The organism is Collinsella sp. OM07-12, assembly GCF_003438275.1.
GTDB lineage: Bacteria > Actinomycetota > Coriobacteriia > Coriobacteriales > Coriobacteriaceae > Collinsella.
Genome location: NZ_QSTQ01000002.1, coordinates 1 through 57,671, shown reverse-complemented (window position 1 = coordinate 57,671; position 57,671 = coordinate 1). Strand labels below are relative to the sequence as shown.

General features: G+C 59.3%; 51 protein-coding genes and 2 tRNA genes (1 of these 53 running past the window's edge). 5 read left to right on the top strand and 48 right to left on the bottom strand.

Annotated features, from left to right (window positions below; translation table 11 throughout):
* The 3 genes from ileS to ftsH all read right to left on the bottom strand — a co-directional run.
* On the bottom strand, positions 1 to 491 hold the beginning of the coding sequence (gene ileS / locus DXB98_RS01035; protein ID WP_369831380.1) for an isoleucine--tRNA ligase. Its footprint begins 2,287 nt before the window's first position; the window shows 491 of its 2,778 coding nt (coding positions 1–491); it begins with the start codon at positions 489 to 491; the stop codon falls past the left edge of the window.
* 562 nt (positions 492 to 1,053) lie between these two features.
* Positions 1,054 to 1,509: a DUF523 domain-containing protein gene (locus tag DXB98_RS01030; RefSeq protein ID WP_117742831.1), complete on the bottom strand. Its 456-nt coding sequence runs from the start codon at positions 1,507 to 1,509 to the stop codon at positions 1,054 to 1,056.
* Between the two features lie 81 nt (positions 1,510 to 1,590).
* On the bottom strand, positions 1,591 to 3,483 hold the full coding sequence (gene ftsH, locus DXB98_RS01025) for an ATP-dependent zinc metalloprotease FtsH (RefSeq protein WP_199407087.1): 1,893 nt from the start codon (positions 3,481 to 3,483) through the stop codon (positions 1,591 to 1,593).
* A gap of 91 nt (positions 3,484 to 3,574) precedes the next feature.
* Between ftsH and DXB98_RS01020 the strand changes: the two genes are divergently transcribed.
* The gene (locus DXB98_RS01020; protein ID WP_117742829.1) at positions 3,575 to 4,060 is read left to right on the top strand and encodes a cob(I)yrinic acid a,c-diamide adenosyltransferase; all 486 of its coding nucleotides are present in this window, start codon (positions 3,575 to 3,577) and stop codon (positions 4,058 to 4,060) included.
* Positions 4,061 to 4,158: 98 nt separating this feature from the next.
* On the opposite strand, the gene DXB98_RS01015 is transcribed toward DXB98_RS01020, so the two are convergent.
* The 5 genes from DXB98_RS01015 to thyA form a co-directional block, all read right to left on the bottom strand.
* Positions 4,159 to 4,929: a transposase gene (locus DXB98_RS01015; RefSeq protein WP_117742828.1), complete on the bottom strand. Its 771-nt coding sequence runs from the start codon at positions 4,927 to 4,929 to the stop codon at positions 4,159 to 4,161.
* A gap of 205 nt (positions 4,930 to 5,134) precedes the next feature.
* Positions 5,135 to 6,484, bottom strand: a complete 1,350-nt coding sequence (locus tag DXB98_RS01010; RefSeq protein WP_117742827.1) for an MATE family efflux transporter — start codon at positions 6,482 to 6,484, stop codon at positions 5,135 to 5,137.
* Between the two features lie 125 nt (positions 6,485 to 6,609).
* Positions 6,610 to 7,524 carry an RNA methyltransferase gene (locus DXB98_RS01005; protein WP_117742826.1) on the bottom strand — a complete coding sequence of 305 codons (915 nt, stop codon included), beginning with the start codon at positions 7,522 to 7,524 and terminating at the stop codon, positions 6,610 to 6,612.
* A gap of 109 nt (positions 7,525 to 7,633) precedes the next feature.
* Positions 7,634 to 8,152 (bottom strand): dihydrofolate reductase, encoded by a 519-nt coding sequence (locus tag DXB98_RS01000; protein ID WP_117742825.1) that lies wholly within the window; start codon positions 8,150 to 8,152, stop codon positions 7,634 to 7,636.
* 9 nt (positions 8,153 to 8,161) lie between these two features.
* Positions 8,162 to 9,010: a thymidylate synthase gene (gene thyA, locus DXB98_RS00995; protein ID WP_117742824.1), complete on the bottom strand. Its 849-nt coding sequence runs from the start codon at positions 9,008 to 9,010 to the stop codon at positions 8,162 to 8,164.
* A gap of 209 nt (positions 9,011 to 9,219) precedes the next feature.
* Here thyA and DXB98_RS00990 point away from each other — a divergent pair, with 209 nt between their 5' ends.
* Entirely contained in the window at positions 9,220 to 9,984 is a 765-nt protein-coding gene (locus DXB98_RS00990) for a NifB/NifX family molybdenum-iron cluster-binding protein (protein ID WP_117742823.1), read from the top strand.
* 115 nt (positions 9,985 to 10,099) lie between these two features.
* Here the strand turns inward: DXB98_RS00990 and ffh are convergent, their stop codons facing one another.
* The 27 genes from ffh to DXB98_RS00855 all read right to left on the bottom strand — a co-directional run bounded on the left by ffh (position 10,100) and on the right by DXB98_RS00855 (position 41,656).
* Positions 10,100 to 11,575: a signal recognition particle protein gene (ffh, locus tag DXB98_RS00985; RefSeq protein ID WP_117742822.1), complete on the bottom strand. Its 1,476-nt coding sequence runs from the start codon at positions 11,573 to 11,575 to the stop codon at positions 10,100 to 10,102.
* A 10-nt stretch (positions 11,576 to 11,585) separates the two neighbouring features.
* Positions 11,586 to 12,503 carry a signal recognition particle-docking protein FtsY gene (ftsY, locus tag DXB98_RS00980; RefSeq protein ID WP_117742821.1) on the bottom strand — a complete coding sequence of 306 codons (918 nt, stop codon included), beginning with the start codon at positions 12,501 to 12,503 and terminating at the stop codon, positions 11,586 to 11,588.
* A complete protein-coding gene (smc, locus tag DXB98_RS00975; protein ID WP_117742820.1) occupies positions 12,503 to 16,039 on the bottom strand; it encodes a chromosome segregation protein SMC in 3,537 nt (1,178 codons plus the stop codon). The genes ftsY and smc overlap by 1 nt, the downstream gene beginning before the upstream one ends.
* Positions 16,040 to 16,049: 10 nt before the next feature.
* Positions 16,050 to 16,775: a ribonuclease III gene (rnc, locus tag DXB98_RS00970; protein ID WP_117742819.1), complete on the bottom strand. Its 726-nt coding sequence runs from the start codon at positions 16,773 to 16,775 to the stop codon at positions 16,050 to 16,052.
* A 3-nt stretch (positions 16,776 to 16,778) separates the two neighbouring features.
* Positions 16,779 to 17,021: an acyl carrier protein gene (locus tag DXB98_RS00965; protein ID WP_055309519.1), complete on the bottom strand. Its 243-nt coding sequence runs from the start codon at positions 17,019 to 17,021 to the stop codon at positions 16,779 to 16,781.
* A 124-nt stretch (positions 17,022 to 17,145) separates the two neighbouring features.
* On the bottom strand, positions 17,146 to 18,165 hold the full coding sequence (gene plsX / locus DXB98_RS00960) for a phosphate acyltransferase PlsX (protein ID WP_117742818.1): 1,020 nt from the start codon (positions 18,163 to 18,165) through the stop codon (positions 17,146 to 17,148).
* Between the two features lie 87 nt (positions 18,166 to 18,252).
* Positions 18,253 to 18,432 (bottom strand): 50S ribosomal protein L32, encoded by a 180-nt coding sequence (gene rpmF, locus DXB98_RS00955; RefSeq protein WP_022094017.1) that lies wholly within the window; start codon positions 18,430 to 18,432, stop codon positions 18,253 to 18,255.
* Positions 18,433 to 18,496: 64 nt separating this feature from the next.
* Positions 18,497 to 19,051, bottom strand: a complete 555-nt coding sequence (locus DXB98_RS00950) for a DUF177 domain-containing protein (RefSeq protein WP_117742817.1) — start codon at positions 19,049 to 19,051, stop codon at positions 18,497 to 18,499.
* Positions 19,051 to 19,548 carry an ATPase gene (locus DXB98_RS00945; protein WP_040358176.1) on the bottom strand — a complete coding sequence of 166 codons (498 nt, stop codon included), beginning with the start codon at positions 19,546 to 19,548 and terminating at the stop codon, positions 19,051 to 19,053. The genes DXB98_RS00950 and DXB98_RS00945 overlap by 1 nt, the downstream gene beginning before the upstream one ends.
* Before the next feature lie 68 nt (positions 19,549 to 19,616).
* Positions 19,617 to 20,114 carry a pantetheine-phosphate adenylyltransferase gene (gene coaD / locus DXB98_RS00940; protein WP_117742816.1) on the bottom strand — a complete coding sequence of 166 codons (498 nt, stop codon included), beginning with the start codon at positions 20,112 to 20,114 and terminating at the stop codon, positions 19,617 to 19,619.
* A complete protein-coding gene (rsmD, locus tag DXB98_RS00935) occupies positions 20,107 to 20,763 on the bottom strand; it encodes a 16S rRNA (guanine(966)-N(2))-methyltransferase RsmD (protein ID WP_117742815.1) in 657 nt (218 codons plus the stop codon). Before rsmD ends, coaD begins: the two co-directional genes overlap by 8 nt.
* Complete coding sequence (locus DXB98_RS00930) at positions 20,760 to 22,937, bottom strand: ATP-dependent DNA helicase RecG (protein WP_117742814.1); 2,178 nt, start codon at positions 22,935 to 22,937, stop codon at positions 20,760 to 20,762. Before DXB98_RS00930 ends, rsmD begins: the two co-directional genes overlap by 4 nt.
* Positions 22,938 to 22,947: 10 nt before the next feature.
* Positions 22,948 to 24,609 (bottom strand): DAK2 domain-containing protein, encoded by a 1,662-nt coding sequence (locus DXB98_RS00925; protein WP_117742813.1) that lies wholly within the window; start codon positions 24,607 to 24,609, stop codon positions 22,948 to 22,950.
* 27 nt (positions 24,610 to 24,636) lie between these two features.
* Positions 24,637 to 25,026, bottom strand: a complete 390-nt coding sequence (locus DXB98_RS00920; RefSeq protein ID WP_195919456.1) for an Asp23/Gls24 family envelope stress response protein — start codon at positions 25,024 to 25,026, stop codon at positions 24,637 to 24,639.
* 161 nt (positions 25,027 to 25,187) lie between these two features.
* A tRNA-Asn gene (locus DXB98_RS00915) sits at positions 25,188 to 25,262 on the bottom strand.
* 34 nt (positions 25,263 to 25,296) lie between these two features.
* Positions 25,297 to 25,371 (bottom strand) — tRNA-Asn (locus tag DXB98_RS00910).
* Between the two features lie 165 nt (positions 25,372 to 25,536).
* The gene (gene rpoD / locus DXB98_RS00905; RefSeq protein WP_117742812.1) at positions 25,537 to 26,886 is read right to left on the bottom strand and encodes an RNA polymerase sigma factor RpoD; all 1,350 of its coding nucleotides are present in this window, start codon (positions 26,884 to 26,886) and stop codon (positions 25,537 to 25,539) included.
* 110 nt (positions 26,887 to 26,996) lie between these two features.
* A complete protein-coding gene (gene dnaG / locus DXB98_RS00900; protein ID WP_117742811.1) occupies positions 26,997 to 29,096 on the bottom strand; it encodes a DNA primase in 2,100 nt (699 codons plus the stop codon).
* The gene (ribF, locus tag DXB98_RS00895) at positions 29,089 to 30,096 is read right to left on the bottom strand and encodes a riboflavin biosynthesis protein RibF (protein ID WP_233505046.1); all 1,008 of its coding nucleotides are present in this window, start codon (positions 30,094 to 30,096) and stop codon (positions 29,089 to 29,091) included. Before ribF ends, dnaG begins: the two co-directional genes overlap by 8 nt.
* Positions 30,093 to 31,025, bottom strand: a complete 933-nt coding sequence (gene truB, locus DXB98_RS00890; protein ID WP_117742810.1) for a tRNA pseudouridine(55) synthase TruB — start codon at positions 31,023 to 31,025, stop codon at positions 30,093 to 30,095. Before truB ends, ribF begins: the two co-directional genes overlap by 4 nt.
* Positions 31,026 to 31,040: 15 nt before the next feature.
* Entirely contained in the window at positions 31,041 to 32,084 is a 1,044-nt protein-coding gene (locus tag DXB98_RS00885; protein WP_089571696.1) for a bifunctional oligoribonuclease/PAP phosphatase NrnA, read from the bottom strand.
* Complete coding sequence (gene rbfA, locus DXB98_RS00880) at positions 32,077 to 32,487, bottom strand: 30S ribosome-binding factor RbfA (protein WP_006234038.1); 411 nt, start codon at positions 32,485 to 32,487, stop codon at positions 32,077 to 32,079. The genes DXB98_RS00885 and rbfA overlap by 8 nt, the downstream gene beginning before the upstream one ends.
* Positions 32,488 to 32,498: 11 nt before the next feature.
* Positions 32,499 to 35,213: a translation initiation factor IF-2 gene (infB, locus tag DXB98_RS00875; protein WP_117735032.1), complete on the bottom strand. Its 2,715-nt coding sequence runs from the start codon at positions 35,211 to 35,213 to the stop codon at positions 32,499 to 32,501.
* 91 nt (positions 35,214 to 35,304) lie between these two features.
* A complete protein-coding gene (gene nusA, locus DXB98_RS00870; RefSeq protein ID WP_006234042.1) occupies positions 35,305 to 36,552 on the bottom strand; it encodes a transcription termination factor NusA in 1,248 nt (415 codons plus the stop codon).
* Between the two features lies 1 nt (position 36,553).
* Complete coding sequence (rimP, locus tag DXB98_RS00865) at positions 36,554 to 37,048, bottom strand: ribosome maturation factor RimP (protein WP_117742809.1); 495 nt, start codon at positions 37,046 to 37,048, stop codon at positions 36,554 to 36,556.
* A gap of 260 nt (positions 37,049 to 37,308) precedes the next feature.
* Entirely contained in the window at positions 37,309 to 39,885 is a 2,577-nt protein-coding gene (gene leuS / locus DXB98_RS00860) for a leucine--tRNA ligase (protein ID WP_117742808.1), read from the bottom strand.
* A gap of 259 nt (positions 39,886 to 40,144) precedes the next feature.
* Complete coding sequence (locus DXB98_RS00855; RefSeq protein ID WP_089571691.1) at positions 40,145 to 41,656, bottom strand: IMP dehydrogenase; 1,512 nt, start codon at positions 41,654 to 41,656, stop codon at positions 40,145 to 40,147.
* Positions 41,657 to 41,849: 193 nt separating this feature from the next.
* On the opposite strand from DXB98_RS00855, the gene DXB98_RS00850 reads away from it, so the two are divergent.
* Positions 41,850 to 42,074 carry a hypothetical protein gene (locus tag DXB98_RS00850; protein ID WP_117742807.1) on the top strand — a complete coding sequence of 75 codons (225 nt, stop codon included), beginning with the start codon at positions 41,850 to 41,852 and terminating at the stop codon, positions 42,072 to 42,074.
* A 101-nt stretch (positions 42,075 to 42,175) separates the two neighbouring features.
* Here the strand turns inward: DXB98_RS00850 and DXB98_RS00845 are convergent, their stop codons facing one another.
* The 13 genes from DXB98_RS00845 to DXB98_RS00785 all read right to left on the bottom strand — a co-directional run bounded on the left by DXB98_RS00845 (position 42,176) and on the right by DXB98_RS00785 (position 56,061).
* Complete coding sequence (locus DXB98_RS00845) at positions 42,176 to 43,168, bottom strand: PLP-dependent transferase (RefSeq protein ID WP_158553110.1); 993 nt, start codon at positions 43,166 to 43,168, stop codon at positions 42,176 to 42,178.
* A gap of 96 nt (positions 43,169 to 43,264) precedes the next feature.
* Complete coding sequence (locus DXB98_RS00840) at positions 43,265 to 44,806, bottom strand: glycoside hydrolase family 32 protein (RefSeq protein ID WP_117742805.1); 1,542 nt, start codon at positions 44,804 to 44,806, stop codon at positions 43,265 to 43,267.
* 107 nt (positions 44,807 to 44,913) lie between these two features.
* A complete protein-coding gene (locus DXB98_RS00835; RefSeq protein ID WP_117742804.1) occupies positions 44,914 to 46,314 on the bottom strand; it encodes a PTS transporter subunit EIIC in 1,401 nt (466 codons plus the stop codon).
* A gap of 184 nt (positions 46,315 to 46,498) precedes the next feature.
* Positions 46,499 to 47,470, bottom strand: a complete 972-nt coding sequence (locus tag DXB98_RS00830) for a LacI family DNA-binding transcriptional regulator (RefSeq protein ID WP_233505052.1) — start codon at positions 47,468 to 47,470, stop codon at positions 46,499 to 46,501.
* 247 nt (positions 47,471 to 47,717) lie between these two features.
* Positions 47,718 to 48,287 carry a DUF4956 domain-containing protein gene (locus DXB98_RS00825; RefSeq protein WP_199406623.1) on the bottom strand — a complete coding sequence of 190 codons (570 nt, stop codon included), beginning with the start codon at positions 48,285 to 48,287 and terminating at the stop codon, positions 47,718 to 47,720.
* A complete protein-coding gene (locus DXB98_RS00820; RefSeq protein ID WP_199406622.1) occupies positions 48,275 to 48,739 on the bottom strand; it encodes a polyphosphate polymerase domain-containing protein in 465 nt (154 codons plus the stop codon). The genes DXB98_RS00825 and DXB98_RS00820 overlap by 13 nt, the downstream gene beginning before the upstream one ends.
* A gap of 21 nt (positions 48,740 to 48,760) precedes the next feature.
* Positions 48,761 to 49,504, bottom strand: a complete 744-nt coding sequence (locus DXB98_RS00815; protein ID WP_199407086.1) for a hypothetical protein — start codon at positions 49,502 to 49,504, stop codon at positions 48,761 to 48,763.
* A 77-nt stretch (positions 49,505 to 49,581) separates the two neighbouring features.
* Positions 49,582 to 50,682: an ATP/GTP-binding protein gene (locus tag DXB98_RS00810; protein ID WP_117742802.1), complete on the bottom strand. Its 1,101-nt coding sequence runs from the start codon at positions 50,680 to 50,682 to the stop codon at positions 49,582 to 49,584.
* Between the two features lie 478 nt (positions 50,683 to 51,160).
* A complete protein-coding gene (locus DXB98_RS00805) occupies positions 51,161 to 52,525 on the bottom strand; it encodes an AbiH family protein (RefSeq protein ID WP_158550224.1) in 1,365 nt (454 codons plus the stop codon).
* Positions 52,526 to 53,127: 602 nt separating this feature from the next.
* Positions 53,128 to 53,682: an Abi family protein gene (locus DXB98_RS10560; RefSeq protein WP_369831379.1), complete on the bottom strand. Its 555-nt coding sequence runs from the start codon at positions 53,680 to 53,682 to the stop codon at positions 53,128 to 53,130.
* A 4-nt stretch (positions 53,683 to 53,686) separates the two neighbouring features.
* Positions 53,687 to 54,151 carry a hypothetical protein gene (locus DXB98_RS00795; protein WP_117742800.1) on the bottom strand — a complete coding sequence of 155 codons (465 nt, stop codon included), beginning with the start codon at positions 54,149 to 54,151 and terminating at the stop codon, positions 53,687 to 53,689.
* A 26-nt stretch (positions 54,152 to 54,177) separates the two neighbouring features.
* Positions 54,178 to 54,573 (bottom strand): DUF4238 domain-containing protein, encoded by a 396-nt coding sequence (locus DXB98_RS00790; RefSeq protein WP_117742799.1) that lies wholly within the window; start codon positions 54,571 to 54,573, stop codon positions 54,178 to 54,180.
* A 33-nt stretch (positions 54,574 to 54,606) separates the two neighbouring features.
* Positions 54,607 to 56,061, bottom strand: coding sequence for a reverse transcriptase domain-containing protein (locus DXB98_RS00785; protein WP_117742798.1), 1,455 nt, complete (start codon positions 56,059 to 56,061; stop codon positions 54,607 to 54,609).
* Between the two features lie 161 nt (positions 56,062 to 56,222).
* On the opposite strand from DXB98_RS00785, the gene DXB98_RS10340 reads away from it, so the two are divergent.
* On the top strand, positions 56,223 to 56,381 hold the full coding sequence (locus tag DXB98_RS10340) for a hypothetical protein (protein ID WP_158564762.1): 159 nt from the start codon (positions 56,223 to 56,225) through the stop codon (positions 56,379 to 56,381).
* Between the two features lie 447 nt (positions 56,382 to 56,828).
* Entirely contained in the window at positions 56,829 to 57,503 is a 675-nt protein-coding gene (locus DXB98_RS00775) for a hypothetical protein (RefSeq protein WP_117742796.1), read from the top strand.
* The last annotated feature ends 168 nt before the right edge of the window (positions 57,504 to 57,671 follow it).

The following is a 57,671-nucleotide window of genomic DNA, read 5'->3' as shown; positions in this document are numbered from 1 at the left end:
TTAAAGACCTCGATGTCGGCGGCATCGTGCTGGTGATAAAGCGTCAGGTAGGGGTTGTCCCAGTCGCCAAGCACGCCCAGACGACGGAAGCCGGCCTTCTGCAGCTCGATGTTCTCGACAGCGAACTTGTTGCAAAGCTCGCGGATCTTAGCCGTGGAGGTCTGGTTGAACTTCTCGGTGCCGAGCTTCTCCTCGACCTTGTGCTCAATCGGCTGACCGTGGCAGTCCCAACCGGGGACATAGGGAACTTCGCAGCCCTGCATCATCCAGTAACGGTTGATCATGTCCTTGGAGATCTTGTTCATCGCGTGGCCGATGTGGATCGGGCCGTTGGCGTACGGAGGGCCGTCGTGCAGCACGAACTTCTTGTGACCCTCGTTCTTCTTTAGAACTTGCTCGTAGACCTTGTTGTCCTGCCAGTCCTTGAGTCGCTTGGGCTCGGACTTGGAAAGACCGGCACGCATGGGAAATCCGGTTTTGGGCAGATTCATCGTCTGCTTGTACTCGTTTGCCACGGTACCCCTTTCATGTCGTGGGCGCGCACGCCCTCTGGGCACCAAAAAAGCGCCCGTCCCTACAAGCTGGGACGAAGCGCCACAAAACAGGCAGTCTGCCCGTAAAAGCTCTTCGCTTAACCACCCAGCTTAGATGCCCTCGCCCGCGTATTCGCGCGCTCGCATCCGTTACTCGGCTGGCCTATATCGACGACCATCTCGGCGATGTCTACTAAGACGAACCTGCGCGGCACGTCCGTTGGGACCGCAGCTCCGGGGTGATTTTCATCGGTCGCATGCACGGGTTCTCAGCGCTCCCCGCTCTCTGTAGCATGCGGACGGCCGACTACTCGTCCCCATCAACGCTTATGCGGAGTATGCTAGCACGTTCCGCGCCAGCGAAAAACCCTCAACACTGGTTTTATACGTTCGAATAATCTCGCGGCTGTGGACTTTCTCTTGGAGCAAAATACCGGGCAGCCAACGCCTACGGTCACACGCTCCTCGCCTAACCTACCAAAACCACCACAAAGGGGACAGGCACCTTTGTGGTGGTTTTTTATTGCTCCAGCATGCTGGGGTCGAACTCGCTAGCCGGAATCACGCGATAACCGTGGCGCAGCAGTAGATCGACGAAGACACCGTTGCCCGCGATGAGCGTACCGCTAAAGGTTCCATCATAGATACGACCCGCGCCACACGAGGGACTGCGGTCCTGAAGGAAGCACGCAGCGATCTCGGACGGGCCGCCAAAGTGCTCGCACATATCGAGCGCACGCTGGGCACCTAGACGAAACTCGCGATCGACCGAGGTGCCCTCGCAGGTGCGGACCTCACCGTCCACAATCTCGGACGGCTTGCGCGGCGTAGGCAGACCGCCAAAAACCTCAGGGCACACCAGCAGGACCTCGGTCCCCGTACGTTCGCAAGCCTCGACCAGCTCGCGATGGTAATTGTCAAGCCCGTTATATTTACAGTTCTCGCCCATCAAGCAGGCGCTCACCACGATCTTCATTTCCATCCCTCTCAAGCAAAACGCCCCATTTGAGAAAGCTGCTCAAATGGGGCGTCGGCGATCACTGGCTCGGCCGCGGCTTTACTGCTGCTTTGGCATCAGCGGATTCTCACGCATGAGGAGGTTCATGAACTCCTCACCCGTAATCGTCTCCTTCTTGTACAGATAACGAGCCAGCTCGTGAAGCTTAAACTTGTTCTCCTTGAGGATCTGCAGGGCGCGATCATGCGCATCCTCGATCAGCTTGGCGACAATCGCGTCCACGCGCTCGGCCGTACCGGGGGCGCAAGTGAGCGACGTGTCCTGGTTGAGATACGCGTTCTGAACGGTACCGAGCGCCATCATGCCAAACTCATCGGACATACCAAAACGCGTCACCATGTTGCGGGCGAGCTTGGTGGCCTGCTCGATATCGTTGGCCGCGCCGGTCGTCATCTCACCAAAGATGAGCTCCTCGGCAGCACGTCCTCCGCAGTAGACAGCGAGCTTGTCGAGCACCTCCTGGCGCGTGGTCAGAAAACGCTCGTCCTCCTCGACCTGCATGGTATAGCCAAGAGCACCGCTCGTGCGCGGCACGATGGTGATCTTGGTGACCGGAGCAGAGCCCTTTTGGCGGGCAGCGACGATGGCATGGCCAATCTCGTGGTAGGAAACAACCTGCTTCTCGTGGTCGGACAGCACCGTGGACTTACGCTGCTGGCCGGCGATAACGACCTCCACCGACTCCTCGAAGTCGTCCTGGGTTGCACGCTTTCGACCCTCGCGAACGGCGCGCAGAGCGCCCTCGTTGATGATATTGGCCAGGTCGGCGCCCGAGGCACCGGGTGTGGCGCGGGCAATCGCGGTCAGATCGATCGGCGGCTGAGTCTTCACGCTCTTGGCGTGGAGCTCGAGGATGTTCTTACGGCCGGTCAGGTCGGGCAGCTCGACGGGAATGCGGCGGTCAAAACGGCCGGGGCGCAGCAAGGCCGGATCGAGGCTGTCGGGGCGGTTGGTGGCAGCAAGGACGACAATACCCTTGTGGTTATCGAAGCCGTCCATCTCGGTCAGCAACTGGTTGAGCGTCTGCTCGCGCTCGTCGTTGCCGCTAAAGCCGCCGCCATCGCGCTTCTTACCGATGGTATCGATCTCATCGATAAAGACGATACACGGGGCCTTTTCCTTTGCCTGCTTAAACAGGTCACGCACCTTAGCAGCGCCGCGACCAACAAACATCTCAACGAACTCAGAGCCCGAAATGCTAAAGAACGGCACGCCCGCCTCGCCGGCAACAGCCTTGGCAAGCAGGGTCTTACCGGTACCCGGAGGGCCAACAAGAAGAGCGCCGCGCGGCAGCTTGGCGCCGATCTCCTCGTAGCGCTGCGGCTTCTCCAGAAAGTCGACGACCTCCTTGAGGGACTCCTTGGCCTCTTCCTGGCCGGCGACGTCCTTAAAGGTCACGCCCACGTCCTTGGAGGCGATCACGCGCGCGCCGGACTTACCCAGTCCGCCGCCGCCAAAACCGCCGCCGCCAAAGTTCATCGACGGACCGTCATCGCCCATGGCCTTCTTCATGCGGCGGTTGAGCCACCAGCCAATCAGGAAGAAAATCGCCATGGGAAGAATGAGGGTGAGCAGGTAGTAGGTCATCAAACCCGAGTTTTTATCGGGAACGACCGACTCAAGCGAGGCGCCAGATTCAAGCACGCGATCGGTAAAGCCCGCGTCATTCGGCACACCGGTCGTCTTGTAGGCGATGTTCTCGTCCTCGCCCTTCTTGGTGTAATAAATCGAGTAATCGTCCGTGTTGTACTCGACCTTGTCAACGCTCTTCTTATCGAGCGCTTTGACAAACGTCGAGTAATCGGTCTTCGTAATCTGCTGCGTGTGACCGATGTTGGGGAACAGAACGGTCGAGAGCACGAGGTAGACGACGAAGGCGATGAGCACGTAGAGGATCATATTCCGTCTACGTTTGTTGTCATCCATCTCCATCTGCTTGAACTCCATCTACTGGGGTTGATAATGTTTTTAGAATACCCAACCCGGACGGCGATAAACCGACGCCGGGCACGAAAGGACAGAGATGGCATCACTGGAAGTCGGCAAGGTTCAAATCTATACGGGCGACGGCAAGGGCAAGACAACGGCTGCGTTGGGGCTCGCCTTGCGCGCGACGGGCTACGGACTTAACGTGCTTATGCTGCAGTTTGCGAAGAAGCTGCACTGCGCCGAGCATGATGCGGCGCCCCGTTTGGGTCTGCGCATCGTACAAGCCGACCGCGACACGCCCGAAGCCTGTGCCGCACAAATCATAGAGCTGGCGCGCGAGCAGATTAGCCAGGTCGACGTGTTGATCTTGGATGAGCTGGGAGAAGCCATGCGGCGGGGCTTTGTGACGCGCAAAGATGTCGAAGCGCTGATCGCGATGAAGCCCGACACCACGGAGCTCGTACTGACCGGCCGAGGCTTGCTGCCCCTCGCCGACCTTGCCGATCTGGTAACCGAAATGCGCCCTGTCAAACACTACTTCGACGAAGGCCTCCTAGCCCGCCAAGGCATCGAATACTAATTCGGCACTTAGGGACGTTCCCTTTCTGCCGGCAGTTGGGGACGTTCCTTTTCTGCCGGCAGTTGGAGACGCTCCTGCGCCGTCACCAATCCAGTAACCTAAATCTTCTTCCAACCTGCCGTACCAGAAACAACTGACGTACGACCGATGCCAACGACCCTCACTATTTGATTAATCGTGAGACCCGCTCTTCTCATTTTGCAGAGAATGGGCTTTCGCTCAGATGGCTTCAAGGAAACAAGCTCGGGAAGTGATATAGGGGCGGCAACGCTTTTGGCGACCTCAAGAGCCTCATCATCCAGAATGCGCGGTCGAGGCTCAGCATCGTAGGGCGCTTGGTCAATTCGATCGGCAAGATAGTGCCGATACTCAAGAGATCCACCCACGAGATCCAAAACAATCCCGGGGTCACAAAATCCAAATCCATCATAGCCGTAAGCGTATGCTCGGTAACTGGACCAACGATATGTATCAACGGCGGAAATGCCCGCCTTGACCGGGTTCATATGAATATAGTCAGCAAGCGAAATTGCTTGCACGTCATTCTCGACCGGAATATTAGTAAATCTATCTTGGAACAAGTGCCCAACTCGGTCTGTTTTGCGATTGAAATACATCGCATACGACGTAAGAACGCCACTCATGCACGAAGATATATTTCCATGAGGATCGTCGACCATAAGATGAAAATGATTCGACATGAGACACCATGCGGTAACGCCAACGCCATTACCGACAAGTTTACCCTCGAACAGTGTAAGCATCCGATAGCGATCTTCATCGTCTTCGAAGATGCAAATGCCGCCATTTCCACGCGCGATAATGTGGTTATAGCCCGTTAACGAAACGACTCGACCAGTTCTTGGCATATCGCCCTCCCATCAAAAACCCACCGGGCAACATCTGATAGGCGCGGACGATCTAATTTGCTGAGCCCGTTTTGACAGTTTACAAGGGCACGGCAAACAGAGTCTCCGAAAAAGGCGAAATTGCTTCACAAGGAGTGTCCCAAAGTGCCGGCAGAAAAGGAGCGTCCCTTTGTGCCGGCAGAAAAGGAACGTCCCCAAGTGCCGGCTAGGCGGTGGCGCGGCCTAGCCAATTGCCGCTGTGGTGGTAGATGGTGAACATCGTGGCCGTGATGAGCCAGGTTACGGGGTAGACCAGCAGTAGATGCTCGAGCGACGGATCGAAGGGCATGATTGCAAACACCCAGATCACCCTGAGCACCACCGTACCAAAGATGGTGAGAACCATGGGCTGGAAGCTCACGCCGGCGCCGCGGATGGAGCCCGACGCGTTCTCGATAATCGAGAAGATCGCGTAGAACGGTGCAATGAAATGGATGATGGTCGTGGTGTAACCCGAAATCGAAGCATCATCGACAAACAGGCGCGACAGGGGACCCGAGAACACCAACAGTACACCGGACAGACCGCCGATGAGCAAAAACGACAGCACGAGCGACGTGTGGTAGCCCTTGCGCATGCGCTCGTAATTGCGCGCGCCAAAGTTCTGCGCCGAGAACGTGGTGATGGATACGCCGAGCGCCTCGGTCACCATCCAGATGATGCCGTCGAGACGGCCCGAAAGACCCCACGCCGTCGTAACATCGGCACCAAACGAGTTGACCGATACCTGAATCAGAACGTTGGAAATCGAATACGCCGCCGATTGAAAACCCAGCGGCAAACCGCACGAAAGCATGCTCTTGCAAATACCGCGATCGATGCCGAGCTTGGATATCGACAAACGCCATGCGCCCGGAGCACGCATCATGCGAATCACAATCATCGTGGCATTAGAGCAAATGGTCAGTGCCACCGCGATACCACAGCCCAAGGCCTCCAAATGCAGCACGGCAACAAAAATGATATCGAGCACCACGTTCACGAGGCAGCCGGAAGCAATAATCACGGCAGGGCCACGCGTATCGCCCACGGCACGCAGCAGCGCGGTACCCATATTGAGCAGCAGCGCCGCAAACATGGCGGCAAAATAGCAGCGAGCATAGGCTACGCCCTCGGCGAGAAGCTCGTGCGGCGTATTCATCAAAACGAGCATGGGCTCGACAAGCACTATGCCAAGAATGGAAACGACGATACCGCCCACGAGCGCAAGCGTCATGGCTGTATGGATCGAACGGCTCAAGCGCTCGTCATCGTGCTGGCCAAAAAACTGCCCCGTGATAACGGCGCAACCGGCGCCAACGCCAACGCAAAAACCAATGCAGAGCTCCGTGAGCACCATCGTGGCTTGAATGCCGCCCAGCGCAAGCTTGCCGCCAAACTGACCGACGATATAGGTGCCGATAAGCGTGTAAGCCTGCTGAAAAAACGAACTAAAAAAGATGGGAACGCACAGCGACAGCAATTGCTGCCAAATGACACCTTGCGTTACATCGATAGCCGTAGATTTCTTAGCCACACGCCCTCCCCACTCGTATACGTCAAACAACAAAACAGCAATTTAAAACCAAAGCCAAAACCAGCTTAGCACCGACTAGCGGCGACCGAAACGCCCCGAATCAGAGCGCGGTGCAGAATATCTGCCTAGTGATACAAACCCGGCTGGTAGTGGTACTCGTTGCTCACGTGCGGGCACAGCTGCCAAAAGGCGACGGCGCTCGCCGCGGCCACGTTGAGCGAATCGACCCCGTGCGCCATCGGAATGCGCACGGCTCGGTCGCAGCCGGCAATGGTCTTGGCGCCCAAGCCGGCACCCTCAGTACCCATAAAAATCGCCAGACGGTCAATCTCGCGCAGCGCAGGGTCGTCCAGCGAAACGGAGTCATCCGTCAGCGCCATGGCGGCACAGGAAAACCCGGCATTGTGCAGCGCCGCCAGGCCATCATGCGGCCATACGCGCGCCTCGCTGCCAATACGAGTCCACGGCACCTGAAACACCGTGCCCATGCTCACACGGGCGGAACGACGATACAGCGGATCGCAGCACGTAGGGCTCACCAGAATACCGTCGACATTGAGCGCGGCGGCCGAGCGAAAAATCGCGCCAACATTGGTGTGATCAACAATGCCCTCAAGCACGCACACGCGCACCGGACGCTCCCCTGCCGCCTCAGCGACGCCGCCGAGAAACTCATCGACCGAAATCTGCCGCGGGCGACGAAACGCCGCCAGCGCGCCGCGCGTCACATTAAAGCCCGTCAGCTGCTCCATGAGCTCCATCGAGGCCACGAACACCGGAACAGGACCCGCTCCCTCGCGCACGACCAGACGCTCAAACAGCGGCATCATCTGATCGAGCCAGCGCTCGCCCAAAAGAAAACTCACCGGGTCGTAGCCGGCGCGTACCGCACGCTCGATGACCTTGGCGCTCTCTGCGATAAAGATGCCCTTTTGCGGCTCCAGCACGCAACGTAGCTCACGCTCCGTCAGTCGCACGTAGGCATCGAGCCTCTCGTCCTCGAGCGAATCGATTCGCAGCACCTCAACGGCATCAGTCATAGTAGCCAGCCCGCACCTTTCTTTGCAGCACCTATACAAATATCGGGGCAACGCCATGCGCCGCCCCGTCATTCATTTCATCCCGATAATACCGAAGGGATAATCGGTTTTACGCCTCGATGCGACGATACGTCACGAACTCATAATCGACGCCCTCGTCACCCTCACCGGCGGCAATCGTTGCGACCCCGCTACGCTGCGCAATCTCCCACGCCGGATCGGTTCCCAAATCGGGAAAGTACGTATCCACGACATGCACGCAATGGTTGTGCGTGACCTCGGCCTCTGCGCAATACGGCAAAAACTGCCGATAGACATCGCCGCCACCAATCACCCACGCAACGGGCTCATCGGCAACCGCAGCGAGCGCCTCATCAATACTGTGCACCACATCGACGTCCTCGGGAGCAAAGTCCACGTCGCGCGTGAGCACGATATTGCGGCGGTTCTTGAGCGGACGCCCCCCGGGAAAACTCAGCAGCGTCTTGCGTCCCATGATGACCGGACAGCCTTTGGTGCACGCAACAAAATGGCGCATGTCGGCGCGATTGGACACTACCATGTCGCCCTCGCAGCCAATGCCCCAGTCGTCACACACGGCGACGATGGCAGAAAGCTTACACGTCATAAGCGCCACCTACACCGCAATAGGAATGTTCTTGACCTGCGGACCGTGCTCATAGCCCTCGACGATCAGATCATCGGTCGTAAACGCGTAGAAATCATGCACGTCGGGGCTCAGCGTTACCCTAGGCGCCGCAAACTGCGGACGCTCGATAAGCTCGCGGACAATATCGACATGACGGTCGTAAATGTGAGCATCGGCAATCACGTGCAGCAGCTCGCCGGGAATCATATCGACGGACTGCGCAACCATCATGAGCAGAATGGCGTACTGGCACACGTTCCAGTTGTTCGCGGCCAAAATGTCCTGGCTGCGCTGGTTGAGAATCATGTTGAGCGTCGGTTTGTCATCCTGCGGGCGCTGCGTCACGTTATATGTCACGCTGTAGGCGCACGGATACAGGTGCATCTCGGACAGGTCGCTGAACACATAGGTGTTCGTCATGATACGACGGCTATACGGCGTATGCTTAAGGTCGTACAGCACGCGGTCCATCTGGTCAAAGTCGCCCTCGGCATAATGGCTCTTCTGGCCAATCTGGTATCCGTAGGCCTTACCGATGGAGCCGGTCTCGTCAGCCCACTCGTCCCAAATATGGCTGTGGAGGTCATGGACGTTATTGGACTTTTTTTGATAGATCCACAGAATCTCGTCCATGGCAGACTTAAGCGCCGTGCGGCGCAGCGTGAGCGCGGGGAACTCCTCGCGCAGGTCGTAGCGCGCCGTAACGCCAAAGTTTTTAATGGTATAGGCAGGGGTGCCGTCCTCCCACACCGGACGGACCTTTTGGCCCTCGGTGGTGGTGCCATGGTCCAAGATATCGCGGCACATGGCTACAAACTGTTGATCAGCTTTGCTCATTGACCCTCCTGTCAGTCGCCTATAAGCAATTTTTATTGTAGCCCAGGCGCACAGCATCGGATGGGACACTTGGGCCGGCACACGCAATGCACGGCAGCTCACTCTCAGTCGCAACGGCTTTGCCTTTTTCTGACATATGCCAAAAATGCCTTGCGCTGGTCCGCAGATGCGCTATCCTATTTTTGACATATGTCAGATTTGGAGTGTATATGGCAGGAAGACGCGAGAAACTGCGCCGCGTCGGGATCATCCCCGAATACCGCGGCTTTACCCCCGATGGCCTTGCCAGCGGAGACGCCATCGACATGACGGTCGACGAGCTCGAGGTGCTGCGGCTGTGCGACCTGGAAGGCCTCAATCAGGAGGCTGTCGCCCAACACATGGGCATCGCTCGTGCCACCGTGGCGGCCATCTGCAGCCGCGCGCATCGCAAGGTGGCAAACGCGCTGGTCAACGGGCGCGCGCTGAGTATCAAAGGTGGCAACATCGCGTACTCCCCCATTACCACGACGACGGCCGCATGGCCAGCAAAGGAGGTTGACACTATGAGGGTGGCAACGACGTACGACAACGGCAACATCTTTATGCACTTTGGCCGCAGCGAGCAGTTCAAGATCTACGACATCCAGGACGGCGAGGTGATCGACAGGCAGGTCGTGGGCACCGGTGGCACCGGTCATGGCGCGCTGGCGGGTCTGCTCGCCAACGGCGGCGTCGACACGCTCATCTGCGGCGGCATCGGCGGTGGCGCTATCAACGCGCTTGCTCAAGCCGGCATCACCGTCTATGCGGGAGCCCAGGGCAGCTGCGATGCGTGCGTCGAAGCCCTTATCGCTGGCACGCTCGCACAGAACGGCGAGGCCACGTGCGGCTGCCACGGCCATGACCACGAGCATTCCCATGAGCATGGCGAGTCCTGTGGCTGCCACGGCCATCACGAGCACGAGGGCCATGAGAGCTGCGGCTGCCACTAGCGGCAGGCAATCGATGCCATCACGTGCCTGCTCACACAACAAATAACGCACCAACGACGAAGGCCGCCTGGAATACCATCCGGGCGGCCTTCGCCATACACGACTCAGCCAGTCGCTACTTTTTATTACGCATCTGCGCTTCCATCTGGCGCAGCAGATCCATATCGGACTTGGGGCCGCCCGTTCCTAGGCCGCCCATGCCGCCCAGGCCCATGGCATCCAGGCCGGGAATATTGGGCATGCGCATCTTTTTGCCCTTCTTGCCCTTTTTGCCCTTCTTGCCGCCGGCCTGTGCCTGATTGGCCATCGTGCGCATGCGGCCCATCATCTTGTTCATCTCGCCCCACTGCTTCATAAGGCTGTTGACCTCGGTTGGGGTTACGCCAGCTCCCTTGGCAATGCGGGCACGGCGCTGACCGTTGATGATGGAGGGACGCAGGCGTTCCTCCTTGGTCATCGACATGATGATGGCCTCGTTCTTATCGAAGATGCCCTCGTCCAGGTTGCCGCCCATCTGGTTGAGCGCGCGCTGGCCACCGGGAAGCATGCCCAGAATGCCCTTCATGCCGCCCATCTTCTTAACGGCCTTCATCTGGTCGAGCATATCGTTCATGGTGAAGCCCTCGCGCAGCATGCGCTCGGCAGCCTCGAGCTGCTCGGCATCGGCTGCCTCCTGGGCCTTCTCGATGATGCCGACGACGTCGCCCATGCCCAAAATACGCTTGGCCATACGATCGGGATAGAACGGCTCCAGCGAATCGGGCTTCTCGCCCATGCTCACAAACTTGATGGGCTTGCCGGTCACCTGGCGCACGGAAAGCGCGCCGCCGCCACGGGCATCGCCGTCGAGCTTGGAGATGATCACACCGTCAAAGTCGGTGCGCTCGGCAAAGGTCGAGACCACGTTGACGATATCCTGGCCGGTCATGGCATCGACGACCATCAGCACCTGATCGGGCTTGACGGCTTTCTTGATGTCCACGGCCTCCTTCATCATCTGCTCATCGATCTGCAGGCGACCGGCGGTATCGACGATGACCACGTCGCGCAGGTGGTCGACGGCCTCCTGGATGGCGCCCGTGGCAATGTCGACCGGATGCGCACCGTCACCGCGGAAGACCGGCACGCCAATCTCGCCGCCAAGCGTTGCCAACTGGTCGGCAGCGGCAGGGCGGTAGACGTCGCACGCGGCGAGCAGCGGCGAGCGGCCCTGCTTCTTGAGCAGGTAGGCAAGCTTTACGGCTGCCGTGGTCTTACCGGAGCCTTGCAGGCCCACAAGCATAATGACGTTGGGAATACGGTTGCTAAAGACGAGCTTGCTCTCGGTGGAGCCGAGCATCTCGGTGAGCTCGTCGAGCACGATCTTGACGACGTTTTGCGCCGGCGACAGCGACTCCATGACCTCTGCGGTCATGCAGCGCTCCTTGGTCTTGGCGACGAACTCCTTGACGACCTTAAAGTTGACGTCGGCCTCGAGCAGCGCCATACGGATGTCGCGCATGGCCGAGGTGATATCGGCCTCGGTCAGCTTGCCCTTGCCGCGCAGGCGGTCAAATGTGTCGTTGAGGCGATCGCTCAGGGAATCAAACACTAGTCACTCCTTAATTGGACTCGCCCACCAGGGCGCGGCAGAAATCTTTGGCATTGAACTCCTGCAGGTCATCGACCTGCTCACCCACGCCGATGCGCAGGATCGGGAGCTTGAGCTTCTCGGCCACGGCCATGGCGATACCGCCCTTAGCCGTGCCATCGAGCTTAGTCATGATAATACCGTCCAGACCCAGCGCCTCGTTAAACTCGAGCGCCTGGTTCAGACCGTTCTGACCGGTGGCAGCATCGATCACGAGCACGACCGAGACGGGCATAGGACCGGCGGCCATTTTGGCAGCGCGCTTACGCGTCACGTTGACCACCTTGGCAAGCTCGCGCATGAGCTCGGGGCTCGTGTGCAGACGGCCGGCGGTATCGATCAGCACCAGGTCGCTGCCGCGCTTATCGGCCTCGTCGAGCACGTCATAGCACACGCTCGCCGGATCGGAGCCGCGGTCGCGCTTGATGACGGGGACGCCGGCGCGCTGGCCCCACACATCGAGCTGCTCGATGGCGGCGGCGCGGAAGGTATCGGCCGAACCGATCACGACGTTCTTGCCGCGGGCGGCCATGGCGCTCGCGATCTTACCGACCGTCGTGGTCTTGCCGGCACCGTTAATGCCCACAAACAGCACGCAGCTCGGCGTATCGGAAAACGGATCGCGCTCGATGGGCACAAAGTGCTGCTCGAGCTGCTCGGCCAGGGCACGGCGAAGCTGCGGAGCGGTCTTGAGGTTCTTCTTTGCCGCGGCATCGCGCAGGTCATCGGAGACCTGAATGGCGACCTCGGCACCCATGTCACCCATAACGAGGGTGTCCTCAAGGTCCTCCCAAAAGTCCTCGTCAACCTCGCCGCCAAAGTAGAAGACCTCGTTGAGTGCCTCGCGGCTGCGCTCAAGTCCGCGCGAGAGAGCGTCAAAGAATCCCATTATGCATTCACGACCTTTCCGGTTTCGCGATCGAGTTTTTGCGAGACGACGCGGCTGACGCCGTCGGCTTGCATCGAGACGCCATAGAGAACGTCAGCGTCCTCCATGGTACGGCGCTGATGCGAAATAACCAAGAGCTGCGTATCGGAACGCAGCACATCGAGGGCGCCGATGAGCTTGGACAGGTTGGCGTCATCAAGCGCCGCCTCAACCTCGTCCAGCACATAGAACGGCACCGTGCGCGTGCGGTACACGGCAAAGAGCAGGGCGAGCGCCGTCAGACTCTTCTCGCCGCCCGACATGAGCATCATCTTGGTGATGCGCTTGCCGCGCGGCTGCGCCACGACCTCAATGCCCGTCTCGGCCGGATGCTCGGGATCGGTCATCTCCAGATGAGCCTGACCGCCCGGGAAGAGCATGGCGAAGATCTCGCGGAAGTTCGCGTCGACCTTCTCAAACGTCACCAGAAACGCCTTGCGCATCTTGCGGTCGATCGCCACCGTGATCTTGGTGAGCGCCTTGCGCGCGCTCTCCAGATCGGCCAGCTGCTCCTCGATGTAGTCGGCGCGGCGCTTGAGCTGCTCGTACTCCTCCATGGCAACTTGGTTCACAGGGCCCAGGTTGTTGATCTGGCGCACAAGCTGGTTGAGCTCGCGCTCGGCGGCATCGCGGTCCGTGGGCGCGGGAAGCATGAGCGCTTCCTCGAGCACCGTCGTGCCATCGGCGGTAATGGCCTTGATGGCCGCCTCTACCTGCACCTCGAGTTTACCGCGTGCGACCTTGAACTCGTTTTGCGTCGCGGTGGCGGCATCGACCCGCTCCTTGGCGCGGGAGACCTCGGCCTTGGCGTCCTCGATGGTCTTCTTGAGCGAGGCCGAGTCCGCCTCCTCGAGCGAAGCCTGGTCACGCAGGCGCGCGGCCCAATCCGACGCGCGCTCCAGCAGGGCCGAATAGCGCTCGTGCATGGGGTCGACGCGCAGGCGCAGCAACTCGAGCGAGCGCGAGGCCTGGCGTGTTCCGCGGATACGGCGGTCGATGCCCTCCAGGCGATGCTCCAGGTCGGGCACACGGCCCTTCAGCGAACGCAGACGCTCGCTCGTCTGAGCCAGGCGGACCTTGGCATCGGCGAGCTTACCGGCTGCCTCGGAATCGTCACGGCGCACGCGATCGAGCTCGTCGTTGGCTTCGGCAATCTGGAGACCCAGGTCGCTTGCCTGCGCACGGGCCTCGTCGCGCGAACGGGTGAGCTCGTCAACGCGCGGACGCGCAGCGCGAACGGCCTCGGCGGCCTGCTCGCGGCGCTTGGAGATGCGCACGCGCTCGACCTCGGCATTGTTGGCGCTTTGCTCCAAGCGGCCAATCTCGGAGAGCAGCGAGCGGCGCTCGCCCTCAAGACGGGCGATCTCGCCGGCGGCATCGCCCTCGGCGGCACGCGCCTCCTCGACGGCCGCATTGGCCTCGACGACCTGATCCGACACATGCTCAAACACGGCAGCCAGATCGGGCTCCAGGCCCTCCAGCTCGCGAATGCGACGCTTGCGCTCCAGGGCACCCGAAGCCTCGCCGGCATCGAGCCCAACGCGCACCAGGCCGCCACAGCTTACGCGGGCGCCATCGGGGGTCACATAGGTCACACCGTCAACGACAGGCGCAGCCAGCGCGGCAGCCAAGTCATCGACCACGTAATAGCCACCGAGCAGCGCCTCGACAATCGGGCCATAACCGGCACGCACGGAAAGGCGATCGACCAGACGCGAACCGCCAGCGCCCTCGGAGGCAGCAGAGCCGCTCACGCCACACGCCACCAGCAGCGCCTCACCCGAGGCCTTCTTTTGGTCCAGAGCCGCACGACCGGCACGCTCAAGCGCGGCGGCGTCATCAAACAACAGGGCATCGATATCGCCGGCAAGCAGCTGCTCGACCAGACCCTCGAGTTCACGAGGGGCCTCGAGCACGTCGCCCAGACGGCCTGAGACATCATCGCCCAGTGCGCCCATCAGACGACTCACCAGCGGCGAACTGTCTGCCATGCGCGCATCAAGCTTCTTTTGGCTGGCAAGCTCCGAGCGCACCTCGGACAGCTTGTTGCGCGCCTCGCTCTCGCGGGCACGCAAGTCCTTCAGGGCCGCACGGGCGACCTCGGTGGCCTCACGCGCATCGACCTGGGCCTGGCGCGCCTCCTCAAGAGCGCCCTCAAGCTCCTCGGCGCGGTCGCGACGGCTCTCGAGCGAGGCCGTGACCTCCTCGAGCTGTTCATCGATCTGCTCCAGGCGCGAGGCATACATGTTGTCCTCGACCTCGGCATTGCTCAGCGAGTCCTTCACCTTGGCAAGCTCAAGCGCGGCGTTGTCGGCCACGCGCTGCACATCGCGCTGCTCACGTGTAAGCTGCGAAATCTGATTGTCGAGCGCCACGCGCCGCTCGTGGAGCTCAGCGGCGGCAGGACCAGCGGCGTCAACGTCCTCCTGGGTCTGCGTATGCGCACCGGTCACTTCCTCAAGCTGCGCACGCGCGTCCTCGAGCTCCTCGACCACGCGACGACGCTGATGCTCGGAGCTCGAAATCTGGCCGCGCATGTCGGACAGGCGCGACACCATGTTGTGGCCCTTTTCCTCGAGCAGGCGCATATCGGAGTTAATGCGGCCGACCACGTCTTGCATATGGCGGCGCTGCTCGCCCAGATCGCCCACAAACAGGCCCTTTTCCTCGAGCATAACCTGGAGCTTCTCGAGCTCGCGCTCCTTTTCGCCCATGCGGTACTGCGCAAGCTCCAGCTCGGCGGCACCTTCCTTGGAGCGGCTCTCCAAGTCGTTCCACTGCGACTGCAGCGAACGCAGCTCGTCGACAGCCAGCATCTGCGTAAGCTCATTCGCGCGCGAGGACAGCTCTTTGTACTTGCGCGCGCGATCGACCTGACGCTCCAGCGGTCGCAGTTGACGGGCGATTTCCTTATTGATGTCGCGGGCACGCGTCAGGTGCTCGTCCATCGACTTGATCTTTTTGAGCGCACGCTCCTTGCGGCGCTTGTGCTTGGAGATGCCGGCGGCCTCCTCGATGAGGGCACGGCGCTCCTCGGGGCGGCTCTGCAAAATGGCGTCGAGCTTGCCCTGGCTGATGATGGAATGCGTATCCTTACCCAGGCCCGAATCGTGCAGGATGTCCTGAATGTCCATCAGGCGGCACGGACTCGAGTTGATGAGGTACTCGCTTTCGCCCGAGCGATACATGCGACGGGTGATGGCGACCTCGTCAAAATCGACGGGTAGCACATGGTCCGAGTTATCGAGCACCAGCGTGACCTCGGCGACACCCACCGGCTTGCGAGCCGACGAGCCCGAGAAGATGACATCCTCCATGGCCTGGCCGCGCAGCTGCTTGGCGCTCTGCTCGCCCAGAACCCACAGGATGGAGTCGGAGATGTTCGATTTTCCCGAGCCGTTGGGACCGACGATGACGGTCAGGCCCGGCTCAAACGTCATATGGGCGCGGTCGGCAAACGACTTGAACCCTTTGAGCGTGAGGGACTTGAGATACACGGTTCCTCGCTTACACAGGCTTCTTGTTGAGAATCACGCCGTTAGTGGTGTAGCCCATGCGGTCAAGTGCCTCGAGTGCAGCGGCCCCCTCGGCTTCCTTCTTTGAGGAGCCGGAGCCGCGACCCTGGCGAATACCATCGATCAACACCACGGCGGTAAAGGTGGGCGCATGCGCCGGGCCCTCGGAGCCAACGAGCTTATACGCCGGGGGTTCGTGACCGTCGGCTTGCACGCACTCCTGCAAGAACGACTTGGGGTTCGCAGGGTGCTCGGCACGCTCGGAAGCCAGGTGCGGCTTAAGCGTACGGTGGATGAACTCCGCCGCCGCATCCCAGCCGGCATCCAGGTACAGCGCGCCCACGAGCGACTCGTAGACGTTCTCGAGGGCCGAATGCAGGCCGCGCGCACCGGTACCGGTCTCGGAGGCACCAAAGATGATGATGTCGTCGATGCCCAGCTCGTTAGAAACCTCGGACAGCGTGGCGCCCGAGACAAGCGACACCTTCAGGCGCGTGAGCTTGCCCTCGTCAAACTCCGGATAGGACTCAAACAGGGAGCGTGCGACCACGGCGCCCAAAATGGAATCGCCCAAGAACTCAAGGCGCTCATAGCTGGCAGAAACCGGCTGGCCCTCGACTGCCGAGGGATGCGTAAGCGCCGCGCGCAGCAGCACCTTATTATTGAACTCATGGCCCAGAATTTCCTGGGCGCGCGTAAGTCGTTCAGACAAAGCCAAGACCTAGGCCTCCCTGGCGTTTTCGATCGCGTCGACGGCGTCGGCGACAGAGTTGAGCGAAAGCAGAGTCTCGTCATCGATCTCGAGGTTGAACTCGTCCTCGATAGCCGTAACCAGCTGCAGGCGCTCGAGCGAGTTGGCATCGAGGTCGTCAAAGGTGGTCTCATCGCTAATTTCGGCAACATCGACGCCCAGAACGTCAGCAGCGACCTCGGCGATCTTGTCGAAGATTTCGGAGCGGTCCATAGCGCTTCCTCTCATAGTGCATGAATACCAAAAGAATGGTACCGCCCGGGCGGTACCAAGACACGGTTCTGATTCTACCCCACGACGCACGCCCCGAGGCGCATAACAGCGCTCTAACTCGCTCTTATAAAACGATACCGTCCATAGAGTTGGCGACATTCTCGACCAGCCCGGCGCGCACGGCTTCGGCCGCCGCGAGCGTACCGTTTTTGACAGCTTCGACCGACGTGGCGCCGTGGCCGATCAGAACCACGCCGCGCAGGCCCAAAAGAATCGCGCCGCCCTTGACGTCGCCAGAGAGCTTGGCCTTGATCTCGCGCATCTGCTTTTTAATAAGCAGCGCGGCGATCTTGGTGCCAAGTGAAGACATAAAGACGCCCTTGAGTTCCTGCAGCAAAAACTTAGCAGCGCCCTCAGTGGCCTTGAGCGCGATGTTGCCCGACATGCCGTCGGCGACCACGACGTCAAAATTGCCCGACGTAAGATCGGTGCCCTCGCAGTTACCAACAAAGCCGGGAACGACGGCTTTCATGGCCGGGAAGCACGCCTTGGTAAAGTTGGAGCCCTTCTCGTCCTCGGTGCCGTTAGCAAGCAGGCCCACGCGGGGATGCTCAATGCCCAGGACGACGCGGGCATAAGCGCTACCCATCTGAGCAAAACGCACCATGTCATCGACCTCGACATCGGGGTTAGCGCCCATATCGCACAGCACCGTCAGACCGCCGGCGCGATTGGGCAGCGCATTGGTCAGACAGGGGCGCACCGGCTGCTTCTTGCCTTCGGCCTGATACCTAAACGGCGTCACATAGGCGGTAGCGGCGGCGGTCATAGCACCGGTCGAGCCGGCAGAGAAGAACGCGTCCGCATTTCCCTTCTTGATGGCACGGCACGACAACACGATCGAAGACTTGCGTTTGGTCATCACGGCGCGAATGGGATCGTCATCCATGGCGATAACGTCGGGTGCCTCAAGGGCCTCAACACGTGCATGGGAAGCTGCAAAGGGATTGACGATTTCGGCGGGGCCAGCTGCCAAGACCTCGATATCGGGATCGGCGGCAAGCGCAGCCTCGATACCATCGAGAACAACCTGAGGTTTCTCGTCTCCGCCCACAACGTCTACACAAACGCGAACGTTACTCATATACATGCTCCTTATACAAAAATGGCCGACTCATTGAGCCGGCCATTGTGGTTCCATTTGGAACGGCATCGCATCCAGAGTATACCGTTACTCGGTAACGATAACCTCGCGGTCCTTGTAGAAACCGCAGCTGGGGCACACGTGGTGCGGGAGCTTGACAGCGCCGCAACGGGGGCACGTGGACTGAGCCGCAGCCGAGATCTTCATGTTGGCGGAACGACGGGTGTGAGTGCGGATACGACCCTGCTTTTGTTTAGGTACGGGCATAGTGACCTTCCTTATGAACTATCCAGTGTGGCGATTACGCGCAAGTAGCGATACTACCACAGTTTTACTCGTCAAGCTTGAGATTCTTCAATGCTGCAAATGGATTTTCCGTGGCAGCGGCCCATTCGGCCTCCGCCTGGGCGGCGCAATCGCATTGCTCGACGTTGAGATTGCAACCGCAAGTGGGGCACAGACCGTGGCAATCGGGCTTGCAGAGCACCACAAACGGCGTGTCCATGACAACCGCGTCATTGATGGGCTCACCCAGATCGACGATGCGGTCCTCACCCAGGAACTCGTAGCCGTCCTCGTAGGCCTCGGGGTCCTCGGGCTCCTCAAAGAGGTAGAACTCCTCGATCTCGCCGGCGATATCAAACGAAGCGGGCTCCAGGCAACGGTCGCACTCGCCGGTGGCGTGCGCGCGGACCATACCCGTGAGCAAGACACCGGTACCGGCGTTGGTAAAGACAACGTCGTAGTCGATGCCGTCCTGTAGCTGGTACTCCTTCTCGCCCACCGTGTAGGTGGCGACATCGACCTTACCGGTCAGCGGATACGAATCTCCAGGAAACTCGAGCTGCTCAGATAGATCGACGGTAACGCTCGGGAACTCAGCCATTACCACTGACCATTCTGTTGGGCGGCACCCTCGTTAAGCTGCTGACGGCAACGAGTAACGGTGCCGGTCAGGCTCTTGAGGTTCTCCTCCAGGTGCGTAAAGACCTGCTCTGCGTAGTCCTCGGCAGCATAACGCGTCTCGCGCTCGTACTGCTGGGCACGATCACGGATGTCGTCGGCCTGCTGCTGCGCTAAGCGGACGATCTCCTGCTCACCGGCAATGGTAAGGGCCTGCTGCTGAGCGTCGGCGATGATAGAATCGGCCTGAGCGGCAGCGGAAGCCATAAGCTCCTCGCGCTCCTTAAGGATACGGCGGGACTTCTGCCACTCCTCGGGATAGCTCATGCGGATCTCGTCGAGGATGTTGAAGAACACGTCGGCGTCGATGACCTTGAACTGAGCGTTCTTGCCGAAAGGCGGCTTGGCTTCCTCGATCAGCCCTTCGAGCTCATCGACCAAGCTGACGATCCTATCGCCAGGAAAATTCTCGCCCGGCATCCGGTCTCCTTTCATAGGTAACATATCATCGTGCTAGTTTACCACATGCCACCAGGCAATAAGAAACGTCACGAAAAGCGAAGTCTGAGCGCTTCGACCACGTTGGGCGGGACAAACGTCGATACATCGCTGCCGAGTGAGGCGATCTGGCGAACGACCGAGCTCGAGATATAGCCGTACTGCGGCGCACTCATGACAAAGATGGACTCCAGCTCGTTATCCAAGCGATAGTTGAGATCTGCCTGCTGCAGCTCGTACTCAAAGTCGGTCATGGCGCGCAGGCCCTTGACCACGGCCCCCGCCCCCTGCTCACGAGCGAAGTCGACCAAGAGGCCGGTGAAGGGCAGGACCTCGACGCCGTCGATATCGCCGAGCGCCTCGCGGGCCAGCGCCACGCGCTCATCGAGCATAAACGTCGTGCCCACACCGTTTTTACCCTGCGACTCGGCAACAGCGACGATCACGCTGGGAAAGATGCGGCGGGCGCGGCGGATTACATCGATATGGCCAAACGTAATGGGGTCGAAGGTGCCCGGAACGATGACGCGGTTAATGGTGTCACTCATGGGCGTCCTCCTGAAACGTCGTGGCATCGTTGTTGTCAGCATCGGTGCCGGCGTTATCACCCTCACCATCGTCATCGCCGACCCAACGAAGCAGATCGACCGAGGTGATGCCATAACGCTTCTCACGCACGGTCTCAAAACCTGCCGGATGCGCGCCCGCATCGGCAGCGGCATGCTCAAACATGGCATAAGCACCAGATGCAAGCAGACCCTGCTGAGCCAGGTTCTGCAGCAGCTCCTCGACCGGCTCGGCACCAAAAGCATATGGTGGGTCGAGCAGGACCAGATCAAAGGGGCCGCCCGGCACACGACCGCGCGAGGCACTCGCCAGCATGTCGCCCGCTACCACGCGCCAACGCGCACGGTCACAGCAGAGCGACTCGATATTCTTGGTAATGAGCCGCGCGGCGTTGCGATCGATCTCAAACGTCGTGAGCGAGCGGGCCCCACGAGAGAGCATCTCTAACCCTAAGGCACCGGAGCCGCCAAAGGCGTCCAGCACACGGACCTCGTCCAAATCGAAGTCGAATGCCGACATGACCATAGATGCGCACGCCTCGCGTACGCGATCAGTCGTGGGGCGGGTGACATCGCGACCACGGGGCTCCTCGATCTTACGACCGCGCCATTCGCCGCCGATGATTCTCATCCTCCGCTGACCTCCTTAAAAATGTGTCGATATCGCATGGCGACCGCATCGCGCAGGGGGCGCGTCGCCACGGAGTCAAGGGTGCAAGCATACCGCAAGAGCTCGACCGCGTCCAAATGTGCCCACTCAATCAGCTCCTCGTCGGCATCCAGGTCGACAAAGCGCAGGGTCACACCGCCATGTTGGCGGTACCCCAGGATCTCGCCCTCGTGGCGCAGACGCAGGTCCATCTGGGCGAGCGTAAAGCCATCCGAGGTCTTCTCGAGCGATTGTAGGCGATCTTGTGCTGCCGACGCGCCGCCGTTGCCCTTGGAGTGCGTCATGACCAGGCACGTGCCCGACACGCTGCCACGGCCCACGCGACCGCGCAGCTGGTGCAGGGCAGCCAAACCAAAGCGCTCGCCGTTCTCGATGACCATGACGGTGGCATTGGGCACGTCGACGCCCACCTCGACCACCGTAGTCGAGACGAGCACGTTGATCTCGCCACGCTTGAAGGCATCGATGACCCGATCCTTCTCCCCCGCCGGCATGCGGCCGTGAAGGCGCTCGACGGTAAGCCCAGGCAACGCAAGACGCAGTCGGTCGAGCTCGGTTGCCGTATCGTGCAGCGGCACGGGGACCGTCACGCGGCCCTCGTCGTCGTGGGCGATACCGGGCACGTCCTCCAGCTCATCGGCCGAGTCACTCGGCTCCACGAGCGGGCAGATCACGTAAGCCTGCTGGCCCTTTTCGTGCGCCTCACGGATGGCGCCATAGGCGAGGTCACGGCTCGACTCGGTCAGCACGCGTGTCGTCACGCCAGCGCCAGGGACGGGCCGATGGCGGATGATGCTCGTGTCCAGATCGCCGTAGACCGAAAGCGCCAGCGTACGCGGGATGGGCGTTGCCGTCATTACGAGCAGATCGGCACCGGGGCCCTTCGCGCGCAGGGCGTTGCGTTGGCCGACGCCAAACCGGTGCTGCTCATCGATGACCACGAGCGACAGGTGCTTGAACGCAACGTCATCCGAAAGCACCGCGTGGGTGCCAAAGAGCACGTCAAGCTCGCCCGATTCCAGCTGTGCATGGATGCGCTCGCGCTCTGCGGTCGGCGTAGCACCCGTCAGAAGCGCCCAGGACATGCCGGCCTGCGAGAGCAGAGGGCCAGTCTTATCGGCATATTGGCGCGCCAGCACGCCCGTGGGCGCCATAACGCAGGCCTGGGTGCCCGAATCGGCCGCGACAGCCAGTGCGCAGGCGGCGACGGCGGTCTTACCGGTACCGACATCACCCAGCAGCAGGCGGTTCATCACGCGCCCGCCATCGCACATATCGCGCAGGATATCCTGGAACGCGGCTTCCTGCTCGTCGCTCAGCGAAAACGGCAAGGCCTGCTTGAGCGCGGCCAGGTGATCGCCCGCGGTATGGGCATAGGGCACCACATCGACCAGGCCGCCGTCGTTGCGCAGGCGCAGCGCCAGCTGCAGGTAGAGGCACTCCTCGTAGGCAAGCCGTGCGCGCGCGATATCGCGCTCAGCCATGCTCGAGGGAAAGTGGATCGAGTGCAAAGCACGGGCATTGCTCATGAGCTTCCGCTTTGCGCGCAGCGGTGCCGGAATGGGATCAAAGGGATTGCCGACAACCTCGAGCGCGCCGCTTACAATGCGGCGCATCCATGCCTGGCTCACCCCATCGCTCACATAATGGACCGGCAGGATCGTGCCCGCGGCACGCCCGTCCTCGAGCTTTTCGAAATGCGGAGAGGCCATCTGCTTAAAACCATAGGCAAACTCGACCTTGCCCATCACGGCCAGGCGGTCGCCCTGCTTAAGCTGCTGGGCAATCCAGGGCTGGCGGAAAAAGGCGACCTGCAGCACGCCCGTCTCGTCAACGAGCGAGACCTCGGTCACCTGCATGCGCGGACGCGGCTGCTTTTGGACGATACGGTCAACCGTGGCGATGATGGTGCACACGATACCGATGGGCGCCATCTCGATGGACCACGAGCGGGTAAAGTCGAGGTATCGATGAGGGATATGGAGAAGGAGGTCCCCCACCGTCCGAATTCCCAGACGGCGAAGGGCCTCCTCACGTTTACCCGAAACATATTTGAGTCGCGCGATATCCTCGTCGAGCGCATTGCTCTGGGCAAAGCGCTCCGAGACGCGCGGCACGGAGCACAGCTCGGACATGGGCAGTTGCCTACTCGATCGAGAAGATCACGGGATAGAGCGGCTGCTCGCCACGATGGGCGTCAATCTCCAGATCGGGCTGAGCCTCCTCAATGGCGTCGACGATCTCCTGGAAGGCTTCATCGGACAGCTCCTCGCCGGCCAGAATCGTCAGCGCGTCACCCTCCTCTTCCTCCTGCATGCGGTTGATGCAATCGAGCGTGACCTGCTTCACATCGGAGCCGACCACGTCAATGGAACCGGCAATGATACCCATAACGTCACCGGAGTGAATCGGCGAGCCGTCGGAGGCGCTGGAGTCGCGCACAGCGCGGGTGACCTCGCCATCGCGGACTTCGCTGATGGCGTCGACCATAGCGGCGACGGCTTCCTCGAGCTCGGAATCGGGCAGGACCGCGAACAGCGCGGAGAAGGCCTGCGGAACGGTCTTGGTGGGAACGACGGCAACCTTCTTGTCGGTGCAGGCAGAAGCGGCAGCCTCAGCGGCCATGCGGATGTTACCGTTATTGGGCAGGATGATGACCGAGGTCGCGTTGACCTGGTCGACGGCGCCCAGCAGGTCTGCAGTCGAGGGGTTCATGGTCTGACCACCCGACACGATCACGTCGACGCCGAGGGACTTGAGGATATCGGCCTCGCCGGAACCGGCGGCAACAGCGACAAAGCCCAGCGCCTTGGCGGGCTCGGCGGCCTTCTCCTGGTCCTCATGGATCTTGGCGGTACGGTCGTGGGCCTCCATCTCCATGTTGTGGATAAAGACCTCATAGATCTGACCAAGCTGCAGCATGTGCTCGAGCACCAGGTTGGGGGTGTTGGAGTGCACGTGAATCTTGTAATCGGGGTAAGCACCCACGAGCAGCTCGCAGTCGCCCATGGAGCCCAGGAACTTAAGGCATTCGTCCTCATCAAACGGGGCATCGGCCTTAAAGAGGAACTCGTTGCAGTAACGAAACTCCGAGCCCTCCCAGTCGTCGTTGGCCTCGATCTCAACGCGGTCGAGGGCCGCGTCGCGGGCAGAGCCAGCGGAGTCAAACATGGCGGAGAAATCCTCGACAACGGTGCTGCGACCAAGCGCGGCGGCAACAAAGTTCTCAAGGAAAATGGCAAATCCAAAGGCGCCGGAGTCGACCACGCCGTTCTCCTTCAGAACAGGCAGCAGGTCGGGCGTACGGGCGACGGACTGATAGGCCTCGACGACGATGGCGTCGAGCGCTTCCTCGGCCGAGAACTTCTTCTTCTCGCACTCGTCTGCCTTGGTCGAGACGTCGCGCAACACCGTGAGGATCGTACCCTCGATGGGCTTACGCACTGCCTGGAAGGCAACCTTGACGGCTCGGCGGAAGGCATAGGCGATGTTGGCGGACGTGATGGGCTCATCGGCAGAGACAAGGCCCTCGGCCACACCACGCAGAATCTGCGAGGTGATGACGCCGGAGTTGCCACGGGCACCCATCAGGGAGCCGTGAGTGATGGCGCCGGCGATGGCCTCCATGTCGGCGTCAGCAGGAAGGGCGGAAAGCTCCTTGGTCACCGAGGCGAGTGTGAGCGACATGTTGGTACCGGTGTCGCCGTCGGGTACGGGGAAGACGTTGAGCTTGTTGATCTCCTCGGCCTTGTCGGAAACAGCAGCCGCAGCGATCGGAAAACAGGTGCGAATGGTCTTTGCAATCATGGGTATTTGAATCTCCGTTTTCGGATGCTAGTTCAGACGGCTCTTGAGCGCGTCGATGTGAATGCCGATCTTAAGGCTGGCGGGATCGATCTGGGCGACCTCCTGCAGAGTGAAGGCAACGGAGCTCGAAAGATTGTGGCAGACGGACTTCATGTTGACGCCGTTCTCGAGCACGACGTGAAGGTCGACCGTGAGGCCGTTCTCGTCGGCGGAGACAAGCACGCCCTTGCGGAGGCGCTGACCGGCAAGCAGGCGCACGCTCTCGGCGCCCTGGAGCTGCTCGGCCATACCGACAACGCCATAGCACGTCATCGCGGCATAACCGGCAATATCGGCAATAACGTCGTTCGAGACGCTCAGGCTGCCGTTAATGGTCTCAGACACAAGAATCTCCTTATCTGGTGCTCGCGGCACCATCTCGTGGGAGCAATCATTCCAATATTCTACAACGAGCGCGCCATGTTGAGGTGGTGGGTCGCGGGATTACATCCTCGACACGAAATGTTGATATGGTAACGTTCGCGCCAGGCGATCGCGGTATGAAAAAACCCGCCGCATAAGCGACGGGTTTTACAACCTGGCTCCCCGGGTAGGACTCGAACCTACAACAGCGCGGTTAACAGCCGCGTGCTCTACCATTGAGCTACCGAGGAATTTAAAAGCCCAGCGGATTGGGCTGAAAAATTCTGGCTCCCCGGGTAGGACTCGAACCTACAACAGCGCGGTTAACAGCCGCGTGCTCTACCATTGAGCTACCGAGGAATAGGTGCGTGCTCTCAAGCAACGAAGTTTATTATACGGACGAATCAGCTCAGGGCAAGAACTTTTTTAAGAAATTTTCCGACCCAACCGTTGCGGCAAGGAGTGTCCCAAAGTGCCGGCAAAAAAGGAACGTCCCTAACTGCCGAAACGGAAACGCCGTGACTACTAAGACTCAATGTAGTCCTTGAGCTTGCTCGAACGGCTCGGGTGGCGGAGCTTGGCCAGGGTCTTGGACTCGATCTGGCGGATGCGCTCGCGCGTGACGCCAAACTCGCGGCCAACTTCCTCGAGCGTGCGGGGATGACCGTCGACAAGACCAAAACGCAGCTCGATAACCTTACGCTCACGATCGGCAAGCGAATCGAGCACCTGGGTGAGCTGCTCCTGCAGCATGGAGAAGCTGGCCGCATCGGGCGGAACGATGGCCTGGGAGTCCTCGATGAAGTCGCCCAGCTGGGAATCCTCTTCCTCGCCGATGGGAGTCTCGAGCGACACGGGCTCCTGCGAAATCTTCTGGATCTCGCGGACGCGGTCGGCACTCATGTCCATCTCGGCACCGATCTCCTCGGGGGTCGGGTCGCGACCCAGGTCCTGGAGAAGCTGCCGCTGCACGCGGACGAGTTTGTTGATGGTCTCGACCATGTGCACGGGAATACGGATGGTACGGGCCTGGTCGGCGATAGCGCGCGTGATGGCCTGACGGATCCACCACGTGGCGTACGTGGAGAACTTAAAACCCTTCTGGTAGTCGAACTTCTCGACGGCGCGGATCAGACCGAGGTTGCCCTCCTGGATCAGGTCCAGGAACAGCATACCGCGACCGACATAGCGCTTGGCGATAGAGACGACCAGACGCAGGTTTGCGCTGATGAGTGCCTGCTTGGCTTCTAGGCCCACGTTCTCAATGCGCGTAAGACGACGCATCTCGGCACGCGTGAGCTCAAGCTCGCCCGCCTCGGCAGCCTCGAGCTTCTCGGTGGCCTCGAGACCGGCCTCGATCTTCATGGCCAGATCGACTTCTTCGGAGGCGGTAAGCAGGTCGACCTTGCCGATCTCCTTGAGGTACATACGAACCGGATCGCCAGTCAGCATCACCGTGGAGGCATCGATGCCACGCACGCGGGAGCGTGAACGGGACGTGCGCACGGTGCGCTTCTTCTTGCTCTTGGAAGAACCCATCTCGGCGTCGGCCTGACGGGCCATCTTGAGCTCATGATCGTCGAGCGAGCCGGAATCGTGCTCGTCGTCGTCATCGAAATCGTCGGTATCGGTATCGTTATCGTCATCGTCGACGTCCATGGGGGCGTCGTCGTTACCGCTCGCGGAGATAATCTGGATGCCGCTGTTGCGCAGCGCGGAATACACCGCGGTGAGCTGCTCGTCAGAAACATCGATATCCTTCAGGGCGACCTGAATCTCGTCCTCGGTTACCGAAGTCCTGTTTGAGCCGTTGCCCATGAGCTTTGCAACGCAGGATTCCAGCCCAGTACCCGTGCTCTCAGTCTTTTTTGGCACAGATTCTCCCTTCATAGTCAACAGGACTCAATACTTTAGCACACACATAGACGTCTATACCCAAAAAGAGAACTGGATATAGGCGAGAATACGCTGGTTGACCACAACATCTAGGCCTGTTCGGTGCCCGCGGTCTCCAAACCGATCAAACGGAACGGGTCCGCCACGCCGCCGATAGACTTTTGCAGCTCGCGTTGACGCTGCGAATCCTGCGCGGCCTGCACGGTCAGCGCGCGGCGGGCCTCATCATCGAGCGATCGATCCTGGCGCAGCTTGGCCTGTGCGGCACGCATGCGGCGCTTAATGGTGTAGAGCTCGAGCGTATCGAGCATGAACACGATGTTCGTCTCGGTAGGGTGTTTGCTCGTGGCGGAGATGCGCCCGGCACTCACAAGCGTTGCCGCCTCGGGACACACCGAGCGCGCCGCATCCATGCAGGTCGCAGGATCGGTACCCGGCGGCGTTGCCAGCACGGCCCACGCGATGGACTCGTGGCGCGGGTCGACCCACTCGATGGAGCAGATGCGGTCAGCATACGTGCGGAACAGGTCGGGGTAGCTCGTGAGCATGGTCAGCAGCTCGCGCTCCCCTGCCAAGGACTTGCGCTCTAGATCGGTCAAAACCATAGGGAACGAGGCGTCTACCGGAGCACCGGCGGGCGCAGAGCCCATACCATCAGGCACGTCGATCGGCGGCAGGTCGTCGACGACCTCCACAGGAGCGGCACCGTAAGCATCGAGCGGGACATAGTCGTACGGCTCTTCCTCGACCGGCGCCGCTACTGCCGGCGTCGCGCCCGACGCCCAAGCACCACGAGATGTCCCTTGCAAACCAGACGACCGACCGCCCGCGCTACCAGATCGCTCGGCTTGCGCCCGCTGGCGTTCATAATTCTGCTCACGACGTCGTTCCGCATCTTCGCGCTTGGCGACATCGCGAAACACGCGACCCGAACTCGCGCGCACCGCCTCCAAATCCAAACCCAGCAGATCGGCAATCTGGATAAAGTACGTGTCGATCATATAGCTATCGCGCAGCGGATAGATAAGCGTCAGCGCATCTTCCAGCGCCTTGGCGCGACCGCCCGGCGTGGTGATGTCGCTCGCTTCCTGCAGCGAACGGTACACGAAGTCCATGAGCGGCTCGGCGGCGTCGATGCGCGCCTGCAGCTCCTTTCCGCCGTGCGCCGTGATGAACTCCATGGGATCGTTGCCGTCGGGCAGCACCACGCAGCGCAGGTCCATCGAATCCTGCTCGATAAACTGTATCGCGCGACGGGCGGCCTTCTGGCCCGCGGCATCGCCGTCAAACATATACACGATGCGCTTGGCAAAGCGGGTGAGCGTCTTGACGTGATGCTCCGTGAGCGCAGTGCCCAGCGTGGCGACGACGTTTTTAATCCCCGCCTCCCAACAGGCGATGCAGTCGGTATAGCCCTCTACCACGATAGCGGTATCCTGCGCGACGATAAACTCCTTGGCCCAATTAAAGCCGTAGAGGTTTCGCTTTTTATGAAACACGCTCGTCTCGGCGGTGTTGAGGTACTTAGGTTGGCCGTCTCCCATGATGCGACCGCCAAAGGCGATGTTATGCCCCTGCTCATCAAAAATGGGAAACATCACGCGGTCGTAGAAGCGGTCGGCAAGCTGCCCGCGCCCGCGACTCACAGCCACGTTGGCGTCGATCATCTCCTGCGGAGTAAAGCCCGCCTGCGACAGATGAGCCACCAGCATGTTACGACCCGGTGCAAAGCCCAGGCAGTAGCGGCGGCAGACGTCGCCACCCATGCCGCGGCTGGCGAAGTACTCACGTGGACGGCCGTCCTTACCGCGCATAAGCATGGTGTGGTAGAACTGGGCGGTCTCGGCGCACAGATCGTAGATTCGGGCACGCTTAGTACCGCGCTCGCGGCGGTCTCCGGTGTCGTGCAGCTCAATACCCGCGCGATCGGCTAAATAACGGATTGACTCGGGAAAGCTCAGGTTCTCGCGCTTCATGATATAGGTGAAGACGTCGCCGCCCTCGCCACATCCAAAGCAGTGCCACACCTGCGTGGCAGGGATAATGTGAAACGACGGGGTCTTTTCGCCATGGAAGGGGCAGCAGCCCCAAAACTCATGGCCGCGGGGCTTGAGCTCAACCGTTTCCTGCACGATGGCTACCAGGTCGGACGCAGCGCGGACCTGGTCTTTCTCCTCATCGCTAATCACGGATACTCACCCCCTGCTCACCCAAGTTATGACGGATATCATCGATATTACCCTCGACGGTCGCGATCAACTCGTCCAGGGAATCGAACACGCGTGACGGACGCAGCCAGCGCGTAAACGCCAGCGAAACGGAAGCGCCGTACAGGTCGCCCGTATACCCAATTAAGTTGGCTTCGAGATGCGCAGATGCCGCATCGTCGGCATACGTTGGCGGCAGGCCGACGTTGACAGCAGCGGGCCACACGGTGTCATCGACCAGCACCAGACCCTCATACACACCATCGGCAGGCACCTGAATGCCGCTGGGAACCTGCAGGTTTGCCGTGGGAAAGCCCATGCCAGAACCCTCGTGACGACCGCGAATAACACCGCCACGCACCATATACGGGCGGCCGAGTAACCCAGCAGCAAGCCCCACATGGCCCTGTCCCAGCTCGTGACGAATGCGGGTGGCGCAAATGGCCTCACCGCCCTCGCAAAGCAGGTCGTGACCATACACGTCAACGCCGCGCTCGGAACCCCAAACGCGCATCTCGGCAACACCAGAAGCACCGCCGCGACCCAGCCTAAAGTCGCTGCCAACGCGAATCGAACGAATGTCGACCACGCGTGACAACAGTGCGAGAAAACCGACATGGTCGAGTGCCGCAACCTCAGGCGTAAAGGGAACGGCCACCACTGCATCGACCCCGATTTGAGCCAGGGCATGCAGACGGTCGGCCGTCGTCATCAATTTTTGAGCGGGTGAAGGGCTCACGACAACGTCCGGGTCGGGATCGAAGGTAACTACGACCGCCTTGCAGCCATGGGCACGGGCATCACGGACGAGCGCCGCAATAAGCTCCTGGTGTCCACGGTGCACACCATCGAACACGCCGATGGCGATGGAGGCAGCACCCAAGTGCTCGCACTCATCAAACACATCGGCAGTAACGATGCGAGCCTCGTCCGACTCGCCCGCGAAAAAGATACGCGCGAGCTCGCGAGCGGAAAACATCATCGAACACCGCCGATTGCCTGCGGAAACACGTGCTCCATGACAAAGCGGCCACTCTCAATGCGAGCGAGCGCCTTGAGTCCTCCATCGAGCACCAACGCAAAAGGCGCCTTCGCGGTATCGAAATCGGCAAGCGCACGCTCAACGGGAATGCGTCGGCCGCAGAGCAGGTCGTCGGCAAGATTGCCAGGCAAGTCAACACGCGTGGCGCCCAGGGCCGCAATGGGATCCAGGGCAAAGCCAGCCGCGGACTCGGGAGAAAGCTCCTCGACCGCATGACAAGCGCCAATGGAAACAACACCGGAGGCCGTGCGGCGCAGCGCAGAAATGTGCGCGGCGCTCTCGCAGGCGCGGCCCAAGTCGCGAGCGAGCGCACGGATATAGGTGCCCTTGCTCACCGAGAACGCCACGGTCCACACACACGTATCACCTTCGCCGCCCACGGCGATCAGGTCGGCGGCATAGACCTCGACGGGGCGCGGAGGTAGGTCCACCGCATTGCCCTCGCGAGCAGACTTGTAGGCGCGAACGCCATTGACCGAGATAGCCGAAAACGCCGGCGGCACCTGCATCTGCGGGCCCAACATGGCGACCAAGCGCTCGCGGGCATAAGCCGGATCGCGCAGCTCGGGTGCAACGGGCACCGTGCGGACCGCCTCGCCCTCCGCATCATCGGTATTGGTCTCGGCACCAAACGAGATGTCGGCGACGTAGCTTTTGGTATCGAGCGTGAGCATGCCCAGCAGACGGGTGGCTTGGCCTACACCCACCACCATGACACCCGATGCCATGGGGTCGAGCGTGCCGGCATGGCCGACGCGCCGCTCATGGAGGGCGCGCCGGCATTGCGAAACCACATCGTGGGACGTGCAGCCCACCGGCTTATCGACAGCAAGCAGCATATTCAGTTGAGAAGGTGTACGACGAGCCATGTACCATCCAAAAAGTTAAAGCTCGACGGTCACCGAAGCGGGATCCTCCCCCACCAGCTCGGCCAGCATGGGAAGTGCCACGGTAAGCGTCTCGAGAATCGTTCCGTTGTTGGAGAAACCGGCGGCAGCGGGATGTCCGCCACCGCCAAAAGCAGCAGCGATCTCGGATACGTTGAGGTCGCCCTTGGAGCGCAGGTTGCCGCGCACCTTGGTATCGCCCTCAATGCCCTTCAGGAACAGGCAGACCTCGACGCCCATCACCGAGCGCACCACGTCAACCAGGCCGTCGCACTCATCCGAGGTGACACCGCAGGCCTCAAGGTCACTCTGGTACGCGTAGCTATACGCGACGCGCCCGTGGGCCACCGTCTTGATGCGGCCCATAACGATGGACTTGAGGTGCAAAAACTCAACGCGCATGCTCTGGTAAACCTCGAGTGCCACACGCGCCGGATCGGCACCGTGGGCAACCAGACGCGAGGCTGCATGGAACGCGGCGGCATCGGCGTTTTGGTACTGAAAACGGCCGGTATCGGTAACCAAGCCACACAGCAGGCAGGTCGCAACGCCATCACGTGCGACAATGCCGCAATTGTCCAAGAAGCGGTCGATGATCATGGCGCAGGCTGCAGCTTCGACGCGCCTCAGGCTGAGCTCGGCAAACTCCTCGCGCGCCGGATGGTGATCGAAGCACACCACATGCTTGGAGCGACGAAGCACCTCGGCGGAATTATTGAGACGCTCGACGACCGGTACGTCCACCGAGATGAACAGGTCAGGATTGCCGGTGTAGGCAGATGCCGGCACCAGGCGATCGGAGCCTTCCATAAAGCGGTAGATGCGCGGAACCGGGTCATCGTCTGCCAGCAGCAGGGCAATGTCCTTGTTGGGGAAAAACTTCATAAGCGAGAGGCCCAGACCCAGCACGGAGCCCAGGGCGTCGCCATCGGGGGAAGTGTGTCCCGAAATCGCAATGGAGGACGCATCCTCGATGAGCTCGAGGATGCGTCGCTGAATATCTGCAGACTCGCACGAGGCGAGGTCGGCGGAATTAGTCATCTAAAGCTGCCTCCTGGGCGGCATCCGCTATCGGGTAGCCGTCCTCGTCCTTTTCGATCGCAAGCGTGGCGGGAACGTTTTCCAGCGCACGTGTGATGCGCTCGGCCTCATCGGTCGAACGATCGATGCGAAAATCGAGCTCGGGCGTAACACGCCAATCGAGCGAGCGAGCCAACAGGCTGCGAATACGGCCCTTGGCGCTTGCGAGCGCCTCCATGACCTCATCGTAGCGGCTCGCATCGCACGACACGTACACGCGCGCGAACGAACGGTCCACCGCGACCTCGACCGCGGTCAAAGTAACCAGGTCGAGACGCGGATCGGAAACCTCAAAGAGCAGGATATAACCGAGCTTCTCGCGAAGCTGCTCGCCCAGACGGCGGGTTGCCTGCGTTTGCTTCATAGCGCTACCCCCTACTCGGTACGGGCAACCTGGTCGATACGGTAACCCTCGATCTGGTCGCCGGGCTTGATGTCCTGGAAGTTCTCCAGGCCAATGCCGCCCTCGGAACCGCTCTTGAGGCTCTTGGCCTCATCCTTGTAGTGGCGCATCGAGGCGATCTTGCCGTTGAAGACCACAATACCGTCGCGCACCAGACGCACGGAATCGGTTGCGGCGATCTCGCCCTCTTCGACGCGGACACCGGCGGCGATACCGACTTTGGGCACCTTGAAGGTGTCCAGGACGGTCGCGGTACCCGTGGAGACCTCGACCTCGGTGGGCTTGAGCATGCCGATACGGGCAGCGTCGAGCTCCTCGAGGCACTTGTAGATGACATCGTAGCAACGGATCTCGACGCCCTCGCGCTCGGCAGCGGAGCGGGCCTTACCGTCGGGACGGACACCAAAGCCGATGATGATGGCGTTGGAGGCGTCGGCCAGGACGACGTCGGTCTCGTTGATGGCACCGACTGCGGAGTGGATCGTGTTGATGCGCACCTCGGACTGGTCCATCTTGTCGAGCGAGTCCTGAAGGGCCTCGATAGAACCCTGAACGTCGGCCTTGATGATCAGGTTGAGCTCCTTGACCTCGGCGTCGGCAATGGTCTCGAAGAGGTTCTCGAGCGTGACGTGCTTAACGCGACTCTGCTCCTCGATACGGGCCTTGAGCGAACGCTCGTCGGCAAGGGCGCGAGCCTCGCGCTCGTCCTCGAACACGCGGAACTCATCACCGGCGTTGGGCACGGACTGAAGACCCAGAATCTCGACGGCGTCGGAGGGACCGGCCTCGGTGACGGCGTTGCCCTTCGGGTCGAGCATGGCGCGGACGCGGCCGTAGGTAAGGCCGGCGACCAGCGTATCGCCCACGTGCAGGGTACCGCGGGTGACGAGCACCGTGGCAACCGAGCCGCGACCCTTGTCGAGCTTGGCCTCGAGGACGTTGCCGGAGGCAAAGGTGTCGGGATTGGCCTTGAGCTCGAGCACGTCGGCCTGGAGCAGCACGGTCTCGAGCAGATCATCGATACCAATCTTCTGCTTGGCCGAGATGTTGACGAACATGTTCTGTCCGCCCCACTCCTCGGGGATGATGCCGTACTCGGTGAGCTCTTGGCGCACGCGGTCGGGGTTGGCACCCGGCTTATCGATCTTGTTGACGGCGACGACGATGGGTACGCCGGCGGCCTTGGCGTGGTTGATCGACTCGATGGTCTGGGGCATGACGCCGTCGTCGGCAGCCACGATCAGAATGACGATGTCGGTCACCTTGGCACCACGGGCACGCATGGCCGTAAAGGTGGCGTGGCCCGGGGTATCGATGAAGGTGATCTTGCGGTCGTTAATCATGACCTGCGAAGCGCCGATGGCCTGGGTAATGCCGCCCGCCTCGCCGGCAGCGACGCCGGTGTGACGGATGGCGTCGAGCAGCGACGTCTTACCGTGGTCGACGTGGCCCATGACGGTGACGACCGGTGCGCGCGGCTTAAGGTCGGCGGGATCGTCGTAGAACGAGAAGGTGTTCTCCTCCTCGGGGGTGATGATCTTGATCTGACGACCCAGGTCGTCGGCAACGAGCTCGACGAGGTCGTCGGACATGGACTGCGTCATGGTGAGCGGCGTACCCAGCAGGAACAGGCGCTTGATGATATCGTTGGCCGGAACGTCAAGCGCCTCGGCGAGCTCCTGGACCGTAACGCCCTGGGAGACCTTGATGGCATCGAGCTCCTCGGGGTTCACGCCCTGGGCCAATGCCTCCTCTATCTTGCGCTCCTCCTGAGCCTTTGCAGCCTCGCGCTCGCGCTTCTCCTTGCGCTTCTTGCGGCGACCGGTGGACTCGCGAGAGGCCTCCTCGACGGCGGCACGGGCCTCCTCGAGCACCTTCTCGCGGCTGTACTCCTCGGCCTCGCGAGCCATGCGGCTGTAGTGGTCCTCTTCGTTGTTGTGACCGCCCTTGCGCTTCTTGCCCTTGCCCTGCTTGTCGGGGTTGGGGAAGTCCATGCCGGCAGCGACGTTGTTGCTGGCGTTGGTGCGATGGCTGTGCGGGCGGCTCTCGGAGACGTTGCGCTCGGAGTTGTTGTCGGAGGCGTTGCGGTCGTTGCGACGGCCACCGCGGCGGTCGTTGTTACCGCCACGACGGTTACCGCGCTCGGCGGCGCGCTCGGCCTTGGCCTTGTCCTCGGCGTCCTTCTTCTCCTTGAGCACGGTCTCCTGTGCGGCGATCTGATCGAGCAGCGAGCGGAAGCGCGAACCGGAGTCCGAAGCGGGAACGGCGCGGCGCTGGGCCTCGCGGGCAGCCTCCTCCTTCTCGCGGGCAAGGCGCTCCTGCTCGGCCTTCTTCTTGGCCTCGGCCTCGGCGCGGGCAGCCTCCTCGGCAGCCTGGGCTGCGGCAAACTGGCGGCGCTCCTCCTCGCGAGCCTTCTCGGCGGCGATGCGCTCGCGCTCGGCCTCGGCGGCGCGAGCGGCCTCCTCGGCGGCGGCAGCCTCCTCCTCGGCCTGCTTGGCGGCCTCGACTTCCTGGGCGCGGGCCTCGATCACCGAGGCGAGCTGCTTGCGGACCATGGCGACATAGGCGTCCTCCAAGGTGGAGGAAGCGGACTTAGCGGGAATCTTCATATCGGCAAGATGACCCATCAGTTCCTTAGAGGTCATGCCGAACTCTTTGGCCAGGGTGGACACACGGACTTTTGCCATATGACTTCACCTACCCTTTCTGGCACCTTGGGTGCCTAGAGACTGAACGAGCGTGGGAGATGCGCCGGGACCTGCCCGGCGCGACCGCGCGCTAGATCAGGTCCTCCGCATCATCGAAGGCGTCGGTGTCGTGGACACCGCAGAAACGGGAGCCGGGACGAGCCTGGTTGCGGCACTGGATGCCGTCCTCGGACACGTACTCGCAGCGGCGGACGTCCTCGTCCTCCTCGTCACCGATCAGGTCGGCGGCGGGCTCCTCGTGAACGGGAACGTTCTTGAGGATGTCGGCGGCAAGCGTCTCGGACTTGATGTCGATGTGCCAGCCGGTCAGGCGCGCAGCGAGGCGGGCGTTCTGGCCCTCCTTGCCGATGGCGAGGGACAGCTGGTCGTCGGGCACGATGACGCCGGCGTAGGCCTTCTCCTCGTCGATGAGGACGCGGGTGACCTTAGCGGGCGAAAGGGCGTTGGCGACGTAGACGGCAGGATCGGCATCCCACAGGATGACGTCGACGCGCTCGCCACGGAGCTCGCCCACGACAGCGCGAACACGGCTGCCCTTGGGGCCGACGCAGGCGCCCACGGGATCCAGACGATCGTCGAGCGAGTGGACGGCGACCTTGGAGCGCTGGCCGGGCTCGCGGGCGATCGACTTGATCTGGACGGTGCCCTCATAGATCTCGGGCACCTCCTGCTCAAACAGACGACGCATGAGCTCGGGGTGGGTACGAGAGATGACAATCGGCGGACGGCTGTGTTCGCCGCGAACAGGCTGCAGGTTGGAGTTGGGGTCGCGAACGTCGATGATCACGGCCTTGATGTGCTGGTTGTGCAGGTAGCGCTCGCCCATCGGACGCTCGTTGCGCTCGTTCTCATAACGACGCTGGTCAAAGTGCGGAAGCTCGGCCTCGACGCCCTCGCGAATCTTGACGATCGTAAAGTCGGGGGTGGACTGCAGCACGGTACCGCTGATGAGGTCGCCGATGCGGCCGGAGAACTCCTCGTAGATCTGCTCGCGGGCGGAGTTGCGAACGATGGCGTTGATCTCGGCCTTGGCGTGCTGGGCGGCGATGCGGCTCGTGTTCTTGGGAGTGACGTCGATCTCCTCGAACTCGGTGAAGTTGCCCTCCTCGTCCATGGAATCGTCGATCGGCTCCAGGCGGTAGACATAGATCTTGCCGGTGGTGCGGTCGATGGTCACCTTGGCGCCCCACTCAAGATGCAGGATCTCGGCGTAGCTCTTGGCGAGCGACTGCTCCAGGCGGTCGATCAGGTAGAGCTGGTCGATGTGCTTCTCCTGGCAAAGCTCCATCAGGGCGGACATCATGTCGGATGCTGCCATCTTACTTTCCTTCCTTCGCGGGCTTGAAGTCGTAGGTGGGCTTCAACTTGCACTTTTTAACATCAGTGAAATCGAGGGTGACGGACTCGCCGTCCTCGAGCTCGAGGGTCACGTTCGTCTCGGTGGCGGCGGCAATCTTGCCGGCGTACTTGCGACGGCCCTCGGTGGCGGTGGAGGTGAGCTCGCAGTCCTCGCCCATAAAGCGGGCAAAGTCGCACGGGCGGCGCAGCGGGCGCGCCATGCCTGGGCTCGACACCTCGAGCGTATAGCTCGAAGAGATGGGGTCGAGCTCCTCAATCACATCGCCGACCCACTTGGTGTTGGCCGTGACGTCGTTGAGGGACAGGCTCTGACCCTCGGCACCCTCGATACGCACACGCACGCAGGGGGCCTTGGTGGCACCCACGAGCTCGACGTCGACGATGTCGACATCGTGCTGGGGAGCGACGGCCTCGAGCGCGTCGATGATCGCCTGCTCGGTCTTGGTCTTGACCATTGCGGCACCTCCATCCATACAAAAAAGAAGCGGGGCCGAAACCCCACTTCTTTCAATTACAACTTCATTTGCAAGCAAACTATACCAATACCTGCGGAAACACGCAAGTGCCGCAGAAACCCGCAGGTCAGCGTGCCCACAGCATCTCCACAAGAATAAGACAATTGACCGCAGGCGCTTTGGGCAGACAAAACAAAACGGGGGGGGCAACCCAGCCGGATCGCCCCTCGTCGTTTATGCGTCAGCTATGCATGCAGCGTTTACTTGACCACCAGGTTGACCAGCTTGCCGGGCACGCAGATGGCCTTGACGACCGTCTTGCCCTCAAGCCACTTGGCAACGGCTTCCTCAGCGGCAGCCTGCATCTCCTCGTTAGAGGCATCGCGGGCCACGTCGATGCGGCCACGGACCTTGCCGAGCACCTGGACGACGATCTGCACCGTGTCCTCAACGGACTCGGCCAGGTCGAACTCGGGCCAGGCGGCGGTGTAGGCGTTGCCCTCGCAGCCGAGTGCCTCGTGCCACAGCTCGTCGGCCCAGAACGGGCAGATGGGCGCCAGGACGCTCACGATGTCCTTGGCCACGCCGTAGCACAGCGCCTTGTCGCGGGCGGTACCCTCGGTGGCGTTGAGGTAGGCGCTCGCCGCGTTGACGAGCTCCATGACGGCCGAGATGGCAGTGTTGAACTGGCCGCGGTCAAAGTCCTCGGTGCACTTGGCGATGGTGCGGTGACGCTCGCGATAGAGCTTGAGTGCGGCCTCGTCGAGCACGGACTTGTCGAAGGCCACGTTGGCATCGCCAGACTGGACGAGCTGCCAAACGATACGCCAGGCGCGCTTGATAAAGCGGTTGGCACCCTCGACGGCCTTGGGATCCCAGTCGAAGTCCTTCTCGGGCGGGGCGATAAACAGGATCGCCAGACGCATGGTATCGGCGCCGTAGGGCTCGATAACCGAGCTCGGGGGCACAACATTGCCCTTGGACTTGGACATGGTGTCGCCGTTTTCGTCCTTGACCATGCCCTGACACAGCAGGTTGGTGAAGGGCTCGTCCACGCTCAGCAGACCCAGGTCGCGCAGCGCCTTGGTAAAGAAGCGGCTGTAGAGCAGGTGCAAAATGGCGTGCTCGATGCCGCCGATGTAGTTATCGACGGGCATCCAACGGTCGGCAGCTTCCTTGGAGAAGGGCAGCTCGGTGTTGTGCGGGTCGGTGTAGCGCAGGTAATACCAGCTGGAGCAGGTGAAGGTGTCCATGGTATCGGTCTCGCGCTTGGCCGGGCGACCGCAGACTGGGCAGGTGGTCTCGTAGAAGTCCTTGCACTCGGCGAGGGTCTCGCCGGCGCCCAGGTCCAGGTTCTCAGGCAGCGTCACCGGCAGCTGATCCTCGGGAACGGGCACGATACCGCAGTGCTCGCAGTGGATGGCCGGGATGGGGTTGCCCCAATAGCGCTGACGGCTGATGAGCCAGTCACGCAGGCGGAACTCGACCTTGCGACGACCGCAGCCCATGGCCTCGAGGTCGGCAACGATGGCAGACTCGCCCTCGGAGTGCTTACCGCCGCGCATGCCGGTGTACTTGCCCGACTGCACCAGCGTACCCTCGGCGGCATGGGCGCAATCCCAGTCGACGGTCTCGGCATGGAAGGTGTCGATGGTCTCGCCGCTGGCCTCGACGGCAGCGCGATCCTCATCGTCCAGAATGATCGGCACGATCGGCAGGTCGTACTTGCGGGCGAACTCAAAATCGCGCTGGTCGCCGCAGGGAACGGCCATGACGGCACCGGTGCCGTAGTCGGCCACGACGTAGTCGGCAACCCATACGGGGATCTTCTCGCCGTTGACGGGGTTCACCACGTAGCGACCCGTAAAGGCGCCGTGCTTCTCGAGGGTGCCCTGGGCGCGCTCGACGGCAGAGATATGCTTGGAGTCCTCGACGATCTTGGTGACGGCTTCCTCGTACTGAGTGCCCTCGACGAGCTCGTGCAGACGAGCGTACTCGGGAGCGAGGACAAAGAAGGAAACGCCAAAGAGCGTGTCGGCGCGCGTAGTGAAGACGGTGATCTTGCCCTCGTCGCCCTCAATGGGCTCGCCATCGGCATCGCACAGGGTAAAGTCGACCTCGGCGCCCTCGGAGCGGCCGATCCAGTTAGCCTGCATCTGCTTGACGCGCTCGGGCCAGCCGGGAAGCTTCTCCAGGTCGTCGAGCAGCTCCTGGGAGTACTCGGTGATCTTGTAGTACCACTGCTCGAGGTCGCGCTTCTCGGGCTCGGTGCCGCAGCGCCAGCACTTGCCCTCGGTTACCTGCTCGTTGGCCAAAACGGTCTTGCAGGTGGGGCACCAGTTAACCGGGTTCTTCTTGCGGTAGACCAGGCCCTTTTCCCACATCTTCTCAAAGATCCACTGACCCCAGCGATAGTAGTCGGGGCTGCAGGTCTTAACGGTACGATCCAGATCGTAGGAGAAGCCCATGCGCCTCATCGTGGCGAGCGCCTGGTCCATGTTCTTATACGTCCAGGCGGCAGCCTGCGTGTTGTGCTTGATGGCGGCGTTCTCGGCGGGCAGGCCAAAGGCGTCAAAGCCGATGGGATGCAGCACGTCAAAGCCGCGCATGCGGGCCTGACGGGCCATGGCATCGCCGATGGTGTAGTTGCGCGCGTGGCCCATGTGCAGGTCGCCCGACGGATACGGGAACATCTCGAGCACGTACTTCTTGGGCTTGGTGGCATCGGTGTCGACGGCAAAGAGGTTGGAGTCCTCCCAGGCCTTCATCCACCGGGACTCGATGGCCTGCGCGTCGTAGGCAGGAATCTCGTCCTTATGATCTGTGCAATCGCACATATCAGCTCCTTTAATCTTTAATGGGGTCGGTCGGCTTAGCTTTATTCGCTACTGCGAACAGTCCTGCGCAAGACGAAGAACACATTAAGTGCTCTACTTTGCGTGCGGAACTTGTAGCGAACAAAGCTAAGCCGCCCGACCCTAAGGTTGACTCGCATGATGATAGCAAATACAACAAGCGAGATGTCTGCGACTTGCAGGCATCTCGCTTTATCTAAATAACGTGGTTGGAACTCAACCTTTATGTGCAGCTCTTATCCTATCGATAAGACACAGACTGCTGGGAGTCTTTCACGACAACGTCGTGGGCTCCGCCTTCGACGATCGAGGTCGAGCTTACCAGGGTCAGACGTGCCTTTTCCTGGAGCTCGGGGATCGAGAGGGCACCGCAGTTGCACATCGTGGACTTGACCTTGTAGAGCGTGCCTCCCACGCCGTCCTTAAGGGAACCGGCATAGGGAACGTAGGAGTCGACGCCCTCGACGAAGCTGAGCTTCGCCGCGCCGCCCAGGTCGTAGCGCTGCCAGTTGCGAGCACGCGCAGAACCCTCGCCCCAGTACTCCTTCATGTACTGGCCGTTGACGTTGACGCGCTCGGTCGGGCTCTCATCGAAGCGGGCGAAGTAGCGACCCAACATCATAAAGTCGGCACCCATAGCAAGGGCGAGCGTCATGTGGTAGTCGTATACGATACCGCCGTCGGAGCACACGGGCACGTAGACGCCGGTCTCCTCGTAGTACTCGTCGCGAGCGCGGCAGACGTCGATCAGCGCGGTGGCCTGGCCACGGCCAATGCCCTTGGTCTCGCGGGTAATGCAAATGGAACCGCCGCCGATACCGACCTTGATGAAGTCGGCACCGCAGTCGGCCAGGAAGCGGAAGCCCTCGGCGTCGACGACGTTACCGGCACCGACCTTGACGTCCTCGCCGTAGTTGGCGCGAATCCACTCGATGGTGCGCTTCTGCCACTCGCTGAAGCCCTCGGAAGAGTCAATGCACAGGACATCGGCACCAGCCTCGATGAGCAGCGGCACGCGCTCGGCATAATCGCGGGTATTGATACCGGCGCCGACCATGTAGCGCTTGTCGTTATCGAGCAGCTCGTTGGGGTTGGTCTTGTGGCTGTCGTAGTCCTTGCGGAAGACGATGCCCATAAGGTGATCGTTGTCGTCGACGATAGGCAGAGCGTTGAGCTTGTTGTCCCAGATGACGTCGTTGGCAACCTTGAGGCTAATGTTCTTGTCGCCCACGATGAGCTGCTCACGCGGGGTCATGAACTCGGAGACCTTCTTCTGGTGGTCATCGCGGCTGGGGCGATAGTCGCGGCTGGTGACGATACCCAGGAGCTTGCCCTTGGGAGTGCCGTCGTCGGTTACCGGCATGGTGGAGTGACCGGTCTTCTCCTTGAGCTCGATGACCTGCTCCATGGTCATGTCGGGGGTCAGCGTGGAATCGGACTGAACAAAGCCGGCCTTGTGATCCTTGACGGCCTTGACCATAGCGGCCTCGGACTCGGGGGTCTGGGAACCGTAAATGAAGGACAGGCCACCCTCGGTAGCGAGCGCGACACCCATGTCGACGCCCGAGACGGACTGCATGATGGCGGAAACCATGGGGATGTTCAGGGTGATTGCCGGCTTCTCACCGCGCTTAAAGCGGGTCAGCGGCGTCTTAAGAGAGACGTTGTTGGGGATGCACTGCGAGGACGAGTAACCAGGGACCAGCAGATACTCCGAAAACGTGTGGGACTCACCGGGAAAGAACGTAGCCATGTTTCTCCTTTTTCCATGCGACCGGTCGGCTGCAGGCCTCGTAGGACCCAGCCCAACCTTGGGCGCCCAATACTGGGGAAGTATCTTAACGCACTTTGACTGCTACAATGCATGATTTAAGAAGAGCACACGAGGGCTTGACGCAGGCATTGCGTTTGCCCAGCAAACACTTTAGCGGGAAGACGTGGGGCACATGGAGCACAAGACGGCGGCGCGACTGGTCATTCAATCGTGCGACAACGATCTGCCGGGCGTGTTCGGCCACGGCCGCGTCTTGCTGCTGCAGGGTATCGCCCGCGAGCACTCGCTCAACCGCGCCGGCAAGCGAGCCGTAGCGGTCTACAAGGGCCTGCAAGCAGAAATCAACCAAGCGATCGCCACCAAGGCCAACGACCTCATCGCCAGCATCAAAGAGTAGCTAATTTGGGACGGGGCTTTTTTAGCTACCCATCCAGAGCATTCTTGACTCATAGCCAAAAATTGACATTGGGTAGCTAAAAAAGCCCCGTCCCAAATTAGCTACTTGCGGAGGGCGTGGTCTAGGGTGGCCGCTACTGCCAGAGGATCGTCGGTGCCGGCGAAAAGGCGGATGGTACTCCCCTGCTTGCCGTGTGGAGCAGAAAGGCGCGTCGCGGCGCCGCCGGCGGGCGATGTGCGAAACTCCCCCGGCAAAGCCTCGAACAGCTCACCTGCGCTGCGCTCGATAAGGTCAAACTCAACTACCGGACCAAAGCCGTGCTCGAGGATTCCCGTTGCAACTGCATGATCGGGATGCGAACTCAGCCCGGGGTAACGCACATTGCGCACCATCTCGTTCGCAGCCAAATACTCTGCCAGCGCACGGGCGCGGTCAAAGTGCGATTGCATGCGAGCGTTGAGCGTCTCGAGCCCGCACTCCAGCACGTCGGCCTCATCAACATTCAGATCAAGCACAGGCGCACCGCAGCCGGTAAGCAACGCATGCGCGCACTCGGCAGCGGTGTCCACACGATGCCGTTTGAGCTGCGAGCGCGCAACCGACGCCGCCACAAGCTTGCGCGGAGCCCCACCGGCACACACACGATCAAGGGCCTCGAGCGACAGCACGGCTCCCAAGCGCAGCGGATCGCACCCAAAGACGCTTGCCACAGTGTTATCCACCACGAGGAGTGCACGGGCATCACGAGCCGCGCGGCCCAGAGCACGAAGATCGGGCACGCGCAGGCCAAACCCGCCAATGGAGTTAACGAACCACCACAGATGCGGGCCCGCGGCATCAAACGAAGCATCAAAGCCCGCGGACGCGGCGTCAAACGCTGCAACCGACAGCTCCCCCACCATAGCCACGTTGAGGGCATCAAAGCCGTGCGCAAACGCATCGACAAAGTCATCGGCAAACGCAACTAGGCGGTCACCGGGGCGCACAATCCCCAATTGCGACAACGCTGCTGGCACATGCGAGGCCGTGAGCAACCGCGCTTCACGCGCGCCGGCCCTCAAAGCCCAGGCCTCTTCTAGCTGCTGTACGTCCACGCGGCACCGTCCCTTCATAAGCAAAAACCCACGATGCGGGTGTTCCCCGCATCGTGGGCAACGGCTGCAGTATAGCGCCGATAGACGACCAATCGCCTAGATATTGAGTACGTGGCAGGTCACGCTCGCACCCGGAGCGTCAACGGACACGCCATAGGCCTCCGGATAGATGCGCGTCGAAAACACGAGCGCGCCATCATTCACAAACACCTCGACCGACGAGACATCGGCGACAATGCGCACGTTACGAACCTCGTCGACGGGCTCCCAGCGCACGGTACGACCGCAGCCGGCAGAAGCGCGACCTTCATCGGTAAATCGCATCTCAAAGCGCGAGGGCAGCTCGCCCTCGGCGGGCATAAACGCCAGTTTCAGCTCGCCATCAACGGTTGCGGTAAACGCGCCTTCGATACCGCCAACAATAACGTCAAAGCAGGTATCGCCGGCAACCTCCAACGAGCCCACCCCCACACGCACCGAGGCATAATGGCGCTCGATCTCGCGCGCCGGCTGCTGCAGCACCACGCCGCCGGCACCGGTTGTAAGCTCACGCGGCACCGTCATGCAGTGCTGCCAGCCGCACACCACGGTGGGCACGTTGCCATAGGTCGGCTCATCGGGCATGCCCATCCAGCCGATCAGCATGTGGCGACCGTCCTCGGCCGTGAACTCCTGCGGAGCATAGAAGTCAAAACCGGCGTCCCACAGGCGGAACTCGCCCAGCTCATAGGCACCGTCGCCGCCGGTAATGTCGCCTGTTACAGGCATGTAGCCAGCAGCGTATACGTTGCCGCGGTCCCAACGACCGCCTTCGAGCCCCTGAGGAGAGAAGGACAGGAACTTCACCGGCACACCGTCATCGGTCTTAAGCTCAAGATACCCCGGGCACTCCCACATAAAGCCGAAACGCTCGGGCGTAGACACACGGCTCTCGAGTTCCCAGCTCAACATATCGGCCGAGCCATACACCAGGATCTCGCCCACATCGCGCCCGGCACCCTCGCCGTGCATCGCACAAAAATGGCTTTCGATATGCGGTCCATCCACGCGACGACGGGCGCCCAGCACCATGTGATAACGCCCGTCCGCGTCACGCCACACCTTGGGATCGCGCACGTGGCAGGTCAAATCCTCGGGATAATCATCGGACGCCAGCACCACGCGCTTTTGGGTGAACTCCCGACCGGCAAGACCATCAATGCTCTCGACATAAACAGTATCGGCTCGTCGACCGGTATTGACGTAGTCGTACGTGCCGTCTGCATCGGAAAGCTTAACGTTGCCCGTGTACAGCACGCGAATGCGGCCGTCCTCAGCAAGCGCGGAGCCCGAATACACGCCATGGCAATCGAACGGCTCGTCGGGCAGCAGCGGGGCGCCAACGTAGTCCCACGTCATAAGGTCGCGGCTCGTCGCATGACCCCAGACCTTAACGCCACCCTCGACATCAAACGGCGCATATTGAAAATAAGCGTGGAACACGCCGCCCGCTTGGCAAAGACCGTTGGGGTCATTGAGCCAACCCGCCGGCGGCATAATATGGAAGTGCTGGCCATACGCGCCATGACCGCACTCAGAGGCGGCAGCGTCAACAGCGGCAACCAGCTTTGCAAGGTCGCGACCAAGTGCATTAGACATATCAAAGTCCTAACGGATCGAAAGTTACACGGCACCAGATATCGGCACCAGATACGGGAAACGCCCGCGAGCATACAACCCGCGGGCACCCCCTCAATCAAAAGCCCTTAGGCCTGCTCGGAAGCCTTGGGCTCGTCCTTGTACAGGACAAACGAGACGCCAAAGGAAACCAGCGCGGCGACCGCAAACATGATCGCGTACTGCACGGGCTGGGCCAGGCACAGCAGGATACCGAAGATACCGGTAACGCCCGTGCCGGAGGCAGCCAGCGAGGTGAGCGCGCAGACCAGGGCACCGCAGCCGCCGCCGATGCAGCCGGCGATGAAGGGCTTAAAGAAGCGCAGGTTCACACCAAAGATGGCAGGCTCGGTAATGCCCATAAAGGCGGACAGAGCCGAAGGAAGCGCCAGGCCCTTGATCTTGGCATCGCGGGTCTTAAAGGCAACGGCAAGCGCGGCGCCACCCTGGGCGATATTGGCAGCGCTAGCGATGGGCAGCCAGTAGGTCACGCCGTACTGGGCGAGCTGGCCCAGGTCGATGGCGGTGTACATCTGGTGGATACCGGTAACGACCGTGGGGGCATAGAACAGGCCGACGATAAAGGAACCGATGCCGAAGGGCAGGGTCAGCAGGGTCTGGATCAGACCGAGGATGGCGTTCTCGGCCCAAACAAAGATGGGGCCGACGGCAACGAGCGTCACGAGCACGGTCACGAACACCGAGACAAGCGGGGTCACAAAGAGGTCGAACATCTCGGGGACAACCTTGTGGAGACGCTTCTCGAGGAAGGCGAGAATGGCGCAGGCGATAACGATGGGAATCACATGGCCCTGATAGCCGACCCACTCAAAGCTGTACACGCCGGGGATGACGGTGACCATGGTCTGCACGCCCTCGGAGGCAACCGTGTAGGCGCTCTGCAGCGAGGAGTTGATGAACGCACCGCCGACGACGGCACCCAGGTACGGGTTGGCGCCAAAGGCCTTGGCGGCGGAGTAGCCGATCAGGATCTGCAGAATGCCGAAGGACGCTCCCGAGACCAGGTCGGCGATCTTGTAGATAAAGTTATTGGTGTCGAGCGCGATAAAGCCGTTGGAGGCCATAAAGTTGAGGGCGCTCATGATTCCCAGCAGCAGGCCCGAAGCCACGATGGCGGGGATGATGGGGACAAAGACGTCGCCGAGTACCTTAATGGCGCGCATAAAGATGTTCTGCTGCTGCGCCGCGGCCTCCTTGACCTCGGCCTTGGTGGCAGCCTCGACGCCACTAAGCGCGATGAACTCCTCGTAGACCTTGTTGACAGTGCCGGTGCCAAAAATAATCTGAAGCTGGCCCTGAGCCTCAAAGACGCCCTTGGCGCCGTCGACGTTCTCGATGGCCCCCTTGTTAACCTTGGCGTTATCGGCGATCACCAGGCGAAGACGCGTAGCGCAGTGCGCGGCCGAAACAACGTTGTCGGCGCCACCGACGTTGTCGAGCACCTCTTGGGCTGATTTGCGGTAGTCCATGACTTCCCTTTCCTCCAACGGGCGTATGTGCACCCGGCCATCTTTGACACTTATACTGTAATCGTTTTCAGTTATATAAGTCTGTAATCGTTTTCATAGTAGGGTGAACGGTAGGAAAAAGCCGGCGAAAGGTAGTTTTAAGGCAAAAACAGGCAACTCAGAGGCAGACAGACGTGCCCAAAACCTAGACATTCATAAGCTGATGGCCGAGCTTGAGCGTCTTGAGACCGCTCTCCCCCTCCACGCCATCGAGCGTGTTGAGCAACATATTGGTCGCCTCGACGCCACTGGTCAGGTAGCCATAGTGCACGGTGGGAATGCCGCCCGTCAGCGCGCGCAAAAACGCGTTGTCACCAAAACCGCTTACGCGGTGCATGCCCTCGCCCACGCCGCGAACCTCATCGATGGCACGCAGCGCACCCGCCGCCATGGTGTCGGTCGCGCAGGCGATAAACGAAACATCGGGAGCGGCGGAAAGCAGTTCACGCGCCGCACCATAGCCCGAGTCGAGCGTAAAAGACCCCTGGCGAATCAGGCTCGGATCAAGCGCCACGCCCGCGGCGCGCAAGCCAGCCTCAAAACCGCGACGGCGGTCATAGCCAGCAGCGCGGTCCTCCTCGGTAACTCCAATGTAGGCAATCTTGCCATCCACGCGACCCGCAAGCGCATGACCCAGCTCAAAGGCGGCCTCGTAATCGTCGTGATAGACGCACGCCGCGCCCTCAACATTCTGACCGATCAGCACGATGGGCACGCGGCACGACTCAATCGCCCGGCGATGCTCGTCGGTAATCATGGTTGCCACCAGCACAATGCCATCGACCGGGTGGTTTTGGAATAAATCGAGGTATTCGAGCTCGCGATCGGCCGCGTTGTCGGTATTGGCAAGCAGCATCTGGTAGCCACGGCGACCGAGCACCTGGCCAATGCCGGCGGTAATGCGGCTCACGGATTCCGAGTTAATCTTAGGTACGATGACGCCGATGAGCTTGGTGGAACCGGTGCGCAGCGCGCGAGCCTGGCTGGACCGCACGTATCCGGTCAGCTCAATCGCCTGCTTAATGCGCTCGGCCTTGTCCGTCGATATGTAGCCACCGTTGAGGTAGCGCGAGACGGCGGCGCTCGAAACGCCGGCCAGCTCGGCCACATCTTTCATCTTTACCACGAGTACCCCTGTCGTTGAAATCGCTTTCACCATGATACCCGTGAAGACGGCATGCGAACCAAATCGGCCCACTCAGGTCGAGCAAACGTCAGCGAGCGGGCAGCTGCCGTGGCGAGGTGCCGCGAAAGAGGAGCGAAGCGTACTTTATGTACGCGAGCGACGGTTTGAGCGGCAGATCGCCCGGCAGATGTTCGCGCAGCGTCGACCGGTCCGGCGTTCGGTAGAACGCCGGAAATAGTTAGCCGTGGTACTCGCCGTTGTACTGGATGAGCGTCAGGTCTTCCACGCCGTCGAGCGCGCGGATGGCGTCGGCATAGGGCATATCAACGCCGTCCGAGAACACCTCGACGGCCGTCTCGACCTTGTCACCGCGCATGGTCTTGGACTTGACGGTGAACTTGGTGCGGCCAAAGGCGCGCACAATGTCGTCGCCGGCGGTCTGGCCCGTGTAGTGGATGACCATCATGTACACGCGCGCCTTGTCCTGGTGGCTCGCAAAGCCGGCAATCATCACCACAATCACCACCGCCGTGAGCCCCACGAGCGCATACATGCCGGCACCCGCCGTAATGCCCGTGGTAATGGCCCAAAACAGATACAGCAGGTCGAGCGGGTCCTTGACCGCCGTGCGGTAGCAGACAATAGACAGAGCACCGACCATACCGAGCGAGATAACCACGTTCGTCGAGATCGCGAGCGTGACCATGCAGGTGAGCACGCACATGCCCACGAGCGTCACGGCGAAGCTGCGCGAATACACCACACCGGTAAAAAAGCGCTTGTACACGTAATAAATCAAGATGCCCATGGCGAGCGCCACGAGCAGCGACAGGCCAATCTTGGCAGGATAGACCTGACCAAACCCACGCTCAGCGGCACCATATCACGCACCAGCTGTGGGCAAAACTCGGTAAACTTGACCTCCATCACCAGTTTGCCGGGCTCCAGTACGGGCAATGCGGACAGCGTTGCATCAAAAATGTCAAAGCTTCCCACCGCCGCGTGCATGTTCATGTCAAACGAAATGCGCACGGTACCTTCGTCCATCACCCACGGCTCACGCTCATAGTCCACGATGGCCCACGGGCGCATCATGTTGTAGATGCACTCGATGTAGAGCTCGCGACAGAGCGGATAGGGGCTCCTCAGCAAAAAGCCGTAGTCGCCAGCCAGAATCTGCTCAAACTCACCGCGTGTAAGTGGCGCGTCCTCCTTGTAGATCCAGCTGCCGTACTTCTTTTTGCGCTCGAGCTTAATCACCTTGTCGCTGCCGTTATAGATTTAGAACAAACGAATACCCAAACCCCTCTTAATCGCCTTATTCAAAACGTCGTTAAGTCGCTTAGGCCAATTCGAAATAAAGAATAGACAAGTGCAGCATGCGCAAAATGAATCATTGTTCAGACGATCAATCTCGTTGAGCAAAAGTTCAGAATGATTGATGTCCGCCACAGTCGCAGCTAAGTCAGCCATACACTCGTTTGCATTTTGCGTCGCCTGTTCATTAGTTAACCATAGCGACCTCAGGGCATGAACGGCAATAATGCAAGCAAATGTATAGCCATCAATACGCCCAATATCCGCAAGCGAATCTCCCCTCCTGGCAACCCAGTCCTTGTAAGATCGCTGGCCAAAAATCACATCTGAAGGAACAAGGGCATCATCCAGAGAGAAAAACTTCGAGGGATCAAAATCACGATATGCTTCAACCGATGGATAGCTTAGATATAGCTGACCCATATCAGTGCTGTCGCAGTAATAGTCTTGCATTAGCTCAAGCCGCTTAAAATCGAGCCGATTGTCCTGAGGATCTAAGTCAAATATAAGCAAGGTGTCTGTAAAACTGGATTCGAGAAGCTGGGCCGCATCATCTTTATCCGAAAGAAGCTCTGCGACAAAGGATTTAAGATCAATGGACTCGAAATCGCAACCGCATTCTTGAAAGAGCTTGTCTAGAAAGTCATGAACATTAATCTCGACAGGAACAATTTGATGATCATCTGCGAGGCTAAAAGAATCAAACATGCGCTCCATCAGCTGAGGCTCGCGTTTAGCACCTTCGACAATGAGCAGGACGTTCTTTACGGACGCATTGTTCATGACTAGTCAAACTCTCCGGCACGGAGGAGCTTCTCAATGTTGTTGCCAAGCCTCAACTCGCGATCGGTGGAATCGGCCAAAGTTCGAATGCCCCCTTTTGCAGAGATTTGATAAACGCAGTCAGGCCTCATTACGCCATTCTTAACAAGCGAGGTATTGTGGGTCGAGCACAGTATCTGACACGATGCCTTTGAAGCAAAGAGCTTCAAAAGGCTCTCTGCCATCTCAAAGTGACAAAAAGCGTCAAACTCATCTATGAACAAAAAGCTGGCCGACTCGTTAAGCTCAAGCTCAGAGAACAACTTAACCAGAGTTCTTGTACCGCTAGAACATGCCTCGACAAACGGGATGCATCGCATGGGATGATTGAAATACAGAACAGGTAAGCCGTCGGACTCTTTAATAACGATCAGGGACTCATCGACTCCAAAATTGCGAATAAATGACTCGAATTCCGCGACCTTGTTCTCGCGTATGATCTTGTCGATTACCTTTCTTGTTTCAAACCCTTTCAATCGAAAACTGTCCATGCGAATCAGTCTCATGCGCGAGACAAATCGGCGCAACTCCGCCAAGACGCCTAAAACATTAGTTGGAAGACTGCTCGTTATGTATGAAAGAAGGCTCAACGAGGTATCGGAGAATTCAAAATTGATCCCAGCAGCACCGATTCGTTCAAGATGGTTCTCTTCGAAAACGCCGCTTGCATTATTGAATTCGAAAATTCGTTCCCCATCAATCAATAGGGTCTCGTGAAGCCAAGTAGTCGGAGAAGTCTTCTCATAGCAGTAATTGATTTCGCGACCGTCAAATTCAAAGACATAGGTGAACTGTGCCGTACCTCGCCCGCAGTCAGCACTCAAAAACAGACGATCATCCTGGTCAGAATAATCGAATGCCTTTGGAAAGCCGAGTGTAATGTCGAATAAAGCTGAACCGAAATTCGATTTACCAGACGCATTTCTGCCGATCAAAAGTGCAGTTTTCACGGTTCCGTTTTTAACGTTATTTTCTGCAAACTGGTAATCACGAGAAGCTGCGAAATTAAATGAAACCGGAGTCGAAAAATTCCTATAGCCATCAACAGTAAAACGCTTAAGCATGAGAGTCTCCTATCTCTTGCCGTAATTATATTACGGCAAGAGATAGGAGACCTGCATCAATTACGTAACTACGGGAAACGTCATGTAACCAAAGCCAATCCGAACCATGAAAACCTACTGAGAGAGCCACTCAAACCTGTAGTATGCGGCAAATTCCAGACATTTCAACCACACTGGATAGTGACAAAGCTTCTACCTGCGGTTTCGTTTCTTGAAAAGGGCGGCGTGCTCGAGAGTTCCGAAATTTGTCGCATACTTCCATCGAGCGGTTCCGGAAGTGCGGTGAAAAACAGAGAGCTGTCGACCACACCCCGGTTTTGGGCATCAGCGACCTGCGGCTTTGTTGGTAAAAATCCGGGTGTGCTCGGAGGTTTCCGATTTTTCCCCGCACTTCCGGAAAACACGACAACACCAAGCACCCTAAAACTGAAGACGCGATAAGAGACCCCTCAGAAAACAACCTTTTGAGCAGATCGACCTAAATCTCCCGAACGACAAGTCGGCCTTCGAGCATGAGCTTGTGTGCAAGGTTGTTGCTACGTCCGGCAATACCAAGCGAAGCGCCATAGTAATCGAGAAGGGCAAGTACCTTGGCCACCTCTGAGTCGCGAACACCCTTGGCGTAGCTTGAGTATAGGAAGACCAGGCTGGTATGCCCGTTATACAAATCCACCGTGCTAAAAATAGACTCAAAATACGAATAATCGGCTCGCGAAAGCGAATGGCCAAAAAAGACTATCGAAGATGTCTTAAGACCATCCCCTCCCCTTTGCGAAGGATACGCAATCGAGCCACTTGGAACCCCTCGGGCAGACTTCAATACACGATATGTCTTGGTAAATGGGAGGATATCCCGATTATCCAAATTGCCGGAACCGTCGATTCCAAAAATGCATTCACCATCAAGCGTGCCGTGGATATTGACAAGATCGGCATCCCCAAACCGCTGTTTAAGCCACCGATATGGAGACGTATAGTTAAAGTTGAGAACAGTCACCGCATCATCGGGCACACCATCGGGCACCACGGTATGCTCAATCAGCTTGCGCATTAAGTTATCCGAACAATCTGAATAGCCATCGTTGCGAGCAACCTCATCTTTGAGATAGCAATTGAAGTAGTGTTCCATACGCTCGAGTTCCGACATGAGGATGGAAGAAAACTGCCCCTCGGGATCCTCAAGGACCCGAGGGAACGCATGGGCGAGGTAATGCCCCACACGCTCGGTCCAAGGATTGGGCTCGTGTCCCAAAAGGCGAGCACCCTCTCTCAATAGAGCAGAATATACCTCTGAGTCATCCGAACTCTCCGAATCTTCAATGCTCAGCTCAGAAAGAACCCCTTGATTACCATCGTCAATGCCGTCTCCAAGCCGTTCGATCTCGTCGACCCGATTCTCGATGTAGTCACTTACATTGAGAGCGTTCGCTTCATTTGCTATATAAAAGTAGTCCTGCAGAGAACCGAACGAGACGGCATAGTCGGATATCATTACGCCCTCATCGTCGATGCCGTCCTCGGGCAGGTTGATGCCAAACACATTGGCAATAGCCGTCTCGACATCGCACCAGTTCACGTTGAAGGCTCTTGCCTCCATGTCCTTCCGGCTTCTAAGGATTAGATCCCAAGCAGTCAGGCCTCTCGCTTTGATGGCTCCGTAATCACAAGCGCCCTCTTCCGAGACAAGAGAATCTATGACCTTCATTCGAGGCTCAAAGAAATCCTTAAACGAAGACGCCAGGCCACAGGAAAGATCGAAACCGTTGCCAACCACTATAAGATGATGATTGCGGCATCTCTTCCCATCATCCTCACCGGTAAACCTGATATCTTCTGCACTCACATTAGTCCTTAATACACCGTTTAGACTCATTCTCAGTCAGATAACGCTCAGGCATCCAGACCATTCGGATGTAATTAACGATTTTATGTCCGCCAACCTTGGCGTAATAAGCCCTCACAATAAGCATAATGAAGAAAGACGGCCATCCAAAAGAACGGCCGCCTCTCCGCAGGACGTAGGCCCGTAGGTTGACTACGTCAATACCAACTATTTACTCTATCGTCTAGGCTCCAAGGGGTCAATTCAATTTAAAGAGCGGCACCGTAAACATCGCTGTCCTGACTACCAGACGATTGATCGAGGAGTTCAGGTACGCCGACGGCTGAATCGGCATCGTGAGGTATGCCTGCTTTGAGCGGCCGCTGGATCGCAGGGGCAATTCTGGAGATGACATTATCCAGAACGATTCCATGCAGCCATCTCACGCATGCTGTAAAGAAATCGACAAAAAAAGAGGGCCGACGCATCAACCCTCTTCAGGTGTCGCCCGAAGGCTTCCACCGCAATTGGCTATATTTTAGTCGATATCCTATGTTTGTCTACGGGCCCAGCACCAAAGAATGTCGTCTCCATCTTTAGCCTCCATCTTTAGCTACTGCTTCCTAAGAAGCAGCTATATAGCTACGAAGTGCATCCATCTTGCTCCTAGCCCCAGTCTTTACTATTTTATGAAAATCTGAGGAAGACAGGGAGCCGTGCAAGTCTTCCAGCACGCTAGAGTAGTTCCGAATTAACTGATAGCACTCAGTTTTGGAAACCATCATCTTTCTGAGCAGATAGACAATTAGGACGACATAATCAGTAATAGTTGAAAAGTCTATCGAAAGAACGCCAACCTCGGATGACAGCATCTGGCCAAGCTGATTTCCCACTTTTGCCCTCTTAAACCTAACGTCATAAATGGCACTGTTATGAGCAATCGCGTTACGGAGATCTTTGAGCACAAAGATAGTACGTTCGAGAAGCCCGGGACCGTCGTAATTGTTCGGAAGCTTTAGGTCATCAGATATGCTCTGTCTAACCGAGCCCTTTAAGCACGAATAGAAAACACCAGAGTTTCCTAGAGTCATGACCTCGAATAGCGCCCAAATAGGCAAGGGTTTATCGCTGTCATAAAAATGCCTAACAACAGGGTTCTTGGAGTAATTGTACTGAATTAATCTATTGATTTCCGTGTTGAGCTGTCGCTGAGATTATCGACGCAAGATAGGAACCATTAGTCCCAAAGACTAAATCGTTTAAGTCACTTCCCCCAACAAGACAACGATTCAGAGAGTCAACCTGTTCCGCTATGAGAGGCCAAACGAGTTTCCCGCCGGTCGGTTCACAACTACGGAAGGCCACTGCAAATTGTGATGACAGTGGGAAATAAACCGCCACAGGGTCCGCATCGGATGTTGACATCCATTCAGCGTGCAGCGGAAAAGACGTAGCTATGAACTCACAATTATCAGGCGCCGCAAAAAATGTGACGTTCATCGGTTTCAGTATATCAACTATCTGCATCAAAGGCGCACGCTCGTCCGTGGAGAATAGCGCGGCATCCATTATTGCCATTTCCACAATAGCCGGAAGATCGTCCTTAAGCCCCATGACTTCAAGCGTCTCAAGATCGCTGACGGTCAAAGTTTCCTTTTCAAATAGAAACGGAATTAAAGTTGATGCTTTTTCCGTTCCGGACCAAGCCATTTTGGATGGCGAACAACAAGAGAAGCAATGAATGCGATTAAGCAATCAATCAGCTCAACCAGGCGTGCAGTGCCGATAAGCTCACCATCGTCTAAACACCCAAGAAGCTCTTCGTACTTTGGGGCCAAGCGTGACTCCACCTGGCTGAGCATATCTTCGATGGCGCCCTCCTGAAAATAAGTACTCTCCGAACGGCTTTTTACCTCATGCAAGTACTTCTCGGAGCAAATACCATCTGGTTTGAACCTAAATACACTTCCTGGCTTTCCATTTTCAATCCGAATAACGGAGAGTATCGAGTCAGAAGCAGCAAAATTCTTGAGATAGAAGCGCGAAATATAGTGTTGGTTTTTGACCATCGCTTCCTCCAAAATACAACGCCAAATCAATGGCTACCGACCGCTCAGACGCTTTATCTTCCTGTAAATCTTAGCCTCATCGGGGGCAATCGGATCATTAGGAAACGCCTGTTGGGCTCTCGCCACGTAGGAAAGAAAGTTCCCATAGCGAGAAAATGTAGAAGTGTCAGCATCACCCGAGGGGCATAACCTTCTTCCCTTAATACCGAGCGGTGAATAATGTTGATACAGGGCGGAGACGCGCTTTTTTGATGCGCGCCTTCCCTCCCCCTGATTAGAGCGCGCAATCGCACTGGCTGCCTCACGGAGACGCTTGTGGTACCTTCCAACCGTAGACTGTCGAAGTCTTACAACGCGCCCGTCAAAGTCAAACCCCAAGAAGCTGACTTTCTGTGCCGGATGTGCACCGGAGTACGGAAGGACCTTACCCGTACGAACGCTTTCAAAATCAAGCTGAGCAACCCCGCTGCTATCAACCCGGAATGCCTTGGTTTTCTCAGGCTGAAGTTTAACGGAATCAACACCGGCCATTAGATTGATGGCCTCTACAAGTGCATCAAAGCCAGACTTTGGAACGGCAATAATAAAGTCATCGCAATAACGAAGATACAAGCCACCAACCCGTTCAACGGCAAGCCTGACTTTCATGTCGATATCGGCCATATAGATGTTAGCGAGCACTCCGCTTGCGGCAAGACCCTGAGGAATTCCCAGCCCAATACCCGTTCGCTTCCACGGTCTGGTGATGACCTTACTTTTGTTTGCAAGAAACTCCGCTTTTGGCAAGATAACATCCAGCTTATTAAGTTCACGGATAGACTTAAACCGAAGTTCGATAGCCTCGTCACTGATCGTCTTCTTCGAAGTAAGATCGATTGCCGACCATGGCAATTCATGTCGAGCAGCCAAATCAGCAATAGGCCAGCACGAATAGCGAAGGATATTTTTAATAACTTGATAGTGATCGTCCGGCAAGCGTCCACTGGGAAACAACGAACGCAACGACGCTATTAGATGGGCATGATTTAGGTTGTCGAAGAAGCTCTCGAAATCACCCGTAAGCACAAAAGCCGAATCTTGCTCACGCATATAGTCGAATGCCTTTTTAGCTGAGGAAATATTGCTGCCAGCAGTTACGGCGCTGTCTGATGAAAGCGAAGAGCGGTACGCTACGGCAACCTCATTAAACTCTTCGGCAATAGCCTTCTTGTTATATAAGTCCGACCACAGATAAGAGTAGTACTGGAAGACGCGGTGATCGAAATGCGAGGCATAAGCGATATTGCGAACTTTGCAGCTTCGCTTACCTCCACGATACCGAACAGTAATGATCTCGTTGGAAATTAGAGGGTAGAACGCATGATGAGAAACGTACTCTGAATCTAAAATCTTGGCCTGAACTTCGGCAAAAGAGGCCCTATGATCGAAATGGGCATATGAACTTTTGGAACTATATCGAGGAATACGAGCGATATCGAACTCGGCCAAAATACCCCCCAAATAAATCAACCTGTCCGGATCAACAAGCGGCGGCTAACCCTCCCCGGACAGGCTAATCAAAGGCGCAGCAAGTGCAACCAACGCTTTCGCGGCCACCTAAAACAATGCTTGCCTATGGCATACTAGACGAAAGCGAGGAATTGGTACTTATGACCATCGAGGCTCTTATCCAGCTAGCAGCAGGCAACGCTGGTGTCAATGTTGCGAACGTCGGAATTTCGTCGTTTGCGATATTGACAGCAGTAGCGTACCCCATCGCCAACTCGCGATGGGCAGTGATTTTTATTCCCCATTCTCGCTTTGCTTAAACAGGTTATAAGAAATCAGCTCATGCAGTTAACAGCGCCTTGATGCACACCCAATTGTCTTGACGGCGATCGCATCGAAAATGCTGGTGCGCCCCTACGGATACAAGCGCCTCCCCATCTAATGCATGTACACGGTCCGCGAAAACAATATCGCCGACAACACCGTGAAAATCCCGATGTGCATAATCCAGGAGTTTGGATGCGCAGACGGGTGGATTGGCATTGCTCAGTATGGCCGCTTCGCACTCCTCGCCGACGGACACATCGCCGAGGGCGAAGACATCTACGCACAGCGAGGCCGAGGACCAACTCCCCTCCCCAACATCCCCCAAAAAGCTCGCTGATGTAGACTGGGGTTCCCGTATAATAAACCCAACAAAATATGTGCGGAGTGCTGGCCTGGAGCTGCCTTCGGACCCTATTGGCTGCTCACCGAGAGGCTCCGCTATGAAACGACCCCTTTACTACCTGCTCTGCGCGATCGCGTGCACGTCTATGGTCAGCGCGACGATGCCCATGGCAGCCATTGCGGAAGCCATTCAGCCTCGAGCGACAACCGAGCAGCAGGCGCAAGCCGACGCCACGAGCATCGACACAGGCAAGGCTGAAGACGGCACCAACACAAATACGACAGCAGATACCGAAGAGGACAGCACCACAACATCAACCGGCACCAACGCCGTCAATGCGGAAAGCGCTGACGCCACCGCCGCCGCAACCAACACGGCCACCACAGCCCCCACCCCATCCCTCCGCGCCCAAACCAACGGCACGCCCGAGGCGATCTCCGTTGCAGCAGAAACCGGCTATGCCCACTCCGCCACGGCAAGCCAAAACGGCGTCACCTTCACCGTATCGTGGAACGACGCCCCCGCGGGCACCGCGACGACCTTCCACGTAACCCAAACCAACGGCTCGTCCCAGGCCAAGGCGCGCATGGACGTACCCACCTATTGGGACGGCGGCAGCCAGGAAAGCGTCTGCGACCCGTCGCGCCAGGCATGGGCCAGCTACTACAGCCTTCGGGCCCGCGCTCGCGATCGGGCCCAAAGAATCCACGTGGGACCACAATTCACTTGCATGGAGCTAGCGAAGGTGCCTATCCCAAATCAGAAATGGTAAAACCAGCAGCAGTGCGATGCAGAGGGGCGCGGCCAGCAGGGTGGCCACGCCCGAGTTGATGCGCTCGCGAATTTCTTGGGAGCTCAAGAGATGAGCTCGTTCACGCGCTTTTGCACAGACGCATAGAGGCTTCCGAGCTTCTTTGAATAGCAGGGGCGCGCCGGCGTT

Bases quoted from the DNA above. Each gene is read 5' to 3' on its own strand.
- truB (WP_117742810.1), bottom strand. From the start codon at position 31,025: ATGGCTCGTCGTACACCTTCTCAACTGAATATGCTGCTTGCTGTCGAT.
- DXB98_RS00885 (WP_089571696.1), bottom strand. From the start codon at position 32,084: ATGACTAATTCCGCCGACCTCGCCTCGTGCGAGTCTGCAGATATTCAG.
- ftsY (WP_117742821.1), bottom strand. From the start codon at position 12,503: ATGGGATTCTTTGACGCTCTCTCGCGCGGACTTGAGCGCAGCCGCGAG.
- DXB98_RS10340 (WP_158564762.1), top strand. From the start codon at position 56,223: ATGACCATCGAGGCTCTTATCCAGCTAGCAGCAGGCAACGCTGGTGTC.
- DXB98_RS01030 (WP_117742831.1), bottom strand. From the start codon at position 1,509: ATGAAGATCGTGGTGAGCGCCTGCTTGATGGGCGAGAACTGTAAATAT.
- DXB98_RS00815 (WP_199407086.1), bottom strand. From the start codon at position 49,504: ATGTTTGATTCTTTTAGCCTCGCAGATGATCATCAAATTGTTCCTGTC.
- DXB98_RS01005 (WP_117742826.1), bottom strand. From the start codon at position 7,524: ATGACTGATGCCGTTGAGGTGCTGCGAATCGATTCGCTCGAGGACGAG.
- DXB98_RS00855 (WP_089571691.1), bottom strand. From the start codon at position 41,656: ATGGCTACGTTCTTTCCCGGTGAGTCCCACACGTTTTCGGAGTATCTG.
- nusA (WP_006234042.1), bottom strand. From the start codon at position 36,552: ATGGCAGCATCCGACATGATGTCCGCCCTGATGGAGCTTTGCCAGGAG.
- DXB98_RS01015 (WP_117742828.1), bottom strand. From the start codon at position 4,929: ATGCCAAGAACTGGTCGAGTCGTTTCGTTAACGGGCTATAACCACATT.
- plsX (WP_117742818.1), bottom strand. From the start codon at position 18,165: ATGAGTAACGTTCGCGTTTGTGTAGACGTTGTGGGCGGAGACGAGAAA.
- DXB98_RS00990 (WP_117742823.1), top strand. From the start codon at position 9,220: ATGGCAGGAAGACGCGAGAAACTGCGCCGCGTCGGGATCATCCCCGAA.
- DXB98_RS00790 (WP_117742799.1), bottom strand. From the start codon at position 54,573: ATGGTCAAAAACCAACACTATATTTCGCGCTTCTATCTCAAGAATTTT.
- DXB98_RS01020 (WP_117742829.1), top strand. From the start codon at position 3,575: ATGGCATCACTGGAAGTCGGCAAGGTTCAAATCTATACGGGCGACGGC.
- DXB98_RS00925 (WP_117742813.1), bottom strand. From the start codon at position 24,609: ATGATTGCAAAGACCATTCGCACCTGTTTTCCGATCGCTGCGGCTGCT.
- DXB98_RS00930 (WP_117742814.1), bottom strand. From the start codon at position 22,937: ATGTCCGAGCTGTGCTCCGTGCCGCGCGTCTCGGAGCGCTTTGCCCAG.
- DXB98_RS01000 (WP_117742825.1), bottom strand. From the start codon at position 8,152: ATGACGTGTAAGCTTTCTGCCATCGTCGCCGTGTGTGACGACTGGGGC.
- DXB98_RS00945 (WP_040358176.1), bottom strand. From the start codon at position 19,548: ATGCCGGGCGAGAATTTTCCTGGCGATAGGATCGTCAGCTTGGTCGAT.
- rimP (WP_117742809.1), bottom strand. From the start codon at position 37,048: ATGGTCAAGACCAAGACCGAGCAGGCGATCATCGACGCGCTCGAGGCC.
- DXB98_RS00775 (WP_117742796.1), top strand. From the start codon at position 56,829: ATGAAACGACCCCTTTACTACCTGCTCTGCGCGATCGCGTGCACGTCT.
- rpmF (WP_022094017.1), bottom strand. From the start codon at position 18,432: ATGCCCGTACCTAAACAAAAGCAGGGTCGTATCCGCACTCACACCCGT.
- DXB98_RS00835 (WP_117742804.1), bottom strand. From the start codon at position 46,314: ATGGACTACCGCAAATCAGCCCAAGAGGTGCTCGACAACGTCGGTGGC.
- ribF (WP_233505046.1), bottom strand. From the start codon at position 30,096: ATGATGTTTTCCGCTCGCGAGCTCGCGCGTATCTTTTTCGCGGGCGAG.
- leuS (WP_117742808.1), bottom strand. From the start codon at position 39,885: ATGTGCGATTGCACAGATCATAAGGACGAGATTCCTGCCTACGACGCG.
- rbfA (WP_006234038.1), bottom strand. From the start codon at position 32,487: ATGAAGCAAACGCAGGCAACCCGCCGTCTGGGCGAGCAGCTTCGCGAG.
- DXB98_RS00920 (WP_195919456.1), bottom strand. From the start codon at position 25,026: ATGGTGCCGCGAGCACCAGATAAGGAGATTCTTGTGTCTGAGACCATT.
- DXB98_RS00825 (WP_199406623.1), bottom strand. From the start codon at position 48,287: ATGGGCATCTTGATTTATTACGTGTACAAGCGCTTTTTTACCGGTGTG.
- coaD (WP_117742816.1), bottom strand. From the start codon at position 20,114: ATGAGTGACACCATTAACCGCGTCATCGTTCCGGGCACCTTCGACCCC.
- infB (WP_117735032.1), bottom strand. From the start codon at position 35,213: ATGGCAAAAGTCCGTGTGTCCACCCTGGCCAAAGAGTTCGGCATGACC.
- DXB98_RS00965 (WP_055309519.1), bottom strand. From the start codon at position 17,021: ATGGACCGCTCCGAAATCTTCGACAAGATCGCCGAGGTCGCTGCTGAC.
- DXB98_RS00950 (WP_117742817.1), bottom strand. From the start codon at position 19,051: ATGGCTGAGTTCCCGAGCGTTACCGTCGATCTATCTGAGCAGCTCGAG.
- rsmD (WP_117742815.1), bottom strand. From the start codon at position 20,763: ATGAGAATCATCGGCGGCGAATGGCGCGGTCGTAAGATCGAGGAGCCC.
- DXB98_RS00840 (WP_117742805.1), bottom strand. From the start codon at position 44,806: ATGTCTAATGCACTTGGTCGCGACCTTGCAAAGCTGGTTGCCGCTGTT.
- DXB98_RS00810 (WP_117742802.1), bottom strand. From the start codon at position 50,682: ATGCTTAAGCGTTTTACTGTTGATGGCTATAGGAATTTTTCGACTCCG.
- ftsH (WP_199407087.1), bottom strand. From the start codon at position 3,483: ATGGAGATGGATGACAACAAACGTAGACGGAATATGATCCTCTACGTG.
- DXB98_RS00850 (WP_117742807.1), top strand. From the start codon at position 41,850: ATGGAGCACAAGACGGCGGCGCGACTGGTCATTCAATCGTGCGACAAC.
- thyA (WP_117742824.1), bottom strand. From the start codon at position 9,010: ATGAGCAAAGCTGATCAACAGTTTGTAGCCATGTGCCGCGATATCTTG.
- DXB98_RS00830 (WP_233505052.1), bottom strand. From the start codon at position 47,470: ATGAAAGATGTGGCCGAGCTGGCCGGCGTTTCGAGCGCCGCCGTCTCG.